This is a genomic window from Pseudomonas sp. AC172 (assembly GCF_979258595.1).
Genome location: NZ_OZ409868.1, coordinates 4,793,781 through 4,851,451 on the forward strand (window position 1 = coordinate 4,793,781; position 57,671 = coordinate 4,851,451).

The following is a 57,671-nucleotide window of genomic DNA, read 5'->3' on the forward strand; positions in this document are numbered from 1 at the left end:
AAAGAGTGGTTGATCGCCGGCATGACTTGCGAAATCCCGGCCAAGGGCAACTACCTGACCCTGCAGATCGGCAAGAACCCGATCATCGTCATCCGTGGCGCCGAGGGCGTAGTCCACGCCTTCCACAACGTCTGCCGTCACCGTGGCTCGCGCCTGTGCACCAGTGAAAAAGGCAAAGTGGCCAAACTGGTCTGCCACTACCACCAGTGGACGTACGAGCTGGACGGTCGCTTGCTGTTCGCCGGCACCGAAATGGGCGCCGACTTCGACATGAAGCAATACGGTCTCAAACCAGTGAACGTGAAGACTGCCGGCGGCTACATCTTCATCAGCCTGGCCGAGAATCCACCGGCCATTGATGACTTCCTGTCGACGCTGAACCATTACATGGAACCGTACGACATGGAGAACACCAAGGTGGCGATCACCACCACCTTGATGGAAAAGGCCAACTGGAAACTGGTGCTGGAAAACAACCGCGAGTGCTACCACTGCAACGCGTCGCACCCGGAACTGCTGAAAACCCTGCTGGAATGGGACGACGTCACCGATCCGCGCGCCGATCAGGCGTTCAAGGATCACGTCGCCGCCTCCGCTGCAGCGTGGGAAGCCGAAAAGATTCCTTATGCCCACGCCAGTTTCGGCCTGCGCAACCGCATCGTGCGCATGCCGCTGCTCAAGGGCACCGTATCGATGACTCTCGACGGCAAACAGGGCTGCGCGAAACTGATGGGCCGGATCAAAAACCCGGATCTGGGTTCGATGCGCATCCTGCACCTGCCGCACTCGTGGAACCACTGCATGGGCGATCACATCATCGTCTTCACCGTGTGGCCGATCAGCGCGCAGGAAACCATGGTGACTACCAAGTGGATCGTGCACAAGGATGCCGTTGAAGGCGTGGATTACGACGTCGAGCGCATGCGCCAGGTGTGGGATGCGACCAACGATCAGGACCGGCGTCTGGCGGAAGAGAACCAGCGCGGGATCAACTCGACGGCGTATCAGCCTGGGCCTTACTCGAAGACGTATGAATTTGGCGTGGTCAACTTTGTCGACTGGTACAGCGAGCGCTTGCTGAACAACCTCGGCGCCGAGCCTGCGCCGTACCTCAAAGGCGTCCCGGTCCAAGGCTAAAAGCAAAGGCAAAGGCTTCGCGAGCAGGCTCGCACCCACATTTGGAATGCGTTCCAACTGTGGGTGCGAGCCTGCTCGCGAAGAGGCCGGCCCAGTCACCGCGTCACTTGGATGACCACCTCACCGATCCATCCTCGCCAATAAACTCCTCAAAAATCTCCTCCCCCACCAAGCGGATTTTCGCGTACCCGTTCAACACCCGCAGCGGATACGCCGGGTCGTTGGCATCCTGCGTCTCTGACCACAACACCCGCGAATGCCCGTTCAGCTCACTGGAATTGCCATAAGGAATCGCTCCGTGCCCGGCGCAACGCGCGTGCAAATCACCCTGCTGCGCATAAACGATACCGTTGTGCAGATGCCCCCAATACCAGTAATCCGGCTCGCGCCCCAGTGCATCGCACACCGGTTGATACAGCGCAGTCTTGTTGTGCCCGGAAATATCGAAGCCCTGATGATGGCTGAGCACCATGAGCTTCTTGCGTTTCGGCAGGCCTTTCATCCACTGGATCTGCGGCTCGTTCAAGGTGCCATCCATGTACAGGTTCATCGCATCTGACGCATAGGCCGAATCCAGCCCGACCACCAGCCAGTCATCGTTGATCAAGGCAAAGTAACTGGTGCCCTGCTGCCCCGGAAAACGCTTGGCCAGTTCCTTGAAATAACCATGGGCGCCGCTGTACATCTCGTGATTGGAATTGAGGGTGAATGAGCCATGCGTGCCCATTGGCCAACCGGCCATATCGACGTCTTCCTGGGAATGACTGCCGGCGTAATACACATCGCCGAGGTGAATGGTGAAATCCGCCTGAGCCAGTTGCATCTGATTGGCCACCGACACCGCCGGCGCATGGCTGTCGAACGGCCCGGTGCCCCAGTCGCCGGCGATCGCCAGGGTCACGTCGCGGTCCATCTGCACCACCGCCGGGTCGGTGCCGAACGTCGCGTGATGGCGCAGGTTTTCGATCCACTTCAGCAGGGCCTCACTCCACAACAGATCGAGCAGTTCCCACTTGCGACACCCGAGCAGCGTGCCGTCCTTCAGCACGCGGGTCGCCAGTTGATCGGGCGATTGCGGCAATGGCGTGGCATTGCCGATGCGCAGGATCGACAAGCCGTGCGACAACTCCCACGGCACGCCCGGCTCATCGTCCGGCAAGTCGCCATTTTTCAGCACGTACTGCGCCTGATCATGGCCGCGCTGCAGCAACCTGATGATCGCTTGAAACTCCTGCGGCTCCAGCTCGCTGATGAGTTTCATCCAGGCCATTTCCATGCGCGTGAACAAGCCGTGAATGCGCACTTTGACCTTGTCGTACTCGTGTTCCCAATGACTGACCAGTGACATGGCGTAATCCTCTCTCCGTAAGGTTCACAGGGTTTTCATGAATTCGATCAGAGCCCGCTTGTCGTCGTCCGACAGCGTCGTGCCGTACAGGTGGCCCGTGTTGTGGTTACCCTCCAGACGCGTGTCGTATTTGAAGTCGGCCGAGGCCTTGGCCTGGGCGCCGCTGGTGACAAAACCAACGTTGACCGGATCGTAGATGTCGGAACCGGTGATGAACGTCTGCGGACGTTTTTCTGGTGGTTGCAGCAAGTCCCACAGCGTCGGCACCGAGCCGTTGTGCAGGTACGGCGCGCGCAGCCAGACGCCGTCGGTGGGCGTGTTGCTGTAGCTCTGGGTTTTGCGATAGGCGCCGAAATCGAACGGCGGTTTCTTGAAGGAATGGAACGCGGCCACCAGACCGGTGGTAAACGAATCGAGCCGGTGCGGATCGGTGCCGAGCTGGTCGATGTTGGTCGTGACCTGCCCGGTATCGGCGCGGCCGAAGTCATGACAAGCGGCGCAGTTGGCCTCCCAGATCGGTTTGCCCTGCGCGACTTTCGCCTGATCCAGCGCCCACGGCCACGCCGGCGCCTTGTGCCCGAGCAGCCAGTTGGTCACGCGATTGAAGCTCGGCGGCAACACCGATTCCGGCGTCGCACCGACTGCCATTGCGGCGGCATAGTTGCGTTCGTGGATCTTGTTGTTATTGCCATCCCAGTGCAGGTACATCGATTCGCGCGGTTTCTGGTTCCACACTTGCGGCAGGTCGACGGTGCCGATGGTCGAGTCATCCGGGAAGCCGAACACGACCATTTTCGTCGGGTTGAAGGTGTCGGTACGGCCCGGGCCTTGTTGCGGACGCAGCTTCTGCCAGGCGTAGGCTTGTTTCTGCTTGAGCAAGGCGCTTTTCGCCATCGGCATGATCAGGTAGCGGTTGTAGATTTTTTCGAAGAAGCCCAACTGGAACTTGCTGTTGATCGCCGCCATCACTGCGTCGGTGGTGAATTTCGGGTCGCTGGCGCAATCGTAGGCAAACCATTGGAAGGCTTGCAGTTGCAGGGTATTAGCTGGTGCGCTCGGTACATTGACGGCGACGTCGCTGGCATTGGCGCGGTAGGAACCGGTGTGACACAACGCGCAATTCGGCTCGACAGTCGGGTAGCCGATCTGCCGCTTGGCCATGCCGATCGGCAGGTCCTTGCCGCTCTCGAAGAGGAAGCCGAAGACTTCCCAGCCGCCGGGTTTGGGCATTTTCTCCGGGCACATCTGCGGCAGCACGGCGAACAGGTAATAGGGAATACGCGCCTCGATACCGAGGCCAATCGCGGCGTACTTATAGTGGTCTTCGTCGGAGGCGTATTCCTGTTCCGGCACCACCCGCAGCATCTGATACCAGGTTTCGTAACCAATAAAGCCGAGCACGGCGACCACGATCAGCGTGCCAACCTTGAAGGCGTGACTCTGCCATTGCCGCTGCCACGCCGCGCGCCATTCGCGCCAGCCATCGCAGAGCAGCGCCCATGGCCGGTTCTCCGGCGTGGTGCCGAGGTAGAGCAAAATGCCGAGGATCAGAAAGAAGCTCAGATCGCCCATCAGCATCGGCACAAACACCGAGCCCTGGCTGCTGGTGTTGATCAGGTAGATCCAGAAGATCACCGCGATCAACCGCGTCAGCACACACAGCCAGGAATGCACCACGTAGCGCGGTGCGTTGAAACCCGACGGCATGTAAAACACGCTGATGCCCACCAGCAGCATTCCGGCATTTTCCAGCCATGGGTCGGAGAGTTGCGGCGGCAGCCCGACCACCGATGTCAGCAAGCCCGGCGCGAACAGCGCAGGGATGGCGAACACCATGTTCATCGCAATGCCGATCCAGATGAAGCGTTGAAACCAGCGGATGTAGCTGTCCATGTCATCCATTTCCTTGTGCAGACCCAAGAGGTGTAGCGCCTGACCTTCAGCTATCGCTGGCAAGCCAGCTCCCACAGGGAAAGTGGTGCCTTTGTGGGAGCTGGCTTGCCAGCGATGCAGTCGACTCGGTTTCCAGTCAACCGAGGGCAGTTTTCTCCAGGTGTTCAAGGATGATCGGGTAGACATCGACCACTGCGTTCTTGCCGAACATGCAGTCGATGTGGCCGTAGCCAGACACCACCTGCCGGCTGTAGCGCGCAGGCCCATGCATGTCGCACAAACGCTGGTAGGTTTTAAGGGTGCTTTCCGGCAGGTAACACTGGTTGTCGGCACCGCTGATAAAACAGATCGGCATGGTCAGCCGGTCAAAGTGCGGCATGTACACATCGTTGCCTTTGAAATCCACCAGATGCCCTTTACGCACGATCAGCGCCAGGTGCTCGAACGTTTCGATGTTCGACTCGCCGAACAACTCGTGCAGGTTGTCGTGCAGGGTTTCATTGAGGGTGTCGTGGCGATACAGCGAGGCGTACATGAAGGTAATGCGGTGGCACACCGGGTTGGTGCAATAACCCTGCGCCTCGATCCGCGCGTAGCCGTTGAGGGCCTTGTCGTAGAGCTTGTTGAACCAGTTTTCCTTGCTGTCGGCGTAAGCAGTCATCGACTTGATGCCGATCGCATCAAGCATCCCTGGCAGGTGCAATCCGGCCTTCAGCCCCGTGGCAGTGGCAACCACGGTGTCCGCAGCAATCTGCGAGCAGACCACCGAACGCACGCCCTGCAAACCGGCGAGCAACGACATGAAGAACGTCGTCGCGCCATAGCAATGCACCACGCACTGCACATCGCGGGCGTTGGTTTGCTGCTGGATCTGCGCGATGGCAGCCTTGAAGTCGTACTGGGCAATCTGATCGCCGCTCCACTCCTTCTTGCTCGCCGGCAGCAAAATGCTCACGCGAAAATCCAGCAGCCACACGTCATAGTCGTGCTTGCACAGGTATTCGAGGAGGTTGGTCTGGATGGTGTCGGTGGAGAAGATATTCGACCCCACGCCCAAGCCATGCACCAGCATCACCGGGCCTTTGCTGCCAGCCTGATAACGCGTCAGGCGCAATTCGACGCCATCTTCGGTGGGGAAGAAATGCACTGCCGGAACCGGTGCATCCAGCGGCCGCTTCAACCGTGGCGGTGCATCCGGATTGAAGTAGATATCCCCGGCAAACACGCCGCCGTAGCTTTCCCAGAGAATCCCGGCGAAGAACTTGCCGAACCGCGCCAGCCCTTCGATACGCTCACGCTCGTTGCGCGCATTGAGGACTTTCATGGTGGTCATCTGTTTGGCGAAATCGGTTGGATGAATGTGCATCACCCCGGAGCCGATCACCTCGCCAGTCTTGTCCGGCCCGTGATACAGCGTCACGTAGAGCGTGCTGGTGTCGTGCCAGATATTCAGCACGCCGTTGTCTTCCGGCACGGTTTTGAAGGCGCTGAAGAAGTAATCGTTGCCGTCCTCGGCGGTCAGCTTCATGTCGTATTTCATGTGGCGCGTATCGACCTGCTGCTCGAATTGCTCGAACAGGTTGAACACGCCGTTGCTGGCGGTCAGTGGTTTGGCTGACAGCGCCGGCGCGCTCACCGTGCCGACAATGGTTGCTGCGTGCTCCGGCTCCTTGATCATCCGGTTCATGTCATTGGCGGTGATGGTCAGGGTGAAGTCGATCGGTGAATTGTCCGCCTCGCCGCGTTTGGCCGCTGCTTCGTAGACTTTCAGATCGGTGCTTTGCGCCGCAGTGAAGGCGCGAGAGAAATAGCCCTTCATGGTTTCGGTGAACTGCACGCCAAGGGTCGGCGGCGCCACCGGTTTGCGTGGCGCCGACGGCAGCGTGTAGTCGATCTGCCAGCCACGGTCGGCGGCGAGCAGGCCCATGTTGCGTTCGCTCACGGCGGAAATCGTCAGCAGCGGATTCACCGCCAATGAGGTCGGAATCACCGCGCCGTCAGTCACGTAAAGGTTGGCGTAGACATCGCTGCCACTGGCGCCACTGAACACCTGGCCCTTGTGATTGACCACGCCTTGCGCAGCGTCTTCGCCCATCACGCAACCGCCCAACGGGTGTACCGAGACGATGCTGTGCTTAAGCAATTTGGTCCAGATCGGATTTTCCACCCAGACCCCGCCCAACGCCTTGGTGCTCTGCTGCAAACGCTGGTTGCCGAGCTTGAAGTTCTCCTGCTCGCCAACGCCGGGCCAATCGATGCGCAGCTGGTCCTTGTTGTCGAGGACCATCCGCCCCTGGCCGCTGTCGTGGCTCATGATCAGGTAGGTCTGCATGTTGTGCAGCGCGCCGTAATACGGGCCGCGCAGGAAGCTTTCGGCTTCACGCTCCTTGTACTTCACCTTGCCGCTGAAACTGTCATCGCTGGCCACGCCGATCATCTCGGCAAACCCGGCCATCGCCGGCACCATCGGCCGGCCGAGGGCGCCGGGGATTGAGCCTTCTTCGATGACCATGCGGCTGCGCCAGTCGCCTTCGGTGCGCATATCGATGACCGAGGTAATGCACGGGCCGACCGGGTGCAATTCCTTGGCCGGGTGCGCGCCAAAACCGATGCCGTTGATGACCTGTTCGCAGTTGTGGCCGAAGCCGAGGATGTCACCGTTGCCACTCATGTTCTCGCCGAGCTGGCCGGACATCACCACGCCTTTGTCCCGCGTACGCAGCAAAATCTCAGTGGAGCCGAGGGTGCCGGCGGAGACCACGACGATGTCAGCCTTAACGAACAACGTCGGTGCGCTGAACATCTCACGACCACTGTCGAGGTACTGGAAATGCACGATCCAGCCGTCGCCATCACGTTCCAGGTGCCGCACTTCGGCCTGGCAGAAAATCTCCGCGCCGTGGTTCCACGCGTCCGGCAGATAGTTCATCAGCGTGGTGTTCTTGGCCTTGTTGTTACAGCCCGAAACGCAGTCGCCGCACTGGTTGCACGGCAGTTGCTCAACGCCGACATGGTTGAGGTTGTTCGGCAGTTTGTCGAAGGTCACGTTGATCGGCGGTTTGTAGAAATGCGCGCCTTGCTTGAGGTAATCCGCCGATTTCTTGTTGGCGTCGAGCTTGGGCAGATTCGGCGAAGTGCTCGGGTAAGGATTGGGTTTGAGCATTTCCCGGGCGCGGGCATACCCGTCCTTGAGCAACGTGTCGCGGTGTTCACGTACCGCTTGCGGCCAGCGCGGGTCATCGAACACGCCCGGCTCTGGCTCGAGGGCCACGTTGGCGTTGATCAACGACGTGCCGCCGAGGCCGCAACCGACCACGACGTTTTGCTGAGCGTTGACGTGCAAGTCGAACAAACCGGTGCGCGACCCGATATGACCATCCGGGTCGTGCACCTGCAGCTCTTCGGTAGCGGCGATCATGGTGTTGGGGTATTCGCCGGGCTGGATTTCCCGACCGCGTTCGAGCAGGCACACACGTTTGCCGGCACGGGACAGGCGCGAGGCAGCAATGCCGCCGCCGTAGCCTGAACCGATAACGATCACATCGTAGTGTTCCTTGATCTCGCTGATGGGCGTTGCGATCCGTGTCATGAGGTGCATCCTCTAATCAGGCAGATGGGGGCAACTCTGCGGTTGCCTGCAATCAATGGGCGAACGGGCACCTGGCCTCCGGAACGAGTCCGGCGACAGCACAGCGGTCTGGCGGGTGAGGCGCGCTACAGGCGAGCGTGCTGATTGGCGGCGCGCCGAAGCGTGCGCTTGCGTGGCGAGGGCGGGGGGCGGTGCGGCTGGCTATCCATCATGCGTTCTCCCAGAACCAGATGTGGATAAGTGACGGCTGTCCTTGTGCCATTGCAGTGAAGACAGCGCTGGAATCGAAGTCAAGGCAACGCCTTAGAACTGTATGAAATCTGATCAATTGCCGTTTGGACTATGGCGGACGGGGCTTGCAGGGTTTGGCAAACAAGTTATCCACATAGCCACCCACAGCAAATGGGGGTAACTGTGGATGAACGGGAAAATAACTCACTGATTTGTGAAGAAAAGTCGTGACTTATCCAGAAGGACGGTTTGCGAAACGCATTGGTTGTTTTTTGATCAGAACTCCGTAGACCACGTTTTTAATGGGCTGTAGAGGATGGCGAACACCTTATCCACAGAAGCGCCAACAGAGATCGGGGGTAACTTTGGCCTTGCTGTGGAAAAGCGTTGGAGGCTGTGTGAAATCGGGGTTTGTGCAGGGGATTTTCGTTGAAACAGATGAATTGATTGTTTTTTGATCAATTCTTTGCAGGCTACGGTTTATACGGGTCTCAGCGGATAGCGAACATCTTATCCACAGAAGCGCCAACAGAGATTGGGGGCAACTTATTGCGTAATCCTGCCGGAAAAAGCTCCGAAAATCCGTGACTTAGGCTGGTTGTTTTTTGATCGGAGGGCTGTAGGGCTTGATTGGCGTGGGGTCTAGAGAGGGGCGAACACGTTATCCACAGATCCGCCAACAGGGATTGTGGGTAAAGCTACCCTCACCCCAGCCCTCTCCCGGAGGGCGAGGGAGCCGACCGAGGTGTGTTGGAAGACTTATGCGGTGTCCTTAGCTTGGCCAAACCTGAGTTCACGCCCATCTCTCAGGTCGATGTAACGCTTGAGCACGCCACCGTAGGTCCCCTCTCCCTCCGGGAGAGGGCTAGGGTGAGGGGCTTTTCAGCGGACGACGCCTTCTTCAATCAGCAGCTTGAGGATGGCTTCGGCGCCGGCTTGGGGGGTGACGCCTTTGAGCACTTGCCCACCGCCGCCACTGGCTTTGGCGGTAGCGGCTTTCATGCGGTCGGCGCCACTTTTGGCTTTGATCACCTTCAGCCGTTTGGGCCGAGGCTTGGCCGGTTGCAAAGTGGCGACCGCGAGCAACTCATCGTCCACCACTTCGATGTCTTCAGCCTGCAAGACCCCGCGTCGCGCCGGACCATAAGCACTCTGCCGAGGCTTCGGCGCAGCGTTATCCACAGTCGCCAGAAACGGCAGCTTGACCTTCAACCGCCGCCGTTGCCCACGCGGCAAGGCTTGCAGCACCAGCGCCGAACCGTCATTGATCGACTCGACCTGCGCCAGCCCGACCACCAACGGCCAACCCAGACCTTCGGCGAGCAAAAACGGCAGCATCCCCGAACCTTCACCGGTTTCCGCCTGGCTGCCGGTCAGCACCACTTGCGCGCCAGCATCACGCAAATACTCAGTCAACGCTGGCAATGCATCAGCACCCGTGGGCTGTTCCAACACATGCATCTGCTCAAGCCCCATGCCCAGATAGGCGCGCAGTGCCGGTTCCGCCACGTCGCCGGCATGCAACACCTGCAGGTTATCCCCAGCCAGTTGCAAACCCAGTTCCACGGCGCGCGCGTCCTGATCGGCGCGGCGTGGCCTGCCGGAAGTCGGGTGGGCGCCAATTGAAACCAGACTGATAACTTTCGTGTTCATAGCGTTTCCTTAAGCCGCATCGCGCTTGGCTTCGTTGCGGTAAGCCGCGACCGCTTCGATCAACGCCTGCAGAATCTCTGCACTTTCGCCAATCACTGACAAATCGGCACGCTTGATCATGTCGCAACCCGGATCGAGATTGATCGCCACCACCTTGTCGCAAGCGCCAATGCCTTGCAGGTGCTGGATCGCACCGGAGATACCCACAGCCACGTAAACCCGCGCAGTGACCCAAGTGCCGGATGCGCCGACCTGGCGATCACGAGCCATAAAGCCGTCGTCCACCGCCACCCGCGAAGCGCCTTCGGTAGCGCCGAGTGCCGCCGCCGTTTCGTGAAACAGCTGCCAGTCCTTGACGCCGTTACCGCCGGAGAAAATGAATTCGGCTTCGGCCATCGGAATCGCTGCCGGATCCACCGCCACCGCACCGAGATCTTCAATCCGCGACAGGCTGCGCGCGACACTTGTGGATAACTCCACCGGCAACGCTTCATGGCGAGTTTCACTGACCGGCTCGGCGCATTCGGCGGCAGCCAGAATCAACCGTGCGGCGGGACGGGCAAGGTCTTGCAGCCCAGCGCCAGCGCGGCCGATGCATTCCTGATCCTTGACCTGCCAGACCCGCGTCGCCGGGCGCTCGCCGAGTGCAGCGGCAAAGCGCCGGCCGAGTTCGCCACCACCGCTGCGGCTATCCGGCAGCAGCCAATGACGTGGGTTGAACTGGTTATCCACAGCGCGCAAACCTTGCACGCGTTGCTCCGGTGCATAACCGCTGAACTGTTCGCCGTCGAGCACCAGCAAGCGATCTACGCCTGCGGTGGCGAAAGCATTTTCCTTGTGCTCACCAAAGACCACCGCCAATACCGCGCCGTCCTGACCGGCAAGCTGATGGGCGAGGCCGAACAGATCACGGTCGTGGCTGCTCAAGCGGCCACCGACCATGTCGGGCACCACGCTGATGTAGAACGCTGGCGCGGGCACCTGATGCAGCGGCAATTGCACTTCCACAGCAGCGGAACGTTTGACCGCCCCGCCCTGTTGCGCGCCGCTGCGATCGATGCGTTTGAGGCCGTTGGGACCGATAAAACCGATGCCGTGCGGATTCTTGCGGATGACACCGTTGGGCCCCATCCAGCTGTGTTGCGCCGGTTGCATCGCCGCATGCAGCGGGTGCAGGCGGTTACGCGCAATCCATTCGGCGCGCGGGTCGCGGCGGATAATGTCGCTCATCAGTGGGCCTCCGCTGGTTCACGTTTGGCCGGGGTGGCAGGCTTGCTTGGCGCGGCGTCTTCGAGCAGTGCGTCGGCGACCAGTTCGGCGATGTCCTTGATCAGTGGACGCGGTTCGACCACACCTTCGAGCATCGCCGTGCATTGTGGACAACCCACGGCCACCAGTTCAGCGCCGGTCTCGCGGATGTCTTCCATGCGCATATCAGGAATCCGCTGTTTGCCCGGAATGTCAGTGATCGGCGCCCCGCCGCCGCCGCCACAGCAGCGCGAGCGGAAACCGGAACGTTGCATCTCTTTGACTTCAATGCCGAGTGCCCGCAGCACTTCACGCGGAGCTTCGTACTCGCCGTTGTAGCGGCCGAGGTAGCACGGATCGTGATAGGTCACGCTGTTGCCTTTGTGCTGACCAAGATTAAGCGCGCCGGCCTGAATGATTTCCGCCATGTAGGTGCTGTGGTGCTGCACCAGGTAGTTGCCGTCGAACGCGCCGTACTCGTTTTTCAGCACATGGAAACTGTGCGGATCGCAGGTGACGATGCGGTTGAAACTGTATTTGGCCAGAGTCTGGATGTTGCGTTTGGCGAGCAACTGGAAGGTCGCTTCGTCACCGAGACGGCGGGCCACGTCGCCACTGTCACGCTCTTCGAGACCGAGTACGGCAAAGTCGATTTTTGCCGCTTTCAGCACTTTGACGAAGGCGCGCAGGGTGCGCTGGTTACGCATGTCGAAGGCACCGTCGCCGACCCAGAACAGCACGTCGGTGGATTTCTTTTCGCTGAGCAGATTGAGGTTCAAGTCCGCCGCCCAGTTCATCCGTCCGCCCGGAGCAAAACCGCCGGGGTTGTCGGTGGCGATCAGGTTTTCGAGGACTTCGGCGCCCTTGTTCGGGGTTGCGCCTTTTTCCAGGGTCAGGTGACGGCGCATGTCGACGATGGCGTCGACGTGCTCGATCATCATCGGGCATTCCTCGACGCAGGCGCGGCAAGTGGTGCACGACCACAGTGTTTCGGCGTCGACCAGACCGTTGACGATTGGTTGATGTGGATTGCCTGAGTGTTCGCCGATGGGTTTGCCCGGATAGGGGCTGCCGGCGAACTTGGCATCGGTGCCGCCAGCGAGGCCGACGACCATGTCCTGAATCAGCTTTTTCGGGTTCAGCGGCTGGCCGGCGGCGAAGGCCGGGCACGCGGCTTCGCACTTGCCGCACTGCACGCAGGCGTCGAAACCGAGCAACTGGTTCCAGGTGAAATCCTTGGGTTTCTCAACCCCTAACGGCGCTGAAGGATCATTGAGATCCAGCGGTTTCAGGCCGGTGGAACGACCACCACCAAAACGTTCAGCGCGACGGTGCCAAGCCAAATGCAAAGCACCGGCAAAGGCGTGTTTCATCGGCCCGCCCCAGGTCATGCCGAAAAACAGTTCCGACACGCCCCACAGCACGCCCATCCCGAGAATGACGGCGAGCACCCAGCCGCCAAAGTTCTCCGGGAGGATTCCGGCCACCGGCAGGGTCAGCAGAAAGAACGACGCCGAGAACGCCAGCAGGCTTTTCGGCAGGCGCATCCACGGGCCTTTCGACAGCCGCGCGGGCGGGTTGCGCCGACGCAGATAAACGAAGATCGCGCCGACGAACATCACCGCCGTCATCAGCAGCAAGGCGTAACCGAGGATGCGGTTGTGCAGGCCGAAACCGTGCACCAACAGCGCCAGCACAATCGACGCTACCGCACCGCCCGCCGTGGCGACGTGGGTGTTGGCGATGTATTTGTCCCGCGCCACCACGTGGTGCAAGTCGACCATGTAGCGTTTCGGCATGGCGAACAGGCCGCCGATCAGATCGACCTTCGAGGCCCGGCCCCGACGCCACATGGCCACCCGCCGTAACGCACCGAGGACACCAAGGCCGATAGCTGCGAACAACAGGATTGGAAGAAGGGTGTTCAACATAGGTGAAGCTCCCAAAGACCGCAGGGTCTTGCAGGTCGAGTTGCCTTACTCGGTCACTGTGGGAGCGAGCTTGCTCGCGAAGGCGGACTGACATTCAACATCGATGTCGACTGATCCACCGCTTTCGCGAGCAAGCTCGCTCCCACAGGGTTGTGTGCAAACCTTTAGAAGTCTTTACACAGTCTGAGCGCGTCGTAGATCGCGGCGTGCGTGTTGCGCTGCGCCACGCAGTCGCCGATGCGGAACAGCAAGTAGCCGTCGCCCGCCTCACTCAGCGAAGGTTGCGGCTGGATCGCGAACAATGCTTCGACGTCGATCTGGCCCTTGTTGCGCGAACCCTCTTTGAGCGCGTAGTAGATTTCCTCATCCGGACGCACACCGTTTTCCACCACCACCTGATCGACCACCCGCTCCTCTTTGGCGCCGGTGTATTCGTTCTCCAGCACCGCGACCAGTTTGTCGCCTTCGCGGTAGACCTTCTCCAGCATCATGTCGCCGGTCATGATCACTTCTTTCGGGTACATGCTGCGGTAGTAGGTCGGGAACGACGTACCGCCGATGGCCACGCCCGGTTTGATGTCGTCGGTGACGATCTCGACCTGGCTGCCCTTGTCGGCGAGGAAGTCGGCAACCGACATCCCGGTGAACTCGCAAATGGTGTCGTAGACCAGCACGTTCTTGCCCGGCGCAACCTTGCCGTCGAGCACGTCCCAGCTGCTGACCACCAGCCCTTCGGCGGCGCCCCAGTGCTCGTTTTGCTCCAGGTATGGATGCCCGCCAACTGCCAGCACCACTACATCCGGACGTAAGTCCATGATGGTGTCGGCATCGGCCGCCGTGCCCAGGCGCAAATCGACTTTCAGCCGCGCCAGCTCCAGCTGAAACCAGCGAGTAATACCGGCGATCTGGTCGCGCTGCGGCGCTTTCGAGGCGGTGGTGATCTGCCCGCCGATGAATTCTTTCTTCTCGAACAGGGTCACGTCGTGGCCACGCTCGGCGGCAACGCGTGCCGCTTCCATGCCGGCAGGGCCGGCACCGACGATGACCACCTTGCGTTTCGGCCCGGTGGATTTCTCGATGATGTGCGGCACGCCCATGTATTCACGGGAGGTCGCGGCGTTCTGGATGCACAACACGTCGAGACCTTGATACTGACGGTCGATGCAATAGTTAGCGCCAACGCATTGCTTGATCTGGTCGATCTGGCCCATCTTGATCTTGGCGATCAGGTGCGGGTCGGCGATGTGCGCGCGGGTCATGCCGACCATGTCGACGTAACCGCCTTCAAGGATGCGCGTGGCCTGGTTCGGGTCCTTGATGTTCTGTGCGTGCAGCACCGGCACCTTGACCACTTCCTTGATCCCGGCGGCCAGATGCAGGAACGGCTCCGGTGGATAACTCATGTTCGGAATCACGTTGGCCAGGGTGTTGTGAGTGTCACACCCCGAGCCGACGACGCCGATGAAATCGAGCATGCCGGTGTCGTCGTAATACTTGGCGATCTGCTTCATGTCCTCGTGGGACAAGCCGTCCGGGTGGAACTCGTCGCCGCACAGACGCATGCCCACGCAGAAGTCGTCACCGACCTCGGCGCGTACGGCTTTCAGTACTTCCAGACCGAACTTCATCCGTCCTTCGAAGGTGCCGCCCCATTCGTCGGTACGCTTGTTGACGCGCGGGCTCCAGAACTGGTCGATCATGTGCTGGTGCACCGCCGACAGTTCAACGCCGTCGAGACCACCGGCCTTGGCCCGGCGTGCAGCCTGGGCGTAGTTGCCGATCACCCGCCAGATTTCTTCCGGCTCGATGGTTTTGCAGGTCGCGCGGTGTACCGGTTCACGGATGCCCGACGGCGACATCAGGGTCGGCCAGTGGAAACCGTCCCAGCGCGAGCGCCGGCCCATGTGGGTAATCTGAATCATGATCTTGGCGCCATGCTTGTGCATGGCGTCAGCGAGATTCTGGAAGTGCGGAATGATCCGGTCGGTCGACAGGTTGACCGAACTCCACCACTGCTGCGGGCTGTCGATGGCGACCACGGAGGAGCCGCCACAGATCGCCAGGCCGATGCCGCCCTTGGCTTTCTCTTCGTAATACTTGACGTAGCGCTCGGTGGTCATGCCACCGTCAGTCGCGTAGACCTCGGCGTGCGCGGTACTGAGCACGCGGTTGCGGATGGTCAGTTTGCCGATCTGGATCGGCTGGAACATTGCTTCGAAAGCCATGGCGGGTTCCTCGACTTACAACGGCTTGACGGTGAACAGGCCGTCGTCGTGGCCTTCTTCGGAGCCACCGTAGACTTGTTCGGCAACCGTGCGAATCTTGCTGCCGCGTGCCTCAAGAATCTGGTCCATCGCACCGGCAAACCAACCGGTGAACATGTAGTCGACCTTGCGCCCGACCTTGCCGTAGACGTAGACGAACGCCGAGTGTTCGAGCTTGACGCTGGCGGTGCCTTTGTCGAGGTCGATGTCCTGGATCTTGAACAGGCCCCAGCCGCGTTGCGACAGGCGCTTCATGTAGTGTTCGAACACCGCGACGCCTTCCAGACCGTGGCATTCGGCTTCTTTCTCGCACCAGTGCCAAGCGGACTTGTAGCCGGCCTTGTAGAGGATCTCGGCGTAGGCGTCAGCGCCCAAAACCTCTTCGATGCCCATGTGGTTATTCACAAAGAAGTGACGCGGCACGTAGAGCATCGGCAGGGCGTCGGAGGTCCAGACACCGGTCTCGCTGTCGACTTCGATTGGCAATTGCGGGGCGATCTTGGCCATGGAAACTTAACTCCAGAAAATTTTAGATTCAGTGTTGGCCGCGGCCCTCACCCCAGCCCTCTCCCAGAGGGAGAGGGAGCAGATCGGCGGCGGTCTTGAGAAAGCGTTACTCGCCCCAGACGTCTTTGAGGACGTTGACCCAGTTCTCGCCCATGATCTTGCGCACGACGCGCTCGGAATGGCCGCGCTTGAGCAGGGTTTCGGTCAGGTTCGGGAACTCGCCAACGGTGCGGATGCCCAGCGGATTGATGATCTTGCCGAAGCTCGTCAGGCGGCGGGCATAGCCCTTGTCGTGGGTCAGGTATTCGAAGAAGTCCTGACCGTGCCCCTGGGTGAAGTCGGTGCCGATGCCGATGGCGTCTTCGCCGACGATGTTCATGGTGTATTCGATCGCTTCGGCGTAATCGTCGATGGTCGAATCAATGCCTTTGGCGAGGAACGGCGCGAACATGGTCACGCCGACAAAACCGCCGTGGTCGGCAATGAACTTCAGTTCTTCATCGGATTTGTTACGCGGGTGCTCTTTGAGACCCGACGGCAGACAGTGGGAGTAGCACACCGGTTTTTTCGATTCGAGGATGACTTCTTCGGAAGTCTTCGAACCGACATGGGACAGGTCGCACATGACGCCAACACGGTTCATCTCGGCGACGATTTCGCGACCGAAGCCCGACAGGCCGCCGTCACGCTCGTAGCAACCGGTGCCGACCAGGTTCTGGGTGTTGTAGCACATCTGCACAATGCCGACGCCGAGCTGCTTGAACACTTCGACATAGCCGATCTGGTCTTCAAAGGCGTGGGCATTCTGGAAGCCGAAGAGGATGCCGGTCTTGCCCTGTTCCTTCGCGCGACGGATGTCGGCGGTGGTGCGCACCGGCATCACCAGGTCGCTGTTTTCGCGGATCAGCTTCTGGCTGGCAGCGATGTTGTTCACGGTCGCCTGAAAGCCTTCCCACACCGACACAGTGCAGTTGGCTGCCGTCAGACCGCCCTTGCGCATGTCTTCGAACAGCTCGCGGTTCCATTTGGCAATGATCAGACCGTCGATAACGATGCTGTCGGCGTGTAATTCGGCTGGGCTCATCAGGCGTCCCCTTATTGGCGATTCATGCGCCGAATCGTCTGCCGGCGCTTTGGGGCCAGCATATGCCTCGGTGCCGGGGCGACCGGGTGCAAAAACGACAGGGGAATTGCCGAAAGCGTCAATCCGCGACAAAGGGTCGCCAGACGCTCCGATCAGCTACCTGTTCAAGCCCGCACGCTTGAGCCAGAATCTGGCGCATCTTGGAAACACCACTGGATTAGAGCGGCGACAACAATGAAATCGATCTTCCTGGCTTTGGCACTGATGGCGACCGGCGTACACGCCGCTGAAGAGTCCGACAACAACCCCTGCGACGCCGTCGAAAACGACGTCCAGACCCTGGAATGCTCGACCTACAGCCGCACCACCGCCGAAGACCTGCTCAAGGACAACTACGCCAGCCTGACCGAACGCATGCAGACGGCGTACGGCAAGAACCCGACGCAACTGGCGGACATTACCGCCAAGATCAAGACGGCGCAGCAGCAGTGGCTGAAGACGCGGGATGCGGATTGCGCGGTAGAGGCGTTCCCGGCGACGGCGGGGAGCAAGGCGTTTACGATTGCGCAGAATGACTGCGTGGCGCGGATGAGTGATGAACGGTCGGAGTTTTTGGAGTCGATTGGGCAGGAATGATCCTTATAGCTCGGAGGAAAGCTGGAATCGTTTTCTGCTTTCATCGCGTCAATCTCCTCTTCCTACAAAAGATACCGTACATGCCTACACGTATTGCGTGAACGCCTTTATCTGCGGGGTTTTCACGCAATACGCTGACATCTGTTTTCAGTTGGCCAAGCGAAAAATATAAGCAAAGATTCGATAATCTTATAAAAGACTTATATTCTTCCATGAACAGCATCCACTGGACTCGAAAGGCCGTTAAGCAACTTTTGAAATTGCATTCTGTGCATCAGGTACAGGTTCGGGATGCCGTTACGGCGCTTGCCGACATGCCTGATGTGGGTAATGTCAAAGCACTGATTGGCCATGACTACGCCTACCGCCTGCGTGTCGGCAATTATCGAGTGATGTTCGACTGGGACGGCGCAATCAAAGTGGTCAGTATTCAAGAGGTCAAAAAACGCGATGAACGCACCTACTGACATCCAAATCATCAACGACGCCGAGGGCAAACCGGCCTTCGTGGTCATTCCCTATGCGCAATACGTCGCACAGAAAATGCAACCAGATCTGATCCCCCATGAGGTAGTTAGCCGCATGGTCGACGGGGCAACACCGATCCGAGCCTGGCGCGAACACCTCAACCTGACTCAGGAAGAAGTCGCCAAACGCATGGGCATTTCGCAACCGGCGTTTGCCCAGCAGGAAACCGTCGCCAAGCCTCGCAAGGCTACGCGTGAGAAAATTGCAGCAGCGTTCGGCATCACCGCCAATCAGCTAGAGCTGTAAGCTGCCCCCTTCACTTCAAGGAATTTCCCATGAACATCTGCGGCATTGAAATCAAAGGCAGCGAAGCGATCATCGCCGTGGCTGCTCTCGACGGCTCGGCCCTGAGCCACGTTCCCCTTGCCACCAAGAAAATCGCCCTCGAAGACGATGATGAAGCGGCGAACGTTAAGCTGTTCGCGGCGCAAGTGGCGTCGTTTGTGCGGGAGAATTCGATTGACCGGATTGCGATCAAGAAGCGCAGCAAGAAGGGTGAGTTTGCCGGTGGGCCGACGACGTTCAAGATTGAAGGGATTTTGCAGTTGCTCGATGGGTGTGAGGTGACGTTGTTGTCGCCGCAGACGATCAATGCGCAGGCGAAGAAGCATGATTTCGAGCTGCCGGGGACGCTGAACAAGTATCAGCATGAGGCTTATAAGGCGGCGTGTTCGGCGTTGGTGAAGAAGTAACGCGATTCCCGAAATCACCTTGGAACCTGTGGGAGCGGGCTTGCCCGCGATGGCGGTGTGTCAGGCAATAACAATGTTGGATGTGCTGGCCTCATCGCGGGCAAGCCCGCTCCCACAGGGTTCTAGGGTGTTGCTGAAACCACTCAGGCCTGGGCGGTACGGCGGTCTTCGCGGGGGCAGCGGGCGAATTTTGCGCGGTAGCTACGGGTGAAGTAGGACGGCGATTCAAAGCCGCAGGCGATGCTGACTTCGAGCACGCTCATGTCGGTCTGGCGCAGTAGCTGCCGGGCCTTTTCCAGGCGTAACCGAAGATAAAAATTGCTCGGCGTATCGTTCAGGTGCAGCCGGAACAGGCGCTCCAGTTGCCGTCGCGTGACCTTGATCGATTCCGCCAATTGCAGCGTGGTCAGCGGCGGTTCGCTGTGCTGCTCCATCTCGCCGATCACCTGCACCAGTTTCTTGTTGTTGATGCCGTAACGCGTGGCGACTTCCATGCGCTGGTGGTCTTTGCGTGGGCGAATGCGCCCCAGCACAAACTGTTCGCTGACCTGGATCGCCAGTTGCGGGCCGTGGGCCTGGGCGATCAGATCAAGCATTAGGTCGATGGAAGCCGTGCCGCCGGCCGAGGTGATGCGCCGGCGGTCGATCTCGAACAGCTCCTGAGTGACGCTGAGCTGTGGATAAGATTCCTTGAAGGCATCGATGGCTTCCCAGTGCAGCGTCAGGCGATGACCATCAAGCAGGCCCGCCTCAGCGAGGACAAAGCTGCCGGTGTCGATGGCACCGAGGGTCACGCCTTCGTTATCCAGCCGTCGCAACCAGTGTTCAAGGGTGGGCGTGGCGAACTTCAATGGCTCAAACCCGGCCACCACCAACAACGTCGCACCTTTCTTCAACGGTTCCAGCGCCGCATCGGCATTGACCGACATGCCGTTGCTCGCCAGCACCGCCCCGCCATCGGCACTCAACACATGCCAGCGATACAACTCGCCACGAAAGCGGTTGGCCACGCGCAGCGGTTCAATTGCAGAGATAAAGCCAATAGCGGAGAACCCCGGCATCAGCAGAAAGTAGAAGTCCTGAGACATGTGCGCACTCGATTCGCGGGTAACGAGAGGGAGGGGAGCGTGGATCGTTGATACGCCGATTGTCGTCGGCGTTCAAGCGCGCAGGTCGCTACAGTGCAAATGCCAGTCGCCGCAGTGCGCTTTCATGGGCGCACAGCTGCGTAACTTTGCATCACCGGCACGACAGATGCCGGAACTCACAATAAACGACCTGCCGAGGAACCCGACATGAAACGACTGATCAGCAGCTGTGTTCTTGCACTCAGCGGTACCGCTTTCTTGAGCACCAGCGTCATGGCGGCCGACCCGGCATCGTGCCAGAACGTACGCATGGGCGTGGTCAACTGGACCGACGTGATCGCCACCAGTGCCATGACCCAGGTCCTGCTCGACGGCCTCGGCTACAACACCAAACAAACCAGCGCCTCCCAGCAAATCATCTTCGCCGGGATCCGCGATCAGCGTCTGGACTTGTTCCTCGGTTACTGGAACCCGCTGATGACCCAGACCATCACGCCGTTCGTCGACGCCAATCAGGTCAAGGTGCTCGAAGCACCAAGCCTGAAAGACGCCCGTGCGACCCTCGCCGTGCCGACTTATCTGGCTGACAAGGGCCTGAAGACCTTCGCCGACATCGCCAAGTTTGAAAAAGAGCTGGGCGGCAAGATTTACGGCATCGAGCCAGGCTCGGGCGCCAACACGCAGATCAAGGCAATGATCGCCAAGAACCAGTTCGGTCTCGGCAAATTCCAGTTGGTCGAGTCCAGCGAGGCCGGCATGCTCGCCGCCGTCGATCGCGCCGTGCGCCGCAAAGAGGCTGTGGTGTTCTTCGGCTGGGCGCCGCACCCGATGAACGTCAATGTGAAGATGACGTATCTGACCGGCAGCGACGACGCCCTCGGCCCGAACGAAGGCATGGCCACGGTGTGGACGGTCACTGCGCCGAAATACGCCGAGCAGTGCCCGAACGTGGGCCGTCTGCTGACCAACCTGACCTTCACCGCCGAGGACGAGAGCCGGATGATGCAACCGCTGCTCGATCACAAGGACGCTTTCGAATCGGCCAGGCAATGGCTCAAGGATCACCCCGAAGACAAGCAGCGCTGGCTGGAAGGTGTGACCACTTTTGACGGCAAACCGGCCGCTGAAAACCTCCAGCTGACCAGCAAATAACCCTCTCATTTAAAAGCCCCTCACCCTAGCCCTATCCCGGAGGGAGAGGGAACTGAACGAAGCTTCGCAGCTCCCGCAACGGGCTGCGGACAGACCCATCACGCCTGAAGGAAACCGCACCATGAACCACGACGTCATCATCACCTGCGCACTCACCGGTGCTGGCGACACGACCGCCAAGAGCCCGCACGTGCCGGTCACCCCGAAACAGATCGCAGCGGCAGCCGTTGAAGCGGCCAAGGCTGGCGCCACGGTTGTGCACTGCCATGTGCGCGATCCGCAGACCGGCAAGTTCAGCCGTGACGTGGCGCTGTACCGCGAAGTGATGGAGCGCATCCGCGAGGCGGACGTCGACATCATCGTCAACCTCACCGCCGGCATGGGCGGCGACCTCGAAATCGGCGCTGGCGAGAACCCGATGGAATTCGGCCCGAACACCGATCTGGTCGGCCCGCTGACCCGTCTGGCGCACGTTGAAGAACTGCTGCCGGAAATCTGCACCCTCGATTGCGGCACGCTGAACTTCGGCGATGGCGACACCATTTATGTGTCGACGCCGGCGCAACTGCGTGCGGGCGCCAAGCGTATTACCGAGCTAGGCGTGAAGGCCGAACTGGAGATTTTCGACACCGGTCACCTGTGGTTCGCCAAGCAGATGATCAAGGAAGGGTTGCTCGATAACCCGCTGTTCCAGCTGTGCCTGGGCATCCCGTGGGGTGCGCCGGCCGATACCACCACCATGAAAGCCATGGTCGATAACCTGCCAGCCGACGCGGTGTGGGCCGGCTTCGGCATTGGCCGCATGCAGATGCCGATGGCCGCGCAAGCGGTGCTGCTGGGCGGCAACGTGCGGGTCGGGCTGGAAGACAACTTGTGGCTGGACAAAGGTGTGCTGGCGACCAACGGCCAATTGGTTGAGCGCGCCACCGAAATCCTCAGCCGCCTCGGCGCCCGTGTGCTGACCCCGGCGGAAGGCCGCAAGAAAATGGGCCTGACCCAGCGCGGTTAACTCGAATTTACCTCTGACCCTGTGGGAGCGAGCTTGCTCGCGAATGCGATGGCTCTGCTGATGAAGATGCTGCGGATGTAACGCCCCCTTCGCGAGCAAGCTCGCTCCCACAGGGATCGCCACAACTTTCAGGAAATCACCATGAGCTTTATCACCGATATCAAAACCTTCGCCGCGCTGGGCAGCGGTGTCATCGGCAGTGGCTGGGTGGCCCGCGCCCTCGCCCACGGCCTCGATGTGGTGGCTTGGGATCCGGCGCCCGGCGCCGAAGCGGCGCTGCGTAAACGTGTGGCCAATGCCTGGGGCGCGCTGGAGAAAAACGGTCTGGCACCGGGCGCTTCGCAGGATCGTCTGCGCTTTGTCGCGACCATCGAGGAGTGCGTGCGCGATGCCGATTTCATTCAGGAAAGCGCTCCGGAACGTCTCGATCTAAAGCTCGATCTTCACAGCAAAATCAGCGCAGCGGCCAAGCCCAATGCGCTGATCGGTTCGAGTACCTCGGGCCTGTTGCCGAGCGAGTTTTACGAGAGCTCGACGCATCCGGAGCGTTGCGTGGTCGGTCACCCGTTCAACCCGGTTTATCTGTTGCCGCTGGTGGAAGTTGTCGGTGGCAAGAACACCGCACCGGAAGCCGTGCAGGCAGCGATGAAAGTCTACGAATCCCTCGGCATGCGTCCCCTGCATGTGCGCAAGGAGGTGCCGGGATTCATTGCTGACCGCTTGCTTGAAGCGCTGTGGCGTGAGGCGCTGCACCTGGTCAATGACGGTGTGGCGACCACTGGCGAGATCGACGATGCGATCCGTTTTGGCGCTGGTCTGCGCTGGTCGTTCATGGGGACTTTCCTGACTTACACGCTGGCTGGCGGCGATGCAGGCATGCGCCACTTCATGTCGCAATTCGGCCCGGCGTTGCAGTTGCCGTGGACGTATCTGCCGGCGCCGGAACTGACTGACAAGTTGATTGATGATGTGGTCGAGGGCACCAGTGATCAGCTCGGCCGGCACAGCATTTCGGCCCTGGAACGCTATCGTGATGATTGCTTGCTGGCGGTGCTTGAGGCGGTGAAGACCACAAAGGAAAAGCATGGGATGGCGTTCAGCCAGTAATGCGTTCGCGTCAAACCGCTGCCCTCACCCTAGCCCTCTCCCAGGGGTAGAGGGGACTGACCGCGGTGCTCATGCGAGTTACGCCGACTTGATCTATCGAGCCGAACTCAAGTCTTGAAAGGCCCCCGATCTGCTCCCTTCCCCCTTTCCCCCCTGGGGGAGAGGGCTGGGGTGAGGGGGTAGCTCTTGATCTTAAAAATCCGCCCACTGCCGGAACCCAAACCATGCCACACCTCACCACCTACCAAACCACCATCATCCCCGACTGGGTCGATTACAACGGCCACCTGCGCGACGCCTTCTACCTGCTGATCTTCAGCTTCGCCACCGACGCCCTGATGGACCGTCTCGGCATGGACAGCAACAACCGCGAAGCCAGCGGCCACTCGCTGTTCACCCTCGAACTGCACCTCAATTACCTGCACGAAGTGAAGCTCGACAGCGAGGTCGAAGTGCGTACACAAATCATCGGCCACGACAGCAAACGCCTGCACCTCTATCACAGCCTGCACAAGGTTGCTGAGGATGAGGAACTGGCCGGCAACGAACAGATGCTGTTGCACGTCGATCTCGCCGGCCCGCGTTCGGCGCTGTTCAGCCCGGACACCTTGAGCCGCCTGCAAGACATCGTCGCCGAGCAAAAAGACTTGCCCGCCCCCGCTTACATCGGCCGCGTTATCGCGTTGCCGCCTGCAAGGTAAATCCATCGATCGCTAGGAGCCGCCATGAACACCGCTGCCGCTGTTGCCGATTTCCGTACTTATCCGTTGATCAGCGCGCTAAGCGGCGTGCAGAGCCTGGCGGATCGCGTTGCCATTGAATGGGCTGACGGTCGCGTCAGCCCGTTTCACGCTGTCTGGTTGCGGGATAACTGCCCGTGCCAGCAGTGCGTCTACAACGTCACCCGTGAGCAGGTTTTCGAGATCGTCGATGCGGCTGAAGATCTGAAACCCACAGCCGCACACATCGATACCGACGGCTGCCTGCGCGTCGACTGGCACGACGGTCACCTCAGCCGTTTCGATCCGGGCTGGTTGCGCGCGCATGCCTACGATGATGAATCCCGCGCCGAACGTCTGGCCGCCAAGCCCAAGCCCTTTCTTTGGCGTAGCGATCTGCAACTCCCGGTGTTCGAATACGCGGCACTGATGAACGACAACGCCGCGCTGCTGCAATGGCTGCTCGCCGTGCGCGACATCGGCCTGACGCAAGTGCGCGGCGTACCCACCGAACCCGGTTCGCTGAAGCTCATCGCGCAACGTATTTCCTTCATTCGTGAAAGCAACTTCGGCGTGCTGTTCAACGTGCAGTCCAAGGCGGATGCCGACAGCAATGCCTACACCGCTTTCAACCTGCCCTTGCATACCGACCTGCCGACTCGCGAGCTGCAACCTGGATTGCAATTTCTGCATTGTCTGGTGAATGACGCAGAAGGTGGCGAGAGTATTTTTGTCGATGGTTTTGCGATTGCCGATGCGTTGCGCAGTGAAGACCCGGCATCGTTTCAGGCGCTGTGTGAAATCCCCGTGGAGTTTCGCAACAAGGATCGCCATAGCGACTATCGCTGCCTGGCGCCGATCATTGCTTTGGATGCCTTGGGACGTGTGGCGGAAATTCGCATGGCGAACTTTTTGCGCGGGGCGTTTGATACGTCGGTGGAGCAGATGCCGGTGTTGTATCGGGCGTATAGGCGGTTTATTGCGATGACGCGTGAGCCACGGTTTCGGTTGATGCAGCGGCTCAATGCGGGCGAACTGTGGTGCTTTGATAACCGCCGCACGTTGCATGCGCGCAATGCGTTTGATCCGGCAACCGGGGCGCGGCATTTTCAGGGCTGCTATGTCGACCGGGATGAGTTGTTGTCGCGGATTCTGGTGTTGCAACGCTAGACCGCGTCATCGTTCTTCGCGAGCAGGCTCGCTCCCACAGGGGTCGGCGGCGTTTCACAAATATGCGGCCAGACCCAAAACTTGTGGGAGCTGGCTTGCCAGCGATGACGTCGGTAGGAACAACAAACTTCTCTCTGACAAACAGGCAAAAAAAGCCCCGATACAAGCCGTGACAGGATCGGGGCAGAGGGTACTTTTGAGGAGCTGCCGTGCGAGGGTGACCAAACCTTCGTGTTGCAAGCTGAGTTCAGTGTGCCCACTCTCTTGAGCGGCAAGTTAGCCGAAAACGACCTGTTCATAGTCGTCGCAGCCACGCAGACAAAACGCCCTTGCCGTGCCCCGGCGGGGCTACCAGAATCGAGCCACGACCTCCGTTACCGAAGAAGGATGCGCGTCATGATGTATGCCGATTTGATCGATCAGGAAGATTTGTTGGGCCAGCTCAAGGCATTAGGCATTCAAGTACCCAGTGGTACTACCGCCGATCAGGCTTGCGAGTGCGCGGTGCGCGGTCTGGATAATGTTCGCGCGTTTGAACTGCGCAAGATGGTCAAGGACATGTACACCAGCGGCGCCAGTATTCAACCGGCGGTACGTCAGGCGATCGACAAGCAGTTGTTGCCGGCACTCGCCGATTTCCAGCAAAGCCACAGCGCCTGACAGGCCCTCATCGCTGGCAAGCCAGCTCCCACAGGATCTGCGCCGGACACAAATATTGTGTTCAACCGGATCACTGTGGGAGCTGGCTTGCCAGCGATGAAGTTGACTCGGTCTAGAGCCTTACGCTGGCAAACGTCGACTCATTGCGCGCCTGACTCAACGCCGACATCGGCCCCGACAGCGGCGACATCACGATCGCCTGCGGCAGCGGCAGCATCGCCACCTGCTGGGTGGTGTTGGAGCCTACGCGCTCGTCACGCGGCGGAATGCCGAAGTATTCGCGGTAGCACTTGGAGAAGTGCGGCGTCGAGACGAAACCACACACCGACGCCACTTCGATGATCGACATCGGCGTTTGCTTGAGCAACTGCCGGGCGCGGATCAGGCGCAGCTTCAAGTAATAACGCGATGGCGAGCAGTGCAGGTATTTCTGGAACAACCGCTCCAGCTGACGACGCGACACGGCGACATACACCGCCAATTCATCCAGGTCGATCGGCTCTTCCAGATTGGCTTCCATCAGCGCGACGATTTCCTGCAGTTTCGGCTGGTTGGTGCCGAGCATGTGCTTGAGCGGCACGCGCTGGTGATCCTGCTCGTTGCGGATACGCTCGTAGACGAACATCTCCGAGATCGCGGCGGACAGTTCACGGCCGTGATCGCGGCTGATCAAGTGCAGCATCATGTCCAGCGGCGCGGTGCCGCCGGAGCTGGTGAAACGGTTACGGTCGAGGGTGAACAAACGAGTGCTCATGGCCACGCGCGGGAAAGCTTCCTGCATCGCCGCCAGACATTCCCAGTGCACGCTGCAATCGAAACCGTCGAGCAGGCCAGCGCAGGCCAATGCCCAACTGCCGGTGCACACGGCGCCGAGGCGCTTGGACTGACGCGCCTGGCTTTGCAGCCATGAAACGTGTTCGCGGGTAACGGTGCGCTGGATACCGATGCCGCCGCAAACGATCACAGTATCCAGTGGCGGGGCTTTGTGCATGGAGGCGTCGGGGGTGATTTGCAGACCGTCACTGGCCCACACCTGGCCGCCGTCGACGGTGAGGGTGCTCCAGCGATACAGCTCGCGACCGGACAATTGGTTGGCCATGCGCAGGGGTTCTACTGCGGAGGCCAGAGAAATCAGCGTGAAATTGTCCAGCAGCAGAAAGCCGATGGATTGAGGCGCACGGTTCTGGGGTTGGGCCCCGGAGTTGAACGACGTCATCGCGGTATCTCCTCACACAAAGCGGGTGATGGCCTCAGGCGGAGGCTCTTGTTATTGCCAGCGTTCTCGCGTGGGAGACGGGCTTTGTTATGACAGAGCAATTGCCATGCCTAAAATTGGATGGCCGTTCAATAACTCCTGAAAACGACGTCGCGACGTGTCTATACGAGACGTCCGACGAAAGGTATTTCGAAGTGCCATCAGCGGCTGAGAAAGCCCCGCCCCGAGGTGTGTGAGCAAATCGGTAGCACTTGTGGGAACTGGCCTGCGCGCAGTTTGCGGGGAGTGTCACCGCAAGCACGGGTGACGGACGGTAGAAGGGCTGAGCGCGTGTAACAGGTGGGAAAGACTCTTATCTGATTGCGACGCGCTAAAAGGTGGCGTGATTGATGGTGCGTGTTCACTTGGTGAGCAGTTTTGACTGGTCTGACGCTATCGCGAGCAGGCTCACTCCTACAGGGGAACGCATTCCAAATGTAGGAGTGAGCCTGCTCGCGATTGAGGCGACTCGGTCTCAGCACTCAACCGCGCTGACCGCCAAGCCACCCCGCGAAGTCTCTTTATATTTGTCATGCATATCCGCGCCGGTATCACGCATGGTGCGGATCACCCGATCCAGCGAAATAAAGTGCTGACCGTCGCCACGCAACGCCATCTGCGCCGCGTTGATCGCCTTCACCGCCGCAATCGCATTGCGCTCGATGCACGGCACTTGCACCAGACCACCGACCGGATCGCAAGTCAGTCCAAGGTTATGCTCCAGGCCAATTTCCGCCGCGTTGCACAACTGCTCCGGCGTAGCGCCGAGAATCTCCGCCAGCCCCGCCGCCGCCATCGCACACGCCGAACCGACTTCACCCTGACAGCCCACCTCGGCGCCCGAGATCGACGCATTCTTCTTGCACAGAATCCCCACCGCCGCCGCTCCGAGGAAGTAATCGACCACGTTGGCGTCCGTCACCGCTTCGCTGAACTTCATAAAATAGTGCAACACCGCCGGAATGATTCCCGCCGCGCCATTGGTCGGTGCCGTGACCATGCGCCCACCCGCCGCGTTCTCTTCATTGACAGCCAGCGCAAACAGGTTGACCCACTCCATCGCGCTCAACGTCGAGCCGATCACATTGGGTTTGCCCAGTTCCTGAAGACTGCGGTGCAGCTTCGCCGCACGCCGCCGCACATTCAATCCGCCCGGCAGGATGCCTTCGTGCTTCAAACCTTGCTCGACGCAATCCTGCATGGCCCGCCACAACTTCATCAGCCCGGCGCGGATCTCTTCTTCACTGCGCCAGACCTTTTCGTTGGCCATCATCAATTCGGCAACGCGCAAATTGTTCTTCTTGCACAGTTCCAGCAACTCGACCGCACTGGAAAAGTCGTAGGGCAATTCAGTGCGATCCAGATCGACCACGCCGCTGGAGGCCTGCTTTTGATCGACGACAAAACCGCCGCCCACCGAATAGTAGGTGTCGCGATGCAGTTCGCCGTGGTCGCCCTCGGCAACAATCGTCATGGCATTGGGATGGAACGGCAGGTTTTCATCGATCAGGCGCATGTCCCGTGCCCAGACAAACGGCACCGCCAGACGACCATCCAATAAAAGGGTGTGAGTTTCGCGCAGCGCCTGAATGCGTGGGCCGATCTGCGCCGGGTCGATTGCGTCCGGCCACTCGCCCATCAGGCCCATGATCACCGCGTTGTCGCTGCCGTGACCAATGCCCGTGGCCGACAGCGAACCGAACAGCTGCACTTCGATTCGCCGCACCTGTTCCAGTTGATGTTGGCCCCTTAACGACACGACGAACAACGCTGCGGCGCGCATCGGCCCGACGGTGTGGGAACTGGAAGGGCCGATGCCGATTTTGAACAGGTCGAAAACACTGATAGCCATTGCTGCAGAGCTCCTGAGGATGCCGGTCCGGGACGCAAAAGCGCCCGCTGGCGGAGCTGCTACGCTCAAGCTGCAATCCGCCGGAATGCCCGCATCATCAGGCTTTTGTCGGAGCGCACGGCGTCTGACACCGACGCACTCATGTCCACCAGCGCCGCGCCGTTTTCGCCCCGGTTTTTCGCCGTTTTTATGCGGTTCAGATGGCCATCGGGGGCTGAAAAAAGCTGTAAACGACGTCACCGACACTAGATACGACCATCCCTGTACTGGATACGACCCCCCCTGTAGGCGTCAGATTTTCACTGGTACATGATCGTTGTGACTCGATTGCAAGGCGCCGTGGTAGAGCTGTCTCCAGAACGCCATCCAACCGCAACCTATAAGTGCGGTGGTCCACAGTCGGAACACTGCCAAAAAAAACACCAAGGAGTCCATCCATGAAAGGTTCCCCGTCGTTGTTGTTGGCCGCCATGCTGAGTCTGCCGTTACTGGCGCAAGCTGCAGAACCGGCGCAGTGCAGTACCGTTAACTTCTCCGATGTCGGCTGGACCGACATCACCGCGACCACCGCGACCACCTCTGTTGTGCTCAACGCCCTCGGCTACAAGACCAAGACCACCATGATCTCCGTACCCGTGACCTACAAATCGCTGGCCGACGGCAAGAACATGGACGTGTTCCTCGGCAACTGGATGCCGACCATGGAAAACGACATCAAGGCCTACCGCGACGCCGGCACCGTGGAAACCGTGCGCACCAACCTCAAGGGCGCCAAGTACACCCTCGCCGTGCCGCAAGCCCTGTATGACAAAGGTCTGCATGACTTCGCCGACATCGCCAAATTCAAGAAAGAACTCGACGGCAAGATTTACGGCATCGAGCCTGGCAACGACGGCAACCGTCTGATCCAGAGCATGATCGACAAGGACGCCTTCGGCCTGAAGACCGCCGGTTTCAAAGTGGTTGAATCGTCGGAAGCGGGGATGCTCTCGCAGGTCGACCGCGCGCAGAAACGCGACACCGCCGTGGTCTTCCTCGGCTGGGCGCCGCACCCGATGAACAAGCGCTTCAAGATTCAATACCTGACCGGTGGCGATGATTTCTTCGGCCCCGATTTCGGTGCGGCGACCGTGGCGACCAACACCCGCAAGGGTTACGCCACGGAATGCAGCAACGTCGGTCAGTTGCTGAAGAACCTGGAGTTCAACGTCGACATGGAAAGCGAACTGATGGGCAACATCCTCGACGACAAGATGAAGCCTGACGCGGCCGCCAAGGCCTGGCTGAAAAAGAATCCACAAGTGCTCGATACCTGGCTCGCTGGCGTGACCACCATTGACGGTAAACCTGGTCTTGCGGCCGTGAAAGCCAAGCTTCAGTAATCGCTTATGCCGGGTGGGCTCGCCCGCCCGGGCTGTTTATTTCCTTGCATGCGGACGTTCACTACCATGCTGATTGATCAGAAAATACCTCTAGGCCAGTACATCGCGGGCTTCGTTGAATGGCTGACGCAACACGGCGCCAGCACCTTCGACGCAATCGCCGTGACCCTGGAAACGATGATCCACGGCGTGACGTTTGCGCTCACCTGGTTCAACCCTTTTGTCTTGATCGGCCTCATCGCCCTGCTCGCCCATTTCATCCAGCGCAAATGGGGGCTGACCGCTTTCGTTATCGCTTCCTTCCTGCTGATCCTCAATCTGGGGTACTGGCAGGAAACCATGGAAACCCTCGCCCAGGTCATGTTCGCGACCCTGGTCTGCGTGGTCATCGGCGTGCCGTTGGGCATCGTCGCCGCGCACAAACCGATGTTCTACACGTTAATGCGTCCGGTACTCGATCTGATGCAGACCGTACCGACCTTCGTTTACCTCATTCCTACCCTGACCCTCTTCGGGCTGGGTGTGGTGCCGGGCCTGATCTCCACGGTGGTGTTCGCCATCGCTGCGCCGATCCGCCTCACCTACCTGGGCATCCGCGATGTCCCGCAAGAACTGATGGACGCCGGCAAGGCCTTCGGCTGCTCGCGTCGCCAATTGCTCTCACGGATCGAACTGCCTCACGCCATGCCGAGCATCGCGGCCGGCATCACCCAGTGCATCATGCTGTCGCTGTCGATGGTGGTGATTGCCGCACTGGTAGGCGCCGACGGACTCGGCAAACCGGTGGTCAACGCACTGAACACTGCTGATATCGCCCTGGGCTTCGAAGCGGGCCTGGCGATCGTACTGCTGGCGATCATGCTCGACCGTATCTGCAAACAACCCGACGCTAAAGTAGGGGGTGACGCATGAGCATAATTCGCTTCGAAGACGTCGACGTAATCTTCTCCAAGGATCCGCGCGAAGCGCTCAAGCTGCTGGATCAGGGCATGACCCGCAACGAGATCCTGAAGAAGACCGGACAGATCGTCGGTGTGGAAAAAGCCACGCTGGACATCAACAAGGGCGAGATCTGCGTGCTGATGGGCCTGTCAGGTTCCGGCAAGTCGAGCCTGCTGCGCTGTATCAACGGCCTCAACACCGTGAGTCGCGGCAAGCTCTTCGTCGAGCATGAAAACCGTCAGATCGACATCGCCTCCTGCACCCCCGCCGAGCTGAAAATGATGCGCACCAAACGCATCGCCATGGTGTTTCAGAAGTTCGCCCTGATGCCGTGGCTGACGGTGCGCGAGAACATCAGTTTCGGTCTGGAAATGCAGGGTCGCCCGGAGAAGGAACGCAAGAAGCTGGTCGATGAAAAACTCGAACTGGTTGGCCTGACCCAATGGCGCAACAAGAAGCCTGACGAACTCTCCGGCGGCATGCAGCAGCGTGTCGGTCTGGCGCGGGCACTGGCGATGGACGCCGACATTCTATTGATGGACGAACCGTTCTCGGCCCTCGACCCGCTGATCCGTCAGGGCTTGCAGGATGAACTGCTGGAGCTGCAACGCAAGCTGAGCAAGACCATTGTGTTCGTGAGTCACGACCTCGACGAGGCACTGAAACTCGGTAGCCGCATCGCGATCATGAAGGACGGCCGGATCATCCAGTACAGCGTGCCGGAAGAGATCGTGCTGAACCCGGCGGACGACTATGTGCGTACGTTCGTGGCGCACACCAATCCGCTCAACGTGCTTTGCGGTCGCAGCCTGATGCGCACACTGGACAAGTGCAAACGCATCAACGGTTCAGTGTGTCTCGATCCGGGCGGTGATTCGTGGCTGGACCTGGCGGAAGGCAACACCATCAAGGGTGCGCGGCAGAACGGTTCGGTGTTGAACCTGCAGAACTGGGCGCCGGGGCAAGCGGTGGAAGGCCTGGAGCGCAAGCCGACGCTGGTGGATTCGAACATCGGCATGCGTGACGCCTTGCAGATTCGTTATCAGACCGGCAACAAGCTGGTGCTGCACGATAACAATCATGTGGTGGGGATCCTGGGCGACAGCGAGTTGTATCACGCGTTGCTGGGCAAGAACCTCGGTTAAGGCGGGATAAAAAAAGGGATCGCGGTGAGCGATCCCTTTTTTATTGGGTCAAGGTAAAAGCCCCTCACCCTAGCCCTCTCCCAAAGGGAGAGGGGACTGACCGAGTTGTACTTTCAAGCTACATCGACCTGAGAAATCGAGTCGAACTCAGGTATTGAAAAGCCCCCGATCTGCTCCCTTTCCCCCTCTCCCTTAGGGAGAGGGCTGGGGTGAGGGGGGCTTTTGACTTTAGCTGTACACCCGGCCAAGGAGCTGCCGATGGCTTTCAAACTGATCGAGCACATCCCGCGTGATCTGATCCTGCGTGAAGCCCATCAGGTCGTAATCCTGGCTGCCGTTGTGCAGATACACTTCAGCGCGGTAGTAACGCTGGCGCGCTTCATCGGACTGGGCCGATTCGGTCGGGGTCGCCAGATAGCCGTCCAGGCTGACTTCGTAGACGAAAGGGTTGCCCTCTTCCATCTCCACGCGCACGCCCATGCAACGCTTGGATTTACCCAGCAGGGTCTGCACTTGCAGACCCTGCGCACGCATCTGCGCGGTGGCATCTTCCAGCGCCGGGCTGACCTGCTTGTCCATGAAGCGCTGCACTACCGATTGGCTCGGTTGCAGATCCAGTTGCGTCAGACGCTCGCTGAAACCACGACGACCGCGCTCCGCCAGTTGCGCTTGCTCCTGTTCGATTTGCACGTCCTGGCGCATCGCCTTGTGCAGGCCGAACATGAAGAACACCAGCACCACCGAGAACGGCAGACCGGCCAGCACCACCATGGTTTGCATGGCTTCGAAGTTACCGGCAAACAGCAGACCGATGGTCACCAGGGTGATCACCACCGACCAGAAGATCCGCAGCCAGTGCGGCGCATCTTCGTCGACGTTGCCGCCCTTGCAGGACAGATTCGCCATCATCACCGCGCCGGAGTCGGCCGGGGTCAGGAACAGCACGAAGCCAACAAAGATCGACACACCGATGACGACTTTCGACGCTGGATAATGCTCAAGCAATTGATAGATCGCCATCGACGGCTGTTCCAGCGCCGTCTTGCCGAGCTCCACCGCGCCGTGGTTCATCACCAGGTCCAGCGCCGAGTTACCGAAGATCGACAGCCAGGCCAAGGTGAAGCCCAGCGGAATCAACAGCACGCCAGCAACCAGTTCACGCACGGTACGACCACGGGAAATACGCGCGATGAACATGCCAACGAATGGTGCCCAGGAAATCCACCACGCCCAGTAGAACAGGGTCCACAGACCCATCCAGCGCTCGGACTTGGCGTTGTCGCCTTCGTACACATAAAGGTCGAAGGTTTTCAGCACGATGCCATTGAGGTAGTCACCGATGTTCTGCACGAAGCCGTTAAGCAGGTGCAGAGTCGGGCCGAACAGCAGCACGAAAATCAGCAGACCGCTGAACAGCACGATGTTCAGGTTGGACAGACGACGGATGCCGTTCTCTACGCCGGACACGGCAGCGATGGTCGCCACGGTGCTCATCACGATGATCACGATCAGCAGATTGGTGTTGCTGTGTTCCATGCCGAACAGGTTTTCAAGGCCCGACGACACTTGCAGCGAACCGATCCCCAGGTTCGTTACCAGGCCCAGCAGCGTTACGAACATGCCGAAGCCGTCAACCGCGTGACCGGCCGCGCCCTTGACCCAACGCTCGCCCACCAGCGGATACAGCGCCGAACGCAGGGCCAGCGGCTGGTTATGACGGTAAGCAAAGTACGCCACGGCCAGGCCGACCAGCGCATAGATCGCCCAGCCATGCAGGCCCCAGTGCAGGAACGTCAGTTGTACTGCCTGACGCGCGGCCATGTTGCTGGCCGATACGCCTTCCGGTGGATTGAAGTAGTGATCCAGTGGCTCGGACGCGCCGAAGTACAGCAGCGAAATACCGATACCCGACGAGAACAGCATCCCCGCCCAGGCGCCGTAACTGAAATCCGGGGTGTCGTCCTTGCTGCCCAGTTTGAGCTTGCCGTACGAGGAAAACGCCAGGCCGACGACAAATACCAGGTAGGCGGCGATGACCACCATGTAGTACCAGCCGAAGCTGCGCGACAACCAGGCCTGAGCGATACCCAACAGTCTGCCGGCCTCTTGCGGGGCGATAATCAGAATGGCGGTCAACAACAGAATCAGCGCGGTAGAGGTGTAAAACACCCAACCGTTGACCGTCACCTTCTCGGGCGGGGTCTTTATAAGCGAGGCAGAACTCATGGCACAAATGCTCCAGGCAGTGCGAGAGAAGAACACAAGGCAACACGGAACCCGACCAATCGGTTAGTTGGCAGCCGACCGGCGGGTGATATAAAGACACCCCGAAAAAAGCCCGAACCTGCCGAAATGGCGCTGCGAATCGCTTTCGTGGCCGAAGGTGGACGGACGTTCATCCGAAACCTGGCCCTGAGCGTCTTGCCCTTTCAACACGTCCATCGAATCGCGAACCGCGCCATGCCCCATACAGGTTTCGAGCATTTTCGGATGTCGGTTTTATCGCCACTTACACGTAGGAAAAATCTGTAGGCAGCGACGATTTGTCGCAGATCTTATTCTTTGTTGATTGAACGTTCAATCAAAACAAAATAGACTGGCCGTCAATCCGATAGGCGTGAATCGCCGCTCGGAAGGCCTAAGGAGATGTGCAAGATGCCCAAGGTCGGTATGCAACCCATCCGCCGCCAACAACTGATCGAAGCCACTTTGCAGGCGGTCGATCAGGTCGGAATGGGGGACGCCAGCATTGCGCTGATCGCCCGTTTGGCCGGTGTCTCGAATGGCATCATCAGTCATTACTTTCAGGACAAGAACGGCCTGATTGCCGCGACGATGCGGTACCTGATGACCGCCCTCAGCGAGAGCGTCACCGCGCGCCGACAGGCGCTGGCAGATGACAGCCCACGGGCGCATCTGCAGGTGATCATCGAAGGCAACTTCGACGCCAGCCAGGTCAATGGCCCGGCAATGAAAACCTGGCTGGCCTTCTGGGCCACCAGCATGCACCAGCCGTCTTTGCACAGGTTGCAGCGGATCAACGATCACCGTCTGTATTCCAACCTGTGCTGCGAGTTCCGCCGTGTGTTGCCGCTCGAAGACGCGCGCAGCGCCGCGCGGGGACTGGCAGCGTTGATTGACGGCTTGTGGTTGCGCGGCGCTTTGTCGGGAGATGCTTTCGACACGGCGCAGGCGCAACAGATCGCTTACGAATACATGGATTTCCAATTGGCCAAGAAGGTGAGCTAGAGCACACAGAAAACGCTCGGCCCCTCACTGCCACCGCAGCTTCAGCGCGGTGGTCAACGCCAACCACCAATGCACTTGCGAGGACACTATGGCCCGTTTCGAACTGCAAAAACTTTACATCGATGGCGCGTACTCTGACGCTGGCAGCGATGCCACCTTCGAAGCCATCAATCCGGCTAACGGTGAAGTCCTCGCACAGGTGCAACGTGCGACCAAGGAAGACGTCGAGCGCGCCGTGGTCAGCGCTGAAAAGGGCCAGAAAATCTGGGCCGCGATGACCGCCATGGAGCGTTCGCGCATCCTGCGTCGCGCCGTCGACATCCTGCGTGAACGCAACGATGAGCTGGCCGCGCTGGAAACCCTGGACACCGGTAAATCCTTCTCCGAAACCAAGTACGTCGACATCGTGACCGGCGCTGACGTGCTGGAATACTACGCAGGCCTGGTACCCGCCATCGAAGGCGAGCAGATCCCGCTGCGTGACACCTCTTTCGTTTACACCCGTCGCGAGCCGCTGGGCGTTGTCGCCGGTATCGGCGCGTGGAACTACCCGATCCAGATCGCGCTGTGGAAATCCGCGCCTGCACTGGCTGCCGGTAACGCGATGATCTTCAAACCAAGCGAAGTGACCTCGCTGACCACCCTCAAACTGGCCGAGATCTACACCGAAGCCGGCGTTCCAAATGGCGTGTTCAACGTACTGACCGGCAGCGGCCGTGAAGTCGGCACCTGGTTGACCGAGCACCCGCGCATCGAAAAAATCTCCTTCACCGGCGGCACCGACACTGGCAAGAAAGTCATGGCCAGCGCTTCGGCTTCGTCGCTGAAAGACGTGACCATGGAACTGGGCGGCAAATCCCCGCTGATCATCTGCGACGACGCCGATCTGGATCGCGCTGCCGACACCGCCATGATGGCCAACTTCTACAGCTCCGGTCAGGTTTGCACCAACGGCACTCGCGTGTTCGTACCGGCGCACCTGAAAGCCGCCTTCGAAGCCAAGATCGTTGAGCGCGTTGCACGCATCCGCATTGGCAACCCGGAAGACGAAAACACCAACTTCGGCCCGCTGGTCAGCTTCGCGCACATGGAAAGCGTGCTCGGCTACATCGCCAAGGGTAAAGAAGAAGGCGCCCGCGTGCTGTGCGGCGGCGATCGTCTGACCGACGGCGAATTCGCCAAAGGCGCATTCGTTGCTCCAACCGTGTTCACCGATTGCACCGACGACATGACCATCGTTCGTGAAGAAATCTTTGGCCCAGTGATGGCGATCCTCTCCTACGAAACCGAAGAAGAAGTGATCCGCCGCGCCAACGACACCGACTTCGGCCTGGCCGCCGGTATCGTCACCAAAGACCTGAACCGCGCACACCGCGTGATTCATCAACTGGAAGCCGGTATCTGCTGGATCAACGCCTGGGGCGAGTCGGACGCAAAAATGCCGGTCGGCGGTTACAAGCAGTCGGGTGTTGGCCGTGAGAACGGCATCAGCTCGCTGAACAACTTCACCCGCATCAAATCGGTACAGGTCGAGCTGGGCGATTACGTCTCGGTGTTCTAAGACCCGAGATTTGCGTTGCCCGCGAAGGCCTCTTCGCGGGCAAGCCCGCTCCCACAGGTTTGGAGTTGTCCATCCAATTTGTGGCAGCCCCCAATCCCTGTGGGAGCTGGCTTGCCAGCGATTCGAGTGCACAGCACTCGCCAAGGTCCGACCTGACCACATCTAAAGAGGGTGCATTCAATGTCCCAAGAATTCGATTACATCATCATCGGTGCCGGCTCGGCCGGTAACACTCTGGCGACCCGTCTGACTGAAGACGCCGGCGTCACCGTTCTACTGCTCGAAGCAGGCGGCCCGGACTATCGTTTCGACTTCCGCACGCAAATGCCGGCTGCCCTGGCGTTCCCGCTGCAAGGTCGTCGCTACAACTGGGCTTACGAAACCGACGCCGAGCCACACATGGACGGTCGCCGGATGGAATGCGGTCGCGGCAAAGGCCTCGGCGGTTCCTCGCTGATCAACGGCATGTGCTACATCCGCGGTAACGCGATGGACTACGACGGCTGGGCGAAACTGCCGGGCCTGGAAAACTGGTCCTACCTCGACTGCCTGCCGTACTTCCGCAAAGCCGAAACCCGTGACATCGGCCCGAACGATTACCACGGTGGCGAAGGCCCGGTCAGCGTGACCACGCCGAAGGCGGGCAACAACCCGCTGTTCCACGCCATGGTTGAAGCTGGCGTACAGGCCGGTTACCCGCGCACCGAAGACTTGAACGGTTACCAGCAGGAAGGCTTCGGTCCGATGGACCGCACCGTGACGCCGAAAGGCCGTCGCGCTTCCACCGCCCGTGGCTACCTCGACACCGCGAAAAAGCGTTCGACCCTGACCATCGTCACCCACGCCCTGACCGACAAGATTCTGTTTGAAGGCAAGCGTGCAGTTGGCGTGCGTTACCTGGTCGGCGACGCTGAAGAGCGCGTCGAAGTCAAAGCGCGCAAAGAAGTGCTGCTGTGCTCCGGTGCCATCGCTTCGCCGCAGATTCTGCAGCGCTCCGGTGTCGGCCCTGCCGAACTGCTGAAGTCGCTCGACATTCCGGTCGTTCACGACCTGCCGGGCGTCGGTGAAAACCTGCAGGATCACCTTGAGTTGTACCTGCAATACGCCTGCACCCAACCGGTTTCGCTGTACCCGTCGCTGCTATGGTACAACCAGCCGGCCATTGGTGCCGAATGGCTGTTCAACGGCACCGGCATCGGCGCGAGCAACCAGTTCGAAGCCGGCGGTTTCATCCGTTCGCGTCCGGAATTCGAATGGCCGAACATTCAGTACCACTTCTTGCCGGTGGCGATTAACTACAACGGCAGCAACGGTGTGAAAGAGCACGGTTTCCAGGCGCACATGGGTTCCATGCGTTCGCCAAGCCGTGGTCGCATCCAGGCCAAGTCGAAAGACCCGCGCCAGCACCCGAGCATCCTGTTCAACTACATGGCCACCGAGCAAGACTGGCAGGAGTTCCGCGACGGCATCCGCCTGACCCGTGAAATCATGCAACAGCCGGCACTCGACGCTTTCCGTGGCCGCGAAATCAGCCCAGGCATTGAAGTGCAAACCGATGAGCAGCTGGACAAGTTCATCCGCGAGCACGCCGAAACCGCGTTCCACCCGTCCTGCTCGTGCAAGATGGGCGCCGACGAGATGGCTGTGGTTGATGGCGAAGGTCGCGTACACGGCATGCAGAGCCTGCGTGTGGTTGACGCCTCGATCATGCCGATCATCACCACCGGTAACCTGAACGCGCCGACGATCATGATCGCCGAGAAAATCGCCGACAAGATCCGTGGACGCCAGCCGCTGCCTCGCAGCACCGCGCCGTACTACGTTGCGGGCGATGCGCCAGTGAAGGGCAAGCCGATGCGTGATATCACCCCGGCTGCTCAGTAAGACTTGATAGCGCATCAAGGCTAATCGCTGGCAAGCCAGCTCCCACAGAGTTTTGTGTCGTGCACACATAATGTGTTCAGCAAAAACTGTGGGAGCCTGGCTTGCCAGTGATAGGGCCCTGAGATTCAGCACAAATTCCCTCGCTGCACAGTAAATCCCCCTACACCCCCTCTTCACTTGATCCTACCCCCACGCAGGCCTACTCTAGACCTCGCGCAACCGTTTCACCCCCTCCCCGCCGCTGCTCTACCGCTTCCCCCTGACAAGGAGGTTCCCGAATGTTCGATTTCCACCCCCAGCTCAAGCAGCGCTTCGCTGCCTTGCGCACGGGCGCTGAGTTTTTTTCCCTGCGGTATGTACGCGAGTCCGGCCAGTACCTGTCGGTACGCAAAAACGTCGCCGAACCGCCGAGCCTGAGCCGCGACGAAGGCGCGATGCTCACTGTTCGTGTCAATGGCGTTGAGGCCTACGCGGCGACCAACGACCTCTCGCAACAAGGCCTGCAAGCGGCGCTTGAACGCGCCGAGCTGCAAGCCCGCCGGCTCAAGCCGCACGCCTTGCTCGACCTGCGTGATCAGCCAGTGTCCAGCGATCGCGCTGATTACTTTTCGCCCAATCTCGAACAAGCCTTCCCGTCCCTGAGCGAATGCTTTGAGCTGCTCGGCGCGGAATCCGCCTCGGTGCCAAAGGATGAGCGCCTGGTGAACTGGCAAGTGAGCATCGGCATCACTCACGTCGAGCAGATCTACCTGAGCAGCGCCGGGGCGCAATTGCGCCAGGCCCAGCGCTTCGTCTATCCAGGCCTCGACGTCACTGCCTACGACGGCAACGACAGCCAGACCCGCAGCCTCGGCCGCGAGAACTTCGGCCAACAGGGCGGCGCTGACGTGATCAGCCGTTGCGGCTTGATCGGCGCCGGCCCGCAGGTCGCCGATCAAGCCTTGCAACTGCTGCTCGCGCCGAACACCCCGCAAGGCCCGCGCGACCTGCTGTTGATGCCGGATCAGATGATGCTGCAGATACACGAATCCATCGGTCACCCGCTGGAACTCGACCGCATCCTCGGCGACGAGCGCAATTACGCCGGCACCAGTTTCGTCAAAGCCAGCGACTTCGGCAGCCTGCAATACGGCTCGAAACTGCTCAACGTGACCTTCGATCCGGGCATCCCCGAAGAACTCGCCAGCTACGGTCATGATGACGACGGCAGCAAGGCCAGCAAACAATTCCTGATTCGCGATGGTTTGCTGCTGCGTCCACTGGGCGGTGCACTGTCGCAGTTCCGCGCCGGTCTCGATGGCGTCGCCAACAGCCGCGCCTGCGGCTGGAACCGTCCGCCGATCGACCGCATGGCCAACCTCAATATCGAACCGGGCGACCAGCCGCTGAACACACTGATCGAAGGCATCGAGCACGGCATTCTGATGAGCACCAACCGTTCATGGTCGATCGACGATGCGCGCAACAAATTCCAGTTCGGCTGTGAATGGGGCCAATTGATCGAGAACGGTGAACTCAAAGGCGTGGTAAAAAATCCGAACTACCGGGCAATTTCCGCGCACTTCTGGAAAAGCCTGCGCGCCGTCGGCGACGCCAACACCGTCAAGGTGCTGGGCACGCCGAACTGCGGCAAGGGCGAACCGAACCAGGTGATCCGCGTCGGCCACGCTTCGCCGGCCTGCGTATTCAGCAACGTTGATGTGTTTGGGGGAGACGCCTGATGAGCATTTCGAAGAGTCAGTCCGACGCCTTCAAGGTCATGGTCAATTGGCTGCGCGACAGCGTGCGCGAGCCGGAACAGTTCACCCTCAGCTTTGCCGCCGAATCCTCGGCCTTCGTGCGTTTCAACCACGCCAAGGTGCGTCAGGCCGGGCAAGTGCAACAGGCCAACATCGTTCTGAAACTGATCAACGACGGGCGTCACGCCGACCTGCAAGTCACCCTGTCCGGCGACCAGGAAGGCGATCTGCAGCGCCTCGCCGAAGGCCTGCAACAACTGCGCGAAACCTTGCCGTTGCTGCCGCAGGATCCGTATCTGCTGCTCAATCACAATGGCTGGCAGAGCCAGAATGTGCAGGAACACCCGCTGCCGGACACTGAACAAGTGGTGGATGAAATCTGCGCAGCCGCTGAAGGTCTGGATCTGGTCGGCTTTTATGCTGCCGGTCCGATCAGTCGTGGTTTCGCCAGTTCTTCGGGGGCGTTTGGCTGGCATCAGGCCAACAGCTTCAACTTCGATTTCAGCCTGTTTCACGAGAACGGTGAAGCGGTGAAAGCCAGCTACGCCGGGCATGACTGGAACAGCGAAGGGTTCGCCAAGCGCTTTGCTCAGGCACGCGAGCAACTGGAGTTTCTCGGTCGTCCGCTGCGCACCTTGGCGCCAGGACAATACCGCGCGTACCTGGCACCGGCAGCGCTGGAAGAAATCATGGGCATGCTGAGCTGGGGCGGTTTCTCGGCGCAGTCGATCGCCAGCAAGAGCAGCCCGTTGCAGAAGCTGTATGTCGGCGATCAGGCGTTCAGTCCGCTGGTGTCGCTGGACGAAAAAGTCAGCGAATCGCTGAGCCCGGCGTTTTCCGGCGAAGGGTATCCGCGCAGCGATCTGCGTTTGATCGTCGAAGGCAAGGCTGGCGATCAACTGGTCGGCTCACGCAGTGCCGCCGAATACGGTTTGACCGCCAACGGCGCCGGCGGCGGTGAAATGCCAAGTGCATTGAACATGGCCGCCGGTGATCTGTCGCAAGCAGAGATCCTCAAGCAATTGGGCACCGGGCTGTACATCAGCAACCTGTGGTACCTGAACTACTCGGATCAACCGGCAGCGCGCATGACCGGCATGACCCGCTTCGCGACTTTCTGGGTCGAGAACGGCGAGATTCAGGCGCCGGTCAGCACCATGCGTTTTGACGACAGCGCTTACAGCCTGCTCGGTTCGCAGCTGGAAGCGTTGACCGCCGAACGTGAGTTGTTGCTGTCGGCGAGTACGTATAGCCAGCGCAATACCTCCTCGGCATTGCTGCCGGGGGCGCTGGTCAGCCGTTTGACCTTGACCCTGTAACACCGCAAAAACCTGTGGGAGCGAGCTTGCTCGCGAAGAGGCCATGTCATTCAACATTGATGGCGACTGACCTACCGCTTTCGCGAGCAAGCTCGCTCCCACACTGACCGCGTTCGACAATGGATATGCATTAACTCCAACAACAAGAGGTTCCATGCCCAACCGCCCGCCTCTCGACGCCATCACCGCCCGCTGGTTGCCGTGGGTCGTCGCCATTGCGTTCTTCATGCAGTCCCTCGACGGGACCATCCTCAACACCGCGCTGCCGGCCATGGCCCGCGACCTGGCCGAAGATCCCTTGCGTATGCAGGGCGTGATCATCGCCTACATGCTCACCGTGGCGCTGCTGATCCCCGCCTCAGGCTGGATCGCCGACCGCTTCGGCACCAAGAAAATCTTCTTCGGCGCGATTCTGCTGTTCAGTTTCGGCTCACTGCTCTGCGCGCTGTCGAGCAGCCTGAGCATGCTGATCGGTGCCCGCGTCATTCAAGGCCTGGGCGGCGCATTGATGCTGCCGGTCGGGCGACTGGTCGTGCTGCGCGCTTATCCGCGCTCCGAACTTGTACGGATCATGGGTTTCATCACCATCCCCGGCCTGCTCGGCCCGCTGATCGGCCCGACCATGGGCGGCTGGATGGTCGAATACCTGACGTGGCACTGGATCTTTTTAATCAACCTGCCGGTCGGCGTGATCGGTTGCTACGCGGTGTGGAAATTCATTCCCGACCTGCGCGGCACCGAGCGCACGCGTTTCGATAGCCTGGGTTTCCTGTTGTTCGGCGCGGCGATGATCCTGATCACCATCGCCATGGAAGGCCTCGGCGAATTGCACTTGCCGCACCTGCGCGTAATGTTGCTGCTGTTCGGCGGCATGGCCTGTCTGGCGGCGTACTGGTTGCGTGCCGGGCATATTGAAAACCCGCTGTTCGCGCCGTCGCTGTTCAAGACCCGCACCTTTGCCGTTGGCATTCTCGGCAACCTCTTTGCGCGATTGGGCAGCGGTGCATTGCCGTTTCTGGTGCCGTTGCTGCTGCAAGTGGCGCTCGGCTATTCACCGTCGCAAGCGGGGATGAGCATGCTGCCGCTGGCCGCTGCGGCGATGATTGCCAAATGGGTCGCGCGGCCGCTGATCGAGCGTCTGGGTTATCGCATCGTGCTGACCGGCAATACGCTGGCGCTGGGGATCATGCTGGCGAGCATGGGCCTGGTCAGCGAGCAGACGCCGTACTGGCTGCTGCTGTGCCTGCTGGCGATTCTCGGCGCGATCAACTCGCTGCAATTTACGGCGATGAACACCGTGACGTTGATCGACCTGGATGACGCCAGCGCCAGCAGCGGCAACAGCTTGCTCTCGGTGGTCGCGCAGTTGTCGCTGAGTCTTGGGGTTGCCTGCGCCGGTGCGTTGCTCGGCGGCTTTACCGCAGAAGTCGGCAACGATGGCGTGGAAACCGTGCTCGGTGCGTTCCAGTTGACCTTCGTCACCGTCGGCATCATGGCGATGCTCGCTGCGACAATCTTCTCGCAGCTGTCGAAAGAAGACGGCCGCCGCGCCAAACGCCCGGAAGAACACATCGAACATTAACCGCTGTTCGTCCAGAACTTTCGAAGAAAGTGGCACGGGGCTGCTACACTGCGCGACATTTTGTTTTGCAGGCCAGTCCCGTGACCACCATCGCCACCGCTTTTAATACTCTGCCGCTGTCCGCCGCCATGCTGGCTAACCTCGAATCCCTCGGTTATGCCCAGATGACGCCGATCCAGGCGCAGAGCTTGCCGGTGATCCTCAAGGGGATGGACCTGATCGCCCAGGCCAAGACCGGCAGCGGCAAGACCGCCGCGTTCGGCATCGGCCTGCTCAACCCGATCAACCCGCGCTACTTCGGTTGCCAGGCACTGGTGATCTGCCCAACGCGTGAGCTGGCCGACCAGGTCGCCAAGGAAATCCGTCGTCTGGCCCGTGCCGAAGACAACATCAAGGTCCTGACCCTGTGCGGCGGCGTGTCGTTCGGCCCGCAGATCGCTTCGCTGGAGCACGGCGCGCACATCATCGTCGGCACTCCGGGCCGTATTCAGCAGCACCTGCGCAAGGGTTCGCTGGTCCTCGATGGCCTGAACACGCTGATCCTCGACGAAGCCGACCGCATGCTCGACATGGGTTTCTACGACGCCATCGAAGACATCATCGTCAAGACCCCGGAGCGCCGTCAGACCCTGCTGTTCTCTGCCACTTACCCGGTGGGCATCAAGCAACTGGCGTCGAAATTCATGCGTGACCCGCAAACGGTGAAAGCCGAAGCGTTCCACGATGACACGCAGATCGAGCAGCGTTTCTACGAGATTTCCCCGGAAGATCGCATGAGTGCAGTGACCAAAGTCCTGCACCACTTCCGTCCGGCGTCGTGCGTGGCGTTCTGCTTCACCAAGCAGCAAGTGCAGGAAACCGTTGATCACCTGACCGCCAAAGGCATTTCCGCCGTCGGCCTGCACGGCGATCTGGAACAGCGTGATCGCGATCAGGTGCTGGCGATGTTCGCCAACCGCAGTACGTCGGTACTGGTCGCCACCGACGTCGCCGCCCGTGGTCTGGACATCGATGCGCTGGACATGGTGATCAACGTCGAACTGGCCCGCGATTCGGAAATCCACATTCACCGCGTTGGCCGAACCGGTCGTGCTGGCGAAAAGGGCATCGCGATCAGCCTGGTTGCTCCGGGCGAAGCGCACCGTGCGCAAGCCATCGAACAACTGCAGAAATCGCCGCTGAACTGGGATCAGGTCGATAACCTCAAGTCCCAGGGACTCGCCCCGCTGCAGCCGCCGATGACCACGCTGTGTATCGGTGCTGGCCGTAAAGACAAGGTTCGTCCAGGCGACATTCTTGGCGCGCTGACTGGCGATGCCGGAATTCCCGGTGCACAGGTTGGCAAGATCGCGATCTTCGACTTCCAGGCTTATGTAGCCGTTGACCGCACCGTGGCCATGCAGGCTTTGCAGCGCCTGAACGACGGCAAGATCAAAGGCCGTTCGCTGCGCGTACGTATCCTGTAACCGATCTTCCAACTAACGAAGATCCCCTGTGGGAGCGAGCTTGCTCGCGAATGCAATCTGTCAGTCGACATCACGTTGAATGACACACCGCTTTCGCGAGCAAGCTCGCTCCCACAGTTTGTTTTGTAGCGACCCACCATGAGGACACCGTTTTGCGCTCTACCGAAGTCGTGATCATTGGCGCTGGCGCCGCTGGGTTGATGTGTGCACTGACCGCTGCCGGGCGTGGGCGGCAGGTGTTGCTGCTCGACCACGCGAACAAGGCCGGCAAGAAAATCCTGATGTCGGGCGGTGGCCGCTGCAATTTCACCAACATGTACACCGAGCCGAGCAATTTCCTCTCGCAGAACCCGCATTTCTGCAAATCCGCACTGGCGCGTTACACCCAGTGGGATTTCATCGGCATGGTCGGCAAACATGCCGTGCCCTACCACGAGAAAAAACTCGGCCAGTTGTTTTGCGATAACAAATCCAGCGACATCCTCGAAATGCTCCTGACCGAGTGCGATCAGGCCGGCGTCGAGCTGCATATGGACACGTCGATTCAGACCATCGAGAAGGTCGAAAGCGGTTATCTGCTCGACACCACCCTCGGTCAGATCCAGTGCCAGTCGCTGGTGATCGCCACCGGCGGCTTGTCGATCCCGACGCTGGGCGCCACTGGTTTCGGTTATCAGGTCGCCAAGCAGTTCGGCCACGAATTGCTGCCGACCCGCGCCGGTCTGGTGCCATTCACCATCACCGATCAGCTCAAGGAGTTGTGCACCGAGCTGTCTGGCACTTCGGTGGATTGTCTGGTCAGCTGCAACGACCAGAGCTTTCGCGAGAACATCCTGTTCACTCACCGTGGCCTCAGTGGCCCGGCGATTTTGCAGATTTCTTCGTTCTGGGAATCCGGCGACACGGTGGAGATCAACCTGCTGCCGGATCACGACGCGGCGAGCTGGCTGCAACAGCAAGTGGCCGAACGCCCGAACAGCGAGCTGAAAACTTTGCTCGGTGAAATCTTCACCAAGAAGATGGCCAATCTGCTGGCGGACAACTGGTTTGTGTCCAAGCCGATGAAGCAGTACACCCACGCGGAGCTGGCGGAGATCGCCGACAAGCTCGGCAGCTGGAAAGTCGTGCCGGCGGGCACTGAAGGTTATCGCACGGCCGAGGTAACGCTGGGTGGCGTCGATACCCGCGAAGTGTCGTCGAAAACCATGGAATCGCTGAAAAGCCCTGGCCTGTATTTCATCGGCGAAGTGCTCGACGTCACCGGACATCTGGGCGGCTTCAACTTCCAGTGGGCCTGGGCCTCTGGTTACGCTGCTGCGCAGTACGCTTGATCAATACACAAAACCCTGTGGGAGCGAGCTTGCTCGCGAATGCGGTCTTTCAGTCAACATTGTGGTGACTGACACATCGCATTCGCGAGCAAGCTCGCTCCCACAGTGGTTTGTGGTGTAAGTAAAAGGAACACTTTTTGCTGTCAGATGTGATCGGCGCCATTGCGTCGGCGTCATTACTGGCTCAATTTAGCGGCATCGCCTCGGAAGGCCTTCGCACTTCATGTCCTCGACCTCGTTTCGTCAGTCTTTGCGGCGCCTGTGGGCGCTGGATAAATTCAGCTACAGCGTGCGGGTGTTCATCGCCCTGACCGGCAGCATGGCGCTGTGTTGGTATCAGGATGAAATGGGCCTTTTGATCCCGTTGTTCCTGGGGATTATCGCGAGCGCCCTGGCCGAAACCGACGACAGTTGGCAGGGCCGCCTGAACGCTCTCGCGGTGACGCTGGTGTGTTTCAGCATCGCCGCGCTGTCGGTGGAATTGCTCTTCCCCTACCCCATCGTGTTTGCCATTGCCTTGGCGCTGGCCAGTTTCGGCCTGACCATGCTCGGTGCGCTGGGTGAGCGTTATGGCGCGATTGCCTCGGCGACGCTGATTCTGTCGGTGTACACGATGATCGGTGTGGATCAGCGCGGCGGCGCGGTCACCGATTTCTGGCACGAGCCGATGTTGCTGGTGGCGGGTGCGGCGTGGTACGGCTTGCTCTCGGTGTTGTGGCAGGCGCTGTTTTCCAACCAGCCGGTGCAGCAGAGTCTGGCACGGTTATTCCGCGAACTGGGCTTTTACCTGAAGCTGAAATCCTCGCTGTTCGAGCCGATCCGGCAAATGGATGTGGAGGCGCGGCGGCTGGAACTGGCCCAGCAGAACGGTCGCGTGGTGGCGGCGCTGAACAGTGCCAAGGAAATCATCCTGCACCGCGTCGGCAACGGCCGCCCCGGTTCGAAAGTCAGCCGCTACCTGAAGCTGTACTTCCTCGCTCAAGATATCCACGAGCGCGCCAGCTCCTCGCACTATCCCTACAACGCGCTGGCCGAAGCGTTTTTCCACAGTGACGTGCTGTTCCGCTGCCAACGCCTGTTGCGCCAGCAAGGCAAAGCCTGTCGGGCGCTGGCCGAATCGATCCAGATGCGCCAGCCGTTCATTTACGACGCGAGTTTCGCCGAGGCCCTGAGCGACCTCGATGCCTCCCTCGAACATCTGCGCATCCAGAGCAATCCGGCCTGGCGCGGCTTGCTGCGCTCGCTGCGCGCACTGGCCGCCAACCTCGGCACCCTCGACCGTTTGCTCAGCGACGCGAGCAACCCCGATGCCTTGGCCGATGCGACCGACAGCAGCCTGCTCGACCGCTCACCGCGCAACCTCAAGGACGTCTGGATTCGCCTGCGCACGCAACTGACGCCAACGTCGTTGTTGTTCCGTCACGCCCTGCGCCTGCCATTGGCGCTGAGTATCGGCTACGGCATGGTGCATTTGATTCACCCGTCGCAGGGTTACTGGATCATCCTCACCACCCTGTTCGTCTGCCAGCCGAACTACGGCGCGACCCGGCGCAAGCTCGGCCAACGGATCTTCGGCACCGCCATCGGCCTGACCGTGGCGTGGGCGCTGTTCGATCTGTTCCCGAGTCCGCTGGTGCAGTCATGCTTCGCCATCGCTGCCGGCGTGGTGTTCTTTACCAACCGCACCACCCGCTACACCCTGGCGACGGCGGCGATCACCATCATGGTGCTGTTCTGCTTCAACCAGGTCGGCGACGGTTACGGGCTGTTCCTGCCTCGGCTGTTCGATACCTTGCTTGGTAGCCTGATCGCAGGCCTGACGGTGTTTCTGTTCCTGCCGGACTGGCAGGGCCGACGGCTGAACAAAGTGCTGGCCAACACCCTGACCTGCAACAGCATCTACCTGCGCCAGATCATGCAGCAATACGCCGCTGGCAAGAGCGACGACCTCGCCTATCGGCTGGCCCGGCGCAATGCGCATAACGCTGATGCAGCGTTGTCGACGACGTTGGCGAACATGCTTATGGAGCCGGGGCATTTCCGTAAGGAAGCGGATGTCGGTTTCCGCTTTCTGGTGCTGTCACACACGTTGTTGAGTTATCTGTCAGGGCTTGGTGCGCATCGCGAGACTCAGTTGCCGGCCGATGTGCGTGAGCATTTGATTGATGGCGCCGGGGTGAAACTGGCGACGAGCATCGACGAAATTGCCCAAGGGCTGGCGAACAAGCAGCCGGTGGCGATTCAGAGTGACGAGGAAGAAGCGCTGGCCAATGAGCTGGAACAGATGCCTGATGAGATTGATGAGGGGCAGCGGTTGGTGCAGACGCAATTGGCGTTGATCTGCCGGCAGTTGGGGCCGTTGCGGACGTTGGCGGCGCATCTGATCAAGGACACCGGTGAGGTTGGCGCTGGCTGACAGGACGTCTTCGCGAGCAGGCTCGCCCCCACAGTTGTTCTGTGTCGTTCACAAATCCAATGTGGGAGCGAGCTTGCTCGCGAAGAGGCCATCAGCCCCACAGAAAATGCTGGATCAACGCTCACATGCCATGCTGGCGAAGCAACTTGTCATAACTCCCATCCGCCTTCATCGCCGCAATCGCCTTGTCAAACCCTGCAACAATCTGCTCATGCTGCGGATTCTTCAGGCTGACCAATATATGCAGACTGTTCTCACTCAACGGCTTGGGCAAAAACTCCACCGAGTTGCGCACCTTGGCTGATTCCCGCGCCAGGTAATACTTCGCCACATACTCATCTTCCAGCGTCAACTTGACTCGATCCGCCGCGAGCATGCGCACAGCCATGGCGAAGTTATGCACAGGGACTTTTTGCATCGCCGTGTCGGCATCGAACGGCGCCGAATAGGCGTAGCCGCGCACCACCGCAATCGGGTACGTGTGCAGTTGCTGCAGATTGGAATAATCCAGTGGCGTGTCTTTGCGCTTGAGAAAGCGGATGCGGTTAAGCAGGTATTCCCCGGAAAACTGGCCGAGCCTGGTTCGCTCGTCGTTGTACCAGGCGTTGACCAACACATCGTAGCGGCCCTCGCCAACGCCAAGCAGCGCCCGCGCCCACGGCACCTGCTCATAACCGCTGGCATAACCGGCCCGGGCCAGCGCAGTGCTGACAATGTCGGTGGCCAGTCCGCCGTTGACCAGCGTGTCGTCGGTAAAGGGTGGCCAGATATCAAACACCAGCCGCAGCTTCTCCGCTGCAGCGGTCTGAGCCAGCAAGAGCAATCCAGTCAAAGCAAAGGCTCGATGCAAACGCGGCATGCTTGAAAATCCTTAGCGGGCAGGTTGCCCGGCATGTTTTCAGCCAAAACCCCAAGGCCCCTTACCGGCAAAACCCAGGCCCTAACATTAGCTCATTGCAGCCAGTGCACAGCGCTCTTCTGCAGATTACACAAAGTCGCCGAGGCTGCGAGAAAGGAATGATGGCATTTTGACCTTTGTCACAGACTCTTACGCCATACAGACATCTTTGCCGCAGGCGCTTAGTATCGGGCGACACGTTCAAGGAATCGAAAAATGACAATCGAGTGGGTCTGCAAACATCACAGTGATCTGGGCAAGGAACAGCTGTACGCGCTGTTGAAGCTGCGCTCGGACGTGTTCGTCGTAGAGCAGAAATGCGCTTATCCGGACCTCGACGGTCAGGATCTGGAAGGCGATACCTATCACCTGATGGGTTGGGAAGATGACCAGTTGATGGCCTACCTGCGCCTGCTGGATCCGGAATCCCAGGGTGGCGACGTGGTGATTGGCCGCGTGATTACCGCACCGCAAGGTCGTGGCAAAGGGCTGGGGCACGAAATGATGGAACAGGCGCTGAAGCAGGCCGAGAAGCATTGGCCGCAAGTGCCGATCTATCTGTCGGCGCAGGCGCACTTGCAGGGGTATTACGGCAAGTACGGGTTTGTCGTGGCGGGTGAGGAATATCTGGAGGATGATATTCCGCACATTGGGATGCGTCGCCCCTGAACAGCCCTCACCCTAGCCCTCTCCCAGGGGGAGAGGGGACTGACCGAGTTGTCTGACGCTATCCACCGACCTGAAAAACCGCGTCGATTATGGATTCACAGCAATTCGCTCACGTCGGCGTATCTCTCCAATATCCCCCAATCAGCCCCCTCTCCCTCCGGGAGAGGGCTAGGGTGAGGGGCTCTTTTCAGGGATACTCAAGCACTGCCCTGATCTGCCGCAAATTGCGCTCGATCCACCCGCGATCAATCGCCCCCCACTCACGAATCCGATAGCGCCCGGCGTGATTACGCGCGCCCTCTTCCTGCTCGAATTCACAGACGATATCCAGATCCGCCAACGCGGCAATCGTATCCTGCGCCGTGCGCCGGGGCATGCCGGTCACTTCGGTCAGCGTCGGCACACTCGGCGCCAGACCGCTGTCGATCAGGTACGCCACATACAAGCGGCGGTAGAAACTGCTTTTGGTCTTGCTGACGTCCATCCCCACCTTCCTGATTGCGTACTGTTAAGCCTGCATATCCCGCCACGTCAGGTACACCCGCAGATCAAACTCGACCTGGTGATACCCCGGCAGCATGTGCTCACACAATTTATAGAACGCCTTGTTGTGATCAGATTCCTTGAAGTGCGCCAGTTCATGCACGACGATCATTTTCAGAAAATCCGGCGCGGCGTCCTTGAACAACGAGGCGATACGAATCTCTTTCTTGGCCTTGAGCTTGCCGCCCTGCACCCGCGACACCGTGGTGTGCAGACCCAGTGCGCGGTGGGTCAGATCGAGGCGGTTGTCGAACAGTACCTTGTCGATGGCCGGGGCGTTGCGCAGGTATTCCTGTTTCAGGTCCAGCGCGTAGCTGTACAAGGCCTTGTCGCTCTGCACGTCGTGTCGCCCTGAATAGCGTTGATTCAGGTATTCACCCAGACGCCCTTCAGCGATCAGTTGGCGCACCTGATCCTGCAATTGCGCGGGATAGGCCTGGAGGTACTTCAACACAGTCATGGACAAGCGACACGGTTCGAAAAGGTGCGCCAGTGTAGCGAATTCAACCGGGCAGCGCGCTCCAGTCAAACGGTTCGGCGAAGCTGGCCGCATCCTCGGCGACCAATGGCCGCGCCACGAGGAAGCCTTGCACGTACTCGCAGCCGTGAGCTTGCAGCCACTGGTACTGCTCGATCGTTTCCACCCCTTCGGCGATCACCAGCAAACCGTATTGCTTGCATAGACTGATGACCGTGCTGACCAGTGAGGCGTCGCGCTTGGAGTCCGGCAATCGTGCTATGAGATGGCGGTCAATCTTCAGCGTATCCAATTCCAGATCGCGTAGATGCGCAAGCGAGCAGGGCCCGGAGCCAAAGTCATCCAGCGCAACACGCACGCCAAGATTGCGCAGTGAGCGCAGCTGTTTGCGGGTCTCTTCGGGGTTTTGCATCAACGCTTCTTCAGTGACCTCGACCTCCAGTTGCCGAGGCTGCAAGGCGTGCCGCTCCATGACCTGGCGCAACTCGGTGACCAGATTCGGCAGGCTGAACTGGGTGTTGCTCAAACTCACGCCAAGCACCAGATCTTCAGCAAACAGGGTTTCCCAGGCTTTGCGCTGGCCGGCGCCGCGATGATAGATCCAGCTGCCGAGGCGACTGATCAGCCGCGCCTCCTCCAGCAATGGCAAAAACAATCCCGGCGGCACATCACCGACGCTCGGGTGCTGCCAGCGCAACAATGCTTCAAAGCCGCGGATCTGACCCGTGTCGATGGCCACTTGCGGTTGATAGACCAGATTGAAATCGCGGTTCTCGATGGCCGCGCGCACGCTCTCCTCAAGCATCAGCCGCGAACGCGCCCGACCGTTCATTTCATGATCATAGAAACGATATTGCTGACGCCCGGCGCGCTTGGCTTCGTACATGGCGATGTCGGATGCACGCAGCAATCCGTCGAGGTTCGAGCCGCAGTCAGGATAAGTGGCAATGCCGATGCTGGCGCCGAGGGCAATGTCCAACCCTTCGATCTGCTGACAGATCGACACCCGTTCGATGAGTTTCTCGGCAATCTTCGCCGCTTGCTCGGGAAATTCCAGATCCAGCAGCGCAGTAAATTCGTCGCCGCCCATGCGCGCCAGAATGTCGAAGGGTCGCAGGCACGCCTTCAATTGCTCGGAGACCCAGCGCAGTACGCGATCGCCGGCATCGTGACCGAGCGAATCGTTGACCCGTTTGAAGCCGTCGAGGTCCAGATACAGCAAAACCCAACTGCTGTCGCTGCGCTCACCGCGTAGCAACAGGTTTTCAACGGTCTGGTAAAAGCCGCGACGGTTGAGCAAACCGGTCAGCGGATCGGTCACTGCTTGAAATTCGAGCTGCTGGTGCAAGTGCCGCACCACCGACATGTCCAGCACCGTCACCACCATCGCATGTTGTTCGGTGGGCAACGCCGCGCAGGACAGCGCCACCGGTACCTGCTGGCCGGGCACGGTGCGCAGCAAGGCGTCGTGCAGTCTCAGGGTTTCGCCACGTTTATAGCTGGCATAAAACTCGGAATCGGCCCACAGCGGAATGTGCGGTTTCTGTAGAAAATCGAGAAATTCCTGACCTTCCAAGTCCTTCACCGGCGCATTCAGCAAGCGCGAAATCGCCGGATTGGCAAAGCGGATCAAACCGTCCTCGCCCACCACCAATATCCCCTCGGCAGCGTTATCCAGCACCGAGGCATTGAAGGCGCGCGCCACTTCCAGGTCATGACTCAAACGCTGCAACGCGCGGCGATTGCGCTGGTGTTCCAGCAACGCCTGCACCTTGGGCTTGAGAATCTGCGGGTCGAACGGCTTGAACAGGTAATCCACCGCGCCACTGGCATAGCCCTTGATCACGGCGTCCTGGGATTGTTCATTGGCGGTCAGAAAGATGATCGGCGTCAGGCGCGTGCGCTGGCTACCCCGCATCAGCCGCGCCACTTCAAAGCCGTCCATGCCCGGCATCTGCACATCCAGCAGCACCAGATCGACATCGTGCGAGAGCAGAATATTGAGCGCTTCGAAACCGGAGGCTGCGGTGAGGACGTGCCAATCCTGGCGCTGCAGCAACGCGCGCATGCTGATCAGATTTTCAGGGTAATCATCAACGATCAAAAGGACAGAGCTGCCTTCACCTGGCGGGGGTTGCGCGCATTCCATGCTGCTTCTCTTGTCGGGACTTTTGGTCGGTTTCCGGTAAAAACCGCACACATACTGAGCCTTCACTCTAGTACTGGATCCAGGAAAGCAGAAGCTGTCATCAGGCCATCATTTAACCAAAGCGTGAATTTGCCGACTAACGGTCACCGCTGAAGCCCCCGGAAACCGGCAGAGATGGCATTTCGACAGGATGTTGACGTCAATCATCTGCCAAACGGGCGTTAACAAATTTTCCCTCTACGCTTATAAAGGCCGCCCCCAAACGTGCGGGCTAGAGCTTCTGGCACGTACGTGCAGTGTAACTTGAGTGGAAGAACCGACATGATCGATCTCGCAACCTGGAACCTCAGCGTTCCCGTTGGCAGCCCGCCATACACCGTCGAAACCTCCAAACTGGTGAACGGCTTCAAAGATCAATACTTCCATTCCGACACCGGCACCTTGTTCTTCTGGTCACCGGTTACCGGGTCAAAAACCGAAAACGCCATTTATCCTCGCACCGAATTGCGGGAGACCTACAGCAACGGCACCCTGCGCAACTGGTATTACCCGGATGCCGACAACCTGCTGCGCGCGACACTCACGGTTAACAAAGTGCCGAGTTCCGGCAAGATCGTCATCGGCCAGATTCATGCTTATGAAAGCCAGAAGCCGATGGTCAAACTCGAATACCAGTACAAAACCAAAACCGAGACCGGCAACCTGGTGATCAAGGTGCGCATGCACCCAGACGAGGATGAAAGCCGGGTTATCACCCTGGCGACCGGAATCAAACTGGATCGCGAATTCAATTACCTCATCCATCTCAGCCCCGGCGGCGCACTGGGTGTGAGTGCGGCGGGTTATCAGTGGGATTCACAGATCAGTGCGACGTGGCGGGACAAGCCGTTGTACTTCAAGGCTGGGGTTTATGTGCAGGACAACACCGGGTATACGAGTGAGGGCGGGCAAGTAACATTCAGCAAGCTGGATATTGATCATGACAAATAACAGGGCACTTACCTGAGCATCAGTTATCGATGAGATGGAATAAAAACAGGCAGACTTTTTAAAGTCTGCCGTATGTTACTGATACCGCGGTAAAGACCAAGATTAACTACTTTTGAAATCAAACATCGCAATCAAATTAAATGCTTTTTCTTCAGTACAAAAGATCACACCCTTCGGATAATCTCCGCCTCGCTCCAAACAAACAAAGCCCTGGGCATTCCTTGAGTTATCAATGCCGTCCAACTCCAGATGCACGTGGGCAGCTGTGCCGATTTCGCCTAGTTTGTACACCACGTTAAGTGGAAGTTTTTTGTCGATTGTGGAACCAATATAGAACTCATTCCTGCCTAAATCCTGAAGAAACTTAAAGCTAAAAGATTCTCCACTGTGTTCCAAAAACTCTCTTCCACGAATCGAGACGGTAAAGCTTTCCCCACCGGGAATCGTCAGAAACATGTGAACGTCGCCAACACCAACACTGGTAGCTCTTTTGTCCTTTTGCATTTTTTCCATCCTGAAAGATAAATGAGCCCTTACAATAAATGGCTAAAAAATTTTCCACACCTGTAAGATCTGACAGGTTGTTATACTTAAAAAGCATAGCCAGAGACTTCTTAACAACTCAATGAACGAATCTGGATAAGAACAATTGGCTGGATGAAAACCCTGGTTTCAAAGGACGTGGCTTGGACCATCCAGCCCGCCTTGCCCGTTACACAGAGTTCATGAATCAAGCCATACCACGTTCCGAATTGCAGTTGATAAGAGGCGCGCTTCAATGCGGGCAATTGACGCCCGGTCCACGTTTCACCGACCTAATTTAAAACATCAACAGAATTCGGATTTCAAAACGATCTAGAGGACCTGCGAAGTAGTGCGAATGCTAATAAAAATACCGAGGGGAGGGATAAATTCAATAAATCTGTCCCCTTTTCAGGCACAGCACCCATCTCCGCTGCATTCAACACGGACTTAAAAAAACGTTGGGAAATCCAAAAAAGATATAAAAACCTGTCAGACCTGACAGTTGGCTCTGTTAACCAACCCCGATAACGTTGGTTGACACATCAATCCGCCAAGAAGCCGCCCATGCCAGGTCCACTCGGAAACTTCTGCAACGACGACAACAGCTTTTGCATAGACATTACCCATGCAAACGCAAACAACGGTCAGTTGTGGGGCACGCTTAAAGATAACGCTCAGAGCTACCCGATTGCCGGGTCTTATTACCACCGAGACGGTACCTCCACCGACGTTTGGTTCATGACCGACATCGCCGATGCAAAAGACAGCTGGCAAGGAGAAATGACTGTTTGAGAGGTTACCCGACACTCAGCGCCATCCGCGCTCATGCGGGAGGCGGGCGCCATGCGCTGACCGGTTATCATTTGAAAGAAAGCCTCTTCCCCAGTCAACTCACTGCGCTCATTCAAGTGCAGAGACGCCGCTTTACGGTGGATTATTCGTTCAGTTGAAGCGCTGGATGCTCGGTTGACCTGTTTTAAATCCAGCCTTTAAACAGCGATGTTTAGATCTGTCAGCAGTTACGTCCGGATGCCTACAACAGCTTGCGCCGTTGCCTACCACTACGCCAGAATCCGCCGGCTTGTGCGCCTGGCGGGCCATCGGTAACTTGATTCGCGTCACTGATTTCCAGTGATCGGGTTTAGTAGCCCGTGGTGTTTTTCAGTTATGTGCAAAGCGCATCCGTCGGTGATTGCTGTCCGACTTGATGGTGGCTGTGTGCAGGGCGCTTCGGCGCGCCGGTTAATGCTGAATACTCCCCGGTCTACTAACCTGCGCACAGCTGCCACCCTTCTTTTAGTAGAGAAGACGAAGCGGCTCCATCAGGAGTTTTTCAGCTAATGATCAAATCAACGCCCCACCCGCCGATCATCGACCCGGCCTCCCCGTACGAATCCCTCGACTCGAAAAAACTCAACGACGCCGCCGAACGCGCCCTCGACCATTACCTGAAACCGTCCGCCTTCATCATGGCCAGCACGCACAAACCCGAGCCCATGTACCTCGCCAACCCGAAGTACAACACCGAATCGCTACTGGCCAACGCCAGCGAGACCCTGGGTTCAGCCAGCGAAATGCTCAACAACTTCGCCGCCATGCTCGATACCTCACACCGCAAGACTGCGCTAGGCATCGCGCAGGTGGTCATGCTTGGAGAACTGGCGGTGAATCAGGCACTGGATCATGTCGAACTAAAGGAATAACCGCCCGTAACTGACATGCCCATTTAAGAGTTTGATTAATTTCTGCTACAGGTGACATTCTTGACTCTTGTACGATAAAAACAGTCCTTCACAAGAAACCCTCCTCACGGCGGGTTTCTTCATATACAAATTAATTTATGTCTAGCTATTGCCAGAACAGTTTATCCAAGACAAAAACCCTATTACAACTACAACATCACCCACCCCGCAAACGGAGAACAAGATGAAGTTTTGAATCTTTAACAATATTGTAATCTGATAATGTCCTCCCATCCTCGAGTTGCTTTCCAGCAAAAATCAGCCGTTGTTGATCAGGCGGAATACCTTCCTTATCCTGTATTTTCGCCTTGGCATTTTCGATGCTATCGCTTGGTTCGACCTCTAAAGTGATAACTTTATTATCAGCAATTTTTGTTATAAAAGTCTGCATATCCATCTCCGCTGAATCACTAGCCATTAAATGGAGAGCTAATCTCCCACTCCCATTTTCCTGACATTCAGGATTTGCACACCTGTTAGAACTAACAGGTACTTATGATAAATATGACTAGCCACACGTGAAAAATTGAAAATTTTGCATAACGAAGCTCTCACTAAAGCAAAAAATGAGAAAGCGACAAAGGGTTTATTTATTTTAGAAACAAAGGGTAGAAACAAAGAGAACAGACTTATTTACCCCAGTAAAAAACCCGCCTCACGGCGGGTTTCTTTTAAAGCAGTTCAACGCCCAGGCTTAGTTAACCTTAGCGTTCAACTCACCCTTCAGATAACGCTGATACATCGCTTCCAGCGAGATCGGCTTGATCTTCGAAGCATTACCGGCAGTACCGAACGCTTCATAACGAGCGATACACACATCACGCATCGCGGTTACGGTGGCGCCGAAGAATTTACGTGGGTCGAATTCGCTCGGGTTGGTGGCCATCAGGCGACGCATTGCGCCGGTG

General features: G+C 59.1%; 47 protein-coding genes (2 of these 47 cut by a window edge). 27 read left to right on the forward strand and 20 right to left on the reverse strand.

Annotated elements, in window-relative coordinates; translation table 11 throughout:
• Nucleotides 1-1,137 carry the 3' portion of a glycine-betaine demethylase subunit GbcA gene (gbcA, locus tag ACZ0A4_RS21685; RefSeq protein WP_008083155.1) on the forward strand. It extends 159 nt beyond the left edge of the window, so 1,137 of the gene's 1,296 nt are visible here — the last part of the coding sequence; its start codon lies beyond the left edge, outside the window; it ends in the stop codon at nucleotides 1,135-1,137.
• 103 nt (nucleotides 1,138-1,240) lie between these two features.
• Here gbcA and ACZ0A4_RS21690 read toward each other — a convergent pair whose 3' ends face one another.
• The 9 genes from ACZ0A4_RS21690 to ACZ0A4_RS21730 all read right to left on the reverse strand — a co-directional run bounded on the left by ACZ0A4_RS21690 (nucleotide 1,241) and on the right by ACZ0A4_RS21730 (nucleotide 16,885).
• Nucleotides 1,241-2,485 carry a metallophosphoesterase family protein gene (locus tag ACZ0A4_RS21690; protein ID WP_463576323.1) on the reverse strand — a complete coding sequence of 415 codons (1,245 nt, stop codon included), beginning with the start codon at nucleotides 2,483-2,485 and terminating at the stop codon, nucleotides 1,241-1,243.
• 24 nt (nucleotides 2,486-2,509) lie between these two features.
• Entirely contained in the window at nucleotides 2,510-4,378 is a 1,869-nt protein-coding gene (locus ACZ0A4_RS21695) for a c-type cytochrome (RefSeq protein WP_463576324.1), read from the reverse strand.
• Nucleotides 4,379-4,514: 136 nt separating this feature from the next.
• Nucleotides 4,515-7,967, reverse strand: a complete 3,453-nt coding sequence (locus ACZ0A4_RS21700) for an alpha/beta fold hydrolase (protein WP_463576325.1) — start codon at nucleotides 7,965-7,967, stop codon at nucleotides 4,515-4,517.
• Nucleotides 7,968-9,080: 1,113 nt separating this feature from the next.
• Nucleotides 9,081-9,851: an electron transfer flavoprotein subunit beta gene (gene etfB, locus ACZ0A4_RS21705; protein WP_463576326.1), complete on the reverse strand. Its 771-nt coding sequence runs from the start codon at nucleotides 9,849-9,851 to the stop codon at nucleotides 9,081-9,083.
• A 9-nt stretch (nucleotides 9,852-9,860) separates the two neighbouring features.
• The gene (etfA, locus tag ACZ0A4_RS21710) at nucleotides 9,861-11,081 is read right to left on the reverse strand and encodes an electron transfer flavoprotein subunit alpha (protein WP_463576327.1); all 1,221 of its coding nucleotides are present in this window, start codon (nucleotides 11,079-11,081) and stop codon (nucleotides 9,861-9,863) included.
• The gene (dgcB, locus tag ACZ0A4_RS21715) at nucleotides 11,081-13,030 is read right to left on the reverse strand and encodes a dimethylglycine demethylation protein DgcB (protein ID WP_463576328.1); all 1,950 of its coding nucleotides are present in this window, start codon (nucleotides 13,028-13,030) and stop codon (nucleotides 11,081-11,083) included. The genes etfA and dgcB overlap by 1 nt, the downstream gene beginning before the upstream one ends.
• A gap of 164 nt (nucleotides 13,031-13,194) precedes the next feature.
• On the reverse strand, nucleotides 13,195-15,255 hold the full coding sequence (gene dgcA / locus ACZ0A4_RS21720; RefSeq protein WP_397482269.1) for a dimethylglycine demethylation protein DgcA: 2,061 nt from the start codon (nucleotides 15,253-15,255) through the stop codon (nucleotides 13,195-13,197).
• Between the two features lie 15 nt (nucleotides 15,256-15,270).
• Nucleotides 15,271-15,801, reverse strand: a complete 531-nt coding sequence (locus ACZ0A4_RS21725; RefSeq protein ID WP_005792152.1) for a DUF5943 domain-containing protein — start codon at nucleotides 15,799-15,801, stop codon at nucleotides 15,271-15,273.
• 106 nt (nucleotides 15,802-15,907) lie between these two features.
• Complete coding sequence (locus ACZ0A4_RS21730) at nucleotides 15,908-16,885, reverse strand: dipeptidase (protein WP_027610650.1); 978 nt, start codon at nucleotides 16,883-16,885, stop codon at nucleotides 15,908-15,910.
• 234 nt (nucleotides 16,886-17,119) lie between these two features.
• Here ACZ0A4_RS21730 and ACZ0A4_RS21735 point away from each other — a divergent pair, with 234 nt between their 5' ends.
• The 4 genes from ACZ0A4_RS21735 to ACZ0A4_RS21750 all read left to right on the forward strand — a co-directional run bounded on the left by ACZ0A4_RS21735 (nucleotide 17,120) and on the right by ACZ0A4_RS21750 (nucleotide 18,741).
• Complete coding sequence (locus ACZ0A4_RS21735) at nucleotides 17,120-17,521, forward strand: lysozyme inhibitor LprI family protein (RefSeq protein WP_463576329.1); 402 nt, start codon at nucleotides 17,120-17,122, stop codon at nucleotides 17,519-17,521.
• A gap of 212 nt (nucleotides 17,522-17,733) precedes the next feature.
• A complete protein-coding gene (locus ACZ0A4_RS21740; protein WP_064388148.1) occupies nucleotides 17,734-17,988 on the forward strand; it encodes a type II toxin-antitoxin system RelE family toxin in 255 nt (84 codons plus the stop codon).
• Nucleotides 17,972-18,295 (forward strand): helix-turn-helix domain-containing protein, encoded by a 324-nt coding sequence (locus tag ACZ0A4_RS21745; protein ID WP_222834145.1) that lies wholly within the window; start codon nucleotides 17,972-17,974, stop codon nucleotides 18,293-18,295. Before ACZ0A4_RS21740 ends, ACZ0A4_RS21745 begins: the two co-directional genes overlap by 17 nt.
• A gap of 29 nt (nucleotides 18,296-18,324) precedes the next feature.
• Complete coding sequence (locus tag ACZ0A4_RS21750) at nucleotides 18,325-18,741, forward strand: DUF3010 family protein (protein ID WP_463576330.1); 417 nt, start codon at nucleotides 18,325-18,327, stop codon at nucleotides 18,739-18,741.
• Nucleotides 18,742-18,884: 143 nt separating this feature from the next.
• On the opposite strand, the gene ACZ0A4_RS21755 is transcribed toward ACZ0A4_RS21750, so the two are convergent.
• The gene (locus tag ACZ0A4_RS21755) at nucleotides 18,885-19,829 is read right to left on the reverse strand and encodes a GlxA family transcriptional regulator (protein WP_123454170.1); all 945 of its coding nucleotides are present in this window, start codon (nucleotides 19,827-19,829) and stop codon (nucleotides 18,885-18,887) included.
• Nucleotides 19,830-20,036: 207 nt separating this feature from the next.
• Between ACZ0A4_RS21755 and ACZ0A4_RS21760 the strand changes: the two genes are divergently transcribed.
• The 6 genes from ACZ0A4_RS21760 (at nucleotide 20,037) to ACZ0A4_RS21785 (ending at nucleotide 25,646) form a co-directional block, all read left to right on the forward strand.
• A complete protein-coding gene (locus ACZ0A4_RS21760) occupies nucleotides 20,037-20,981 on the forward strand; it encodes a choline ABC transporter substrate-binding protein (protein WP_463576331.1) in 945 nt (314 codons plus the stop codon).
• 121 nt (nucleotides 20,982-21,102) lie between these two features.
• Entirely contained in the window at nucleotides 21,103-21,990 is an 888-nt protein-coding gene (gene cdhC, locus ACZ0A4_RS21765) for a 3-dehydrocarnitine:acetyl-CoA trimethylamine transferase CdhC (RefSeq protein ID WP_016983621.1), read from the forward strand.
• A gap of 141 nt (nucleotides 21,991-22,131) precedes the next feature.
• Nucleotides 22,132-23,097, forward strand: coding sequence for an L-carnitine dehydrogenase (locus ACZ0A4_RS21770; RefSeq protein WP_463576332.1), 966 nt, complete (start codon nucleotides 22,132-22,134; stop codon nucleotides 23,095-23,097).
• 224 nt (nucleotides 23,098-23,321) lie between these two features.
• The gene (locus ACZ0A4_RS21775; protein WP_463576333.1) at nucleotides 23,322-23,798 is read left to right on the forward strand and encodes a thioesterase family protein; all 477 of its coding nucleotides are present in this window, start codon (nucleotides 23,322-23,324) and stop codon (nucleotides 23,796-23,798) included.
• 24 nt (nucleotides 23,799-23,822) lie between these two features.
• Nucleotides 23,823-24,986 (forward strand): gamma-butyrobetaine dioxygenase, encoded by a 1,164-nt coding sequence (locus tag ACZ0A4_RS21780; protein WP_463576334.1) that lies wholly within the window; start codon nucleotides 23,823-23,825, stop codon nucleotides 24,984-24,986.
• 396 nt (nucleotides 24,987-25,382) lie between these two features.
• The gene (locus ACZ0A4_RS21785; RefSeq protein WP_095112758.1) at nucleotides 25,383-25,646 is read left to right on the forward strand and encodes a hypothetical protein; all 264 of its coding nucleotides are present in this window, start codon (nucleotides 25,383-25,385) and stop codon (nucleotides 25,644-25,646) included.
• A 112-nt stretch (nucleotides 25,647-25,758) separates the two neighbouring features.
• Here the strand turns inward: ACZ0A4_RS21785 and gbdR are convergent, their stop codons facing one another.
• Together gbdR and ACZ0A4_RS21795 are read right to left on the reverse strand one after the other, a co-directional pair.
• The gene (gene gbdR, locus ACZ0A4_RS21790; RefSeq protein WP_007949927.1) at nucleotides 25,759-26,862 is read right to left on the reverse strand and encodes a choline metabolism transcriptional regulator GbdR; all 1,104 of its coding nucleotides are present in this window, start codon (nucleotides 26,860-26,862) and stop codon (nucleotides 25,759-25,761) included.
• A gap of 514 nt (nucleotides 26,863-27,376) precedes the next feature.
• Nucleotides 27,377-28,753, reverse strand: coding sequence for an L-serine ammonia-lyase (locus ACZ0A4_RS21795; RefSeq protein WP_463576335.1), 1,377 nt, complete (start codon nucleotides 28,751-28,753; stop codon nucleotides 27,377-27,379).
• Between the two features lie 437 nt (nucleotides 28,754-29,190).
• Between ACZ0A4_RS21795 and ACZ0A4_RS21800 the strand changes: the two genes are divergently transcribed.
• The 3 genes from ACZ0A4_RS21800 to choV all read left to right on the forward strand — a co-directional run bounded on the left by ACZ0A4_RS21800 (nucleotide 29,191) and on the right by choV (nucleotide 32,222).
• Nucleotides 29,191-30,135, forward strand: a complete 945-nt coding sequence (locus ACZ0A4_RS21800) for a choline ABC transporter substrate-binding protein (RefSeq protein ID WP_463576336.1) — start codon at nucleotides 29,191-29,193, stop codon at nucleotides 30,133-30,135.
• Between the two features lie 66 nt (nucleotides 30,136-30,201).
• Entirely contained in the window at nucleotides 30,202-31,047 is an 846-nt protein-coding gene (gene choW, locus ACZ0A4_RS21805) for a choline ABC transporter permease subunit (RefSeq protein ID WP_128614048.1), read from the forward strand.
• A complete protein-coding gene (gene choV, locus ACZ0A4_RS21810) occupies nucleotides 31,044-32,222 on the forward strand; it encodes a choline ABC transporter ATP-binding protein (protein WP_016772804.1) in 1,179 nt (392 codons plus the stop codon). The genes choW and choV overlap by 4 nt, the downstream gene beginning before the upstream one ends.
• 228 nt (nucleotides 32,223-32,450) lie before the next feature.
• Here choV and betT read toward each other — a convergent pair whose 3' ends face one another.
• Entirely contained in the window at nucleotides 32,451-34,448 is a 1,998-nt protein-coding gene (gene betT / locus ACZ0A4_RS21815; RefSeq protein ID WP_463576337.1) for a choline BCCT transporter BetT, read from the reverse strand.
• A gap of 429 nt (nucleotides 34,449-34,877) precedes the next feature.
• Here betT and betI point away from each other — a divergent pair, with 429 nt between their 5' ends.
• The 9 genes from betI (at nucleotide 34,878) to yccS (ending at nucleotide 48,769) form a co-directional block, all read left to right on the forward strand.
• Nucleotides 34,878-35,471, forward strand: a complete 594-nt coding sequence (betI, locus tag ACZ0A4_RS21820) for a transcriptional regulator BetI (protein ID WP_038363121.1) — start codon at nucleotides 34,878-34,880, stop codon at nucleotides 35,469-35,471.
• A gap of 88 nt (nucleotides 35,472-35,559) precedes the next feature.
• Nucleotides 35,560-37,032 (forward strand): betaine-aldehyde dehydrogenase, encoded by a 1,473-nt coding sequence (betB, locus tag ACZ0A4_RS21825; RefSeq protein WP_463576338.1) that lies wholly within the window; start codon nucleotides 35,560-35,562, stop codon nucleotides 37,030-37,032.
• Nucleotides 37,033-37,212: 180 nt separating this feature from the next.
• Nucleotides 37,213-38,916 (forward strand): choline dehydrogenase, encoded by a 1,704-nt coding sequence (gene betA, locus ACZ0A4_RS21830; protein ID WP_463576339.1) that lies wholly within the window; start codon nucleotides 37,213-37,215, stop codon nucleotides 38,914-38,916.
• Between the two features lie 278 nt (nucleotides 38,917-39,194).
• Nucleotides 39,195-40,637, forward strand: coding sequence for a TldD/PmbA family protein (locus ACZ0A4_RS21835; RefSeq protein ID WP_463576340.1), 1,443 nt, complete (start codon nucleotides 39,195-39,197; stop codon nucleotides 40,635-40,637).
• Nucleotides 40,637-41,974: a TldD/PmbA family protein gene (locus tag ACZ0A4_RS21840; RefSeq protein WP_463576341.1), complete on the forward strand. Its 1,338-nt coding sequence runs from the start codon at nucleotides 40,637-40,639 to the stop codon at nucleotides 41,972-41,974. The genes ACZ0A4_RS21835 and ACZ0A4_RS21840 overlap by 1 nt, the downstream gene beginning before the upstream one ends.
• A 154-nt stretch (nucleotides 41,975-42,128) precedes the next feature.
• Nucleotides 42,129-43,556, forward strand: a complete 1,428-nt coding sequence (gene mdtD / locus ACZ0A4_RS21845) for a multidrug transporter subunit MdtD (protein ID WP_095121436.1) — start codon at nucleotides 42,129-42,131, stop codon at nucleotides 43,554-43,556.
• A gap of 128 nt (nucleotides 43,557-43,684) precedes the next feature.
• Nucleotides 43,685-45,022 (forward strand): ATP-dependent RNA helicase DbpA, encoded by a 1,338-nt coding sequence (gene dbpA, locus ACZ0A4_RS21850; RefSeq protein ID WP_230669476.1) that lies wholly within the window; start codon nucleotides 43,685-43,687, stop codon nucleotides 45,020-45,022.
• Nucleotides 45,023-45,174: 152 nt separating this feature from the next.
• On the forward strand, nucleotides 45,175-46,353 hold the full coding sequence (locus ACZ0A4_RS21855) for a BaiN/RdsA family NAD(P)/FAD-dependent oxidoreductase (protein WP_463576342.1): 1,179 nt from the start codon (nucleotides 45,175-45,177) through the stop codon (nucleotides 46,351-46,353).
• Nucleotides 46,354-46,576: 223 nt separating this feature from the next.
• Nucleotides 46,577-48,769, forward strand: coding sequence for a YccS family putative transporter (gene yccS / locus ACZ0A4_RS21860; protein ID WP_463576343.1), 2,193 nt, complete (start codon nucleotides 46,577-46,579; stop codon nucleotides 48,767-48,769).
• Nucleotides 48,770-48,890: 121 nt separating this feature from the next.
• On the opposite strand, the gene ACZ0A4_RS21865 is transcribed toward yccS, so the two are convergent.
• Nucleotides 48,891-49,628, reverse strand: a complete 738-nt coding sequence (locus tag ACZ0A4_RS21865) for a substrate-binding periplasmic protein (protein WP_463576344.1) — start codon at nucleotides 49,626-49,628, stop codon at nucleotides 48,891-48,893.
• Nucleotides 49,629-49,883: 255 nt separating this feature from the next.
• Here ACZ0A4_RS21865 and ACZ0A4_RS21870 point away from each other — a divergent pair, with 255 nt between their 5' ends.
• Nucleotides 49,884-50,336 carry a GNAT family N-acetyltransferase gene (locus tag ACZ0A4_RS21870; RefSeq protein ID WP_127930071.1) on the forward strand — a complete coding sequence of 151 codons (453 nt, stop codon included), beginning with the start codon at nucleotides 49,884-49,886 and terminating at the stop codon, nucleotides 50,334-50,336.
• Nucleotides 50,337-50,523: 187 nt separating this feature from the next.
• Here ACZ0A4_RS21870 and ACZ0A4_RS21875 read toward each other — a convergent pair whose 3' ends face one another.
• Genes ACZ0A4_RS21875 through ACZ0A4_RS21885 form a run of 3 tightly spaced genes read right to left on the reverse strand, consistent with a single transcriptional unit; the run spans nucleotide 50,524 to nucleotide 53,506 of the window.
• On the reverse strand, nucleotides 50,524-50,820 hold the full coding sequence (locus tag ACZ0A4_RS21875) for a winged helix-turn-helix domain-containing protein (RefSeq protein WP_016987242.1): 297 nt from the start codon (nucleotides 50,818-50,820) through the stop codon (nucleotides 50,524-50,526).
• Between the two features lie 24 nt (nucleotides 50,821-50,844).
• On the reverse strand, nucleotides 50,845-51,339 hold the full coding sequence (locus ACZ0A4_RS21880) for a M48 metallopeptidase family protein (protein ID WP_034153713.1): 495 nt from the start codon (nucleotides 51,337-51,339) through the stop codon (nucleotides 50,845-50,847).
• Between the two features lie 43 nt (nucleotides 51,340-51,382).
• Nucleotides 51,383-53,506: a putative bifunctional diguanylate cyclase/phosphodiesterase gene (locus ACZ0A4_RS21885; protein WP_463576345.1), complete on the reverse strand. Its 2,124-nt coding sequence runs from the start codon at nucleotides 53,504-53,506 to the stop codon at nucleotides 51,383-51,385.
• Between the two features lie 321 nt (nucleotides 53,507-53,827).
• Here ACZ0A4_RS21885 and ACZ0A4_RS21890 point away from each other — a divergent pair, with 321 nt between their 5' ends.
• Nucleotides 53,828-54,496, forward strand: coding sequence for a polysaccharide lyase family 7 protein (locus ACZ0A4_RS21890; protein ID WP_463576346.1), 669 nt, complete (start codon nucleotides 53,828-53,830; stop codon nucleotides 54,494-54,496).
• 102 nt (nucleotides 54,497-54,598) lie between these two features.
• Here the strand turns inward: ACZ0A4_RS21890 and ACZ0A4_RS21895 are convergent, their stop codons facing one another.
• Nucleotides 54,599-55,000, reverse strand: coding sequence for a hypothetical protein (locus tag ACZ0A4_RS21895; RefSeq protein WP_463576347.1), 402 nt, complete (start codon nucleotides 54,998-55,000; stop codon nucleotides 54,599-54,601).
• A gap of 585 nt (nucleotides 55,001-55,585) precedes the next feature.
• Between ACZ0A4_RS21895 and ACZ0A4_RS21900 the strand changes: the two genes are divergently transcribed.
• Complete coding sequence (locus ACZ0A4_RS21900; protein ID WP_463576348.1) at nucleotides 55,586-55,813, forward strand: hypothetical protein; 228 nt, start codon at nucleotides 55,586-55,588, stop codon at nucleotides 55,811-55,813.
• A gap of 548 nt (nucleotides 55,814-56,361) precedes the next feature.
• On the forward strand, nucleotides 56,362-56,724 hold the full coding sequence (locus ACZ0A4_RS21905; RefSeq protein ID WP_463576349.1) for a DUF6124 family protein: 363 nt from the start codon (nucleotides 56,362-56,364) through the stop codon (nucleotides 56,722-56,724).
• Nucleotides 56,725-56,920: 196 nt separating this feature from the next.
• On the opposite strand, the gene ACZ0A4_RS21910 is transcribed toward ACZ0A4_RS21905, so the two are convergent.
• A complete protein-coding gene (locus ACZ0A4_RS21910; protein ID WP_463576350.1) occupies nucleotides 56,921-57,154 on the reverse strand; it encodes a ubiquitin-like protein in 234 nt (77 codons plus the stop codon).
• Nucleotides 57,155-57,457: 303 nt separating this feature from the next.
• A protein-coding gene (gene fba, locus ACZ0A4_RS21915; RefSeq protein ID WP_008081027.1) for a class II fructose-bisphosphate aldolase crosses the window boundary here: on the reverse strand, nucleotides 57,458-57,671 show its final stretch. 851 nt of this gene lie beyond the right edge of the window; only the last 214 of its 1,065 coding nucleotides appear in the window; its start codon lies off the right edge, out of view; the stop codon is at nucleotides 57,458-57,460.

Bases quoted from the DNA above. Each gene is read 5' to 3' on its own strand.
- betB (WP_463576338.1), top strand. From the start codon at position 35,560: ATGGCCCGTTTCGAACTGCAAAAACTTTACATCGATGGCGCGTACTCT.
- ACZ0A4_RS21910 (WP_463576350.1), bottom strand. From the start codon at position 57,154: ATGCAGACTTTTATAACAAAAATTGCTGATAATAAAGTTATCACTTTA.
- ACZ0A4_RS21700 (WP_463576325.1), bottom strand. From the start codon at position 7,967: ATGACACGGATCGCAACGCCCATCAGCGAGATCAAGGAACACTACGAT.
- dgcB (WP_463576328.1), bottom strand. From the start codon at position 13,030: ATGTTGAACACCCTTCTTCCAATCCTGTTGTTCGCAGCTATCGGCCTT.
- yccS (WP_463576343.1), top strand. From the start codon at position 46,577: ATGTCCTCGACCTCGTTTCGTCAGTCTTTGCGGCGCCTGTGGGCGCTG.
- ACZ0A4_RS21900 (WP_463576348.1), top strand. From the start codon at position 55,586: ATGCCAGGTCCACTCGGAAACTTCTGCAACGACGACAACAGCTTTTGC.
- betT (WP_463576337.1), bottom strand. From the start codon at position 34,448: ATGAGTTCTGCCTCGCTTATAAAGACCCCGCCCGAGAAGGTGACGGTC.
- ACZ0A4_RS21760 (WP_463576331.1), top strand. From the start codon at position 20,037: ATGAAACGACTGATCAGCAGCTGTGTTCTTGCACTCAGCGGTACCGCT.
- ACZ0A4_RS21785 (WP_095112758.1), top strand. From the start codon at position 25,383: ATGATGTATGCCGATTTGATCGATCAGGAAGATTTGTTGGGCCAGCTC.
- ACZ0A4_RS21905 (WP_463576349.1), top strand. From the start codon at position 56,362: ATGATCAAATCAACGCCCCACCCGCCGATCATCGACCCGGCCTCCCCG.
- ACZ0A4_RS21800 (WP_463576336.1), top strand. From the start codon at position 29,191: ATGAAAGGTTCCCCGTCGTTGTTGTTGGCCGCCATGCTGAGTCTGCCG.
- ACZ0A4_RS21695 (WP_463576324.1), bottom strand. From the start codon at position 4,378: ATGGACAGCTACATCCGCTGGTTTCAACGCTTCATCTGGATCGGCATT.
- mdtD (WP_095121436.1), top strand. From the start codon at position 42,129: ATGCCCAACCGCCCGCCTCTCGACGCCATCACCGCCCGCTGGTTGCCG.
- cdhC (WP_016983621.1), top strand. From the start codon at position 21,103: ATGAACCACGACGTCATCATCACCTGCGCACTCACCGGTGCTGGCGAC.
- ACZ0A4_RS21690 (WP_463576323.1), bottom strand. From the start codon at position 2,485: ATGTCACTGGTCAGTCATTGGGAACACGAGTACGACAAGGTCAAAGTG.
- ACZ0A4_RS21750 (WP_463576330.1), top strand. From the start codon at position 18,325: ATGAACATCTGCGGCATTGAAATCAAAGGCAGCGAAGCGATCATCGCC.
- dbpA (WP_230669476.1), top strand. From the start codon at position 43,685: ATGCTGGCTAACCTCGAATCCCTCGGTTATGCCCAGATGACGCCGATC.
- ACZ0A4_RS21780 (WP_463576334.1), top strand. From the start codon at position 23,823: ATGAACACCGCTGCCGCTGTTGCCGATTTCCGTACTTATCCGTTGATC.
- ACZ0A4_RS21740 (WP_064388148.1), top strand. From the start codon at position 17,734: ATGAACAGCATCCACTGGACTCGAAAGGCCGTTAAGCAACTTTTGAAA.
- ACZ0A4_RS21840 (WP_463576341.1), top strand. From the start codon at position 40,637: ATGAGCATTTCGAAGAGTCAGTCCGACGCCTTCAAGGTCATGGTCAAT.
- choV (WP_016772804.1), top strand. From the start codon at position 31,044: ATGAGCATAATTCGCTTCGAAGACGTCGACGTAATCTTCTCCAAGGAT.
- gbdR (WP_007949927.1), bottom strand. From the start codon at position 26,862: ATGACGTCGTTCAACTCCGGGGCCCAACCCCAGAACCGTGCGCCTCAA.
- ACZ0A4_RS21835 (WP_463576340.1), top strand. From the start codon at position 39,195: ATGTTCGATTTCCACCCCCAGCTCAAGCAGCGCTTCGCTGCCTTGCGC.
- betA (WP_463576339.1), top strand. From the start codon at position 37,213: ATGTCCCAAGAATTCGATTACATCATCATCGGTGCCGGCTCGGCCGGT.
- ACZ0A4_RS21730 (WP_027610650.1), bottom strand. From the start codon at position 16,885: ATGAGCCCAGCCGAATTACACGCCGACAGCATCGTTATCGACGGTCTG.
- choW (WP_128614048.1), top strand. From the start codon at position 30,202: ATGCTGATTGATCAGAAAATACCTCTAGGCCAGTACATCGCGGGCTTC.
- ACZ0A4_RS21735 (WP_463576329.1), top strand. From the start codon at position 17,120: ATGAAATCGATCTTCCTGGCTTTGGCACTGATGGCGACCGGCGTACAC.
- ACZ0A4_RS21745 (WP_222834145.1), top strand. From the start codon at position 17,972: ATGAACGCACCTACTGACATCCAAATCATCAACGACGCCGAGGGCAAA.
- ACZ0A4_RS21725 (WP_005792152.1), bottom strand. From the start codon at position 15,801: ATGGCCAAGATCGCCCCGCAATTGCCAATCGAAGTCGACAGCGAGACC.
- ACZ0A4_RS21755 (WP_123454170.1), bottom strand. From the start codon at position 19,829: ATGTCTCAGGACTTCTACTTTCTGCTGATGCCGGGGTTCTCCGCTATT.
- ACZ0A4_RS21885 (WP_463576345.1), bottom strand. From the start codon at position 53,506: ATGGAATGCGCGCAACCCCCGCCAGGTGAAGGCAGCTCTGTCCTTTTG.
- ACZ0A4_RS21870 (WP_127930071.1), top strand. From the start codon at position 49,884: ATGACAATCGAGTGGGTCTGCAAACATCACAGTGATCTGGGCAAGGAA.
- ACZ0A4_RS21875 (WP_016987242.1), bottom strand. From the start codon at position 50,820: ATGGACGTCAGCAAGACCAAAAGCAGTTTCTACCGCCGCTTGTATGTG.
- betI (WP_038363121.1), top strand. From the start codon at position 34,878: ATGCCCAAGGTCGGTATGCAACCCATCCGCCGCCAACAACTGATCGAA.
- dgcA (WP_397482269.1), bottom strand. From the start codon at position 15,255: ATGGCTTTCGAAGCAATGTTCCAGCCGATCCAGATCGGCAAACTGACC.
- etfB (WP_463576326.1), bottom strand. From the start codon at position 9,851: ATGAACACGAAAGTTATCAGTCTGGTTTCAATTGGCGCCCACCCGACT.
- ACZ0A4_RS21795 (WP_463576335.1), bottom strand. From the start codon at position 28,753: ATGGCTATCAGTGTTTTCGACCTGTTCAAAATCGGCATCGGCCCTTCC.
- ACZ0A4_RS21880 (WP_034153713.1), bottom strand. From the start codon at position 51,339: ATGACTGTGTTGAAGTACCTCCAGGCCTATCCCGCGCAATTGCAGGAT.
- etfA (WP_463576327.1), bottom strand. From the start codon at position 11,081: ATGAGCGACATTATCCGCCGCGACCCGCGCGCCGAATGGATTGCGCGT.
- ACZ0A4_RS21895 (WP_463576347.1), bottom strand. From the start codon at position 55,000: ATGCAAAAGGACAAAAGAGCTACCAGTGTTGGTGTTGGCGACGTTCAC.
- ACZ0A4_RS21775 (WP_463576333.1), top strand. From the start codon at position 23,322: ATGCCACACCTCACCACCTACCAAACCACCATCATCCCCGACTGGGTC.
- ACZ0A4_RS21865 (WP_463576344.1), bottom strand. From the start codon at position 49,628: ATGCCGCGTTTGCATCGAGCCTTTGCTTTGACTGGATTGCTCTTGCTG.
- ACZ0A4_RS21890 (WP_463576346.1), top strand. From the start codon at position 53,828: ATGATCGATCTCGCAACCTGGAACCTCAGCGTTCCCGTTGGCAGCCCG.
- ACZ0A4_RS21770 (WP_463576332.1), top strand. From the start codon at position 22,132: ATGAGCTTTATCACCGATATCAAAACCTTCGCCGCGCTGGGCAGCGGT.